General features: G+C 55.5%; 54 protein-coding genes and 2 tRNA genes (1 of these 56 running past the window's edge). 25 read left to right on the top strand and 31 right to left on the bottom strand.

Annotated elements, in window-relative coordinates; all coding sequences use genetic code 11:
- Positions 1–190: 190 nt before the first annotated feature.
- Together asnS and pncB are read right to left on the bottom strand one after the other, a co-directional pair.
- The gene (asnS, locus tag WFK59_RS02770; protein WP_233984715.1) at positions 191–1,591 is read right to left on the bottom strand and encodes an asparagine--tRNA ligase; all 1,401 of its coding nucleotides are present in this window, start codon (positions 1,589–1,591) and stop codon (positions 191–193) included.
- 157 nt (positions 1,592–1,748) lie between these two features.
- A complete protein-coding gene (gene pncB, locus WFK59_RS02775) occupies positions 1,749–2,954 on the bottom strand; it encodes a nicotinate phosphoribosyltransferase (protein WP_233984714.1) in 1,206 nt (401 codons plus the stop codon).
- Positions 2,955–3,198: 244 nt separating this feature from the next.
- On the opposite strand from pncB, the gene pepN reads away from it, so the two are divergent.
- Positions 3,199–5,814, top strand: coding sequence for an aminopeptidase N (pepN, locus tag WFK59_RS02780; RefSeq protein WP_233984713.1), 2,616 nt, complete (start codon positions 3,199–3,201; stop codon positions 5,812–5,814).
- Between the two features lie 39 nt (positions 5,815–5,853).
- Here the strand turns inward: pepN and ssuB are convergent, their stop codons facing one another.
- Genes ssuB through ssuE form a run of 5 tightly spaced genes read right to left on the bottom strand, consistent with a single transcriptional unit; the run spans position 5,854 to position 10,115 of the window.
- A complete protein-coding gene (gene ssuB / locus WFK59_RS02785; RefSeq protein WP_336754962.1) occupies positions 5,854–6,642 on the bottom strand; it encodes an aliphatic sulfonates ABC transporter ATP-binding protein in 789 nt (262 codons plus the stop codon).
- Positions 6,639–7,430, bottom strand: coding sequence for an aliphatic sulfonate ABC transporter permease SsuC (gene ssuC, locus WFK59_RS02790; protein ID WP_094120121.1), 792 nt, complete (start codon positions 7,428–7,430; stop codon positions 6,639–6,641). The genes ssuB and ssuC overlap by 4 nt, the downstream gene beginning before the upstream one ends.
- 10 nt (positions 7,431–7,440) lie before the next feature.
- Positions 7,441–8,586, bottom strand: a complete 1,146-nt coding sequence (gene ssuD / locus WFK59_RS02795; RefSeq protein WP_233984711.1) for an FMNH2-dependent alkanesulfonate monooxygenase — start codon at positions 8,584–8,586, stop codon at positions 7,441–7,443.
- Between the two features lie 11 nt (positions 8,587–8,597).
- Positions 8,598–9,551 (bottom strand): sulfonate ABC transporter substrate-binding protein, encoded by a 954-nt coding sequence (locus tag WFK59_RS02800; protein WP_233984710.1) that lies wholly within the window; start codon positions 9,549–9,551, stop codon positions 8,598–8,600.
- 12 nt (positions 9,552–9,563) lie between these two features.
- A complete protein-coding gene (gene ssuE, locus WFK59_RS02805; protein WP_233984709.1) occupies positions 9,564–10,115 on the bottom strand; it encodes an NADPH-dependent FMN reductase in 552 nt (183 codons plus the stop codon).
- Positions 10,116–10,863: 748 nt separating this feature from the next.
- Here ssuE and WFK59_RS02810 point away from each other — a divergent pair.
- The 4 genes from WFK59_RS02810 to WFK59_RS02825 all read left to right on the top strand — a co-directional run bounded on the left by WFK59_RS02810 (position 10,864) and on the right by WFK59_RS02825 (position 15,070).
- Positions 10,864–11,844 (top strand): glycosyltransferase family 2 protein, encoded by a 981-nt coding sequence (locus WFK59_RS02810; RefSeq protein ID WP_233984708.1) that lies wholly within the window; start codon positions 10,864–10,866, stop codon positions 11,842–11,844.
- A gap of 83 nt (positions 11,845–11,927) precedes the next feature.
- On the top strand, positions 11,928–13,229 hold the full coding sequence (locus WFK59_RS02815; RefSeq protein WP_336754963.1) for a flippase: 1,302 nt from the start codon (positions 11,928–11,930) through the stop codon (positions 13,227–13,229).
- A gap of 134 nt (positions 13,230–13,363) precedes the next feature.
- Positions 13,364–14,374 carry a quinone-dependent dihydroorotate dehydrogenase gene (gene pyrD, locus WFK59_RS02820; RefSeq protein ID WP_336754964.1) on the top strand — a complete coding sequence of 337 codons (1,011 nt, stop codon included), beginning with the start codon at positions 13,364–13,366 and terminating at the stop codon, positions 14,372–14,374.
- A gap of 153 nt (positions 14,375–14,527) precedes the next feature.
- Positions 14,528–15,070, top strand: a complete 543-nt coding sequence (locus tag WFK59_RS02825; RefSeq protein ID WP_233984705.1) for a cell division protein ZapC — start codon at positions 14,528–14,530, stop codon at positions 15,068–15,070.
- Positions 15,071–15,072: 2 nt separating this feature from the next.
- Here the strand turns inward: WFK59_RS02825 and WFK59_RS02830 are convergent, their stop codons facing one another.
- Positions 15,073–16,182: a YcbX family protein gene (locus tag WFK59_RS02830; RefSeq protein ID WP_233984704.1), complete on the bottom strand. Its 1,110-nt coding sequence runs from the start codon at positions 16,180–16,182 to the stop codon at positions 15,073–15,075.
- Between the two features lie 110 nt (positions 16,183–16,292).
- Between WFK59_RS02830 and rlmKL the strand changes: the two genes are divergently transcribed.
- The 6 genes from rlmKL (at position 16,293) to rmf (ending at position 24,262) form a co-directional block, all read left to right on the top strand.
- Positions 16,293–18,407 (top strand): bifunctional 23S rRNA (guanine(2069)-N(7))-methyltransferase RlmK/23S rRNA (guanine(2445)-N(2))-methyltransferase RlmL, encoded by a 2,115-nt coding sequence (gene rlmKL, locus WFK59_RS02835; protein WP_233984703.1) that lies wholly within the window; start codon positions 16,293–16,295, stop codon positions 18,405–18,407.
- 6 nt (positions 18,408–18,413) lie between these two features.
- The gene (locus WFK59_RS02840) at positions 18,414–20,333 is read left to right on the top strand and encodes an ABC transporter ATP-binding protein (RefSeq protein ID WP_233984702.1); all 1,920 of its coding nucleotides are present in this window, start codon (positions 18,414–18,416) and stop codon (positions 20,331–20,333) included.
- A gap of 15 nt (positions 20,334–20,348) precedes the next feature.
- Positions 20,349–21,617: a membrane integrity-associated transporter subunit PqiA gene (gene pqiA, locus WFK59_RS02845; RefSeq protein ID WP_233984701.1), complete on the top strand. Its 1,269-nt coding sequence runs from the start codon at positions 20,349–20,351 to the stop codon at positions 21,615–21,617.
- The gene (pqiB, locus tag WFK59_RS02850; RefSeq protein WP_233984700.1) at positions 21,604–23,247 is read left to right on the top strand and encodes an intermembrane transport protein PqiB; all 1,644 of its coding nucleotides are present in this window, start codon (positions 21,604–21,606) and stop codon (positions 23,245–23,247) included. Before pqiA ends, pqiB begins: the two co-directional genes overlap by 14 nt.
- On the top strand, positions 23,244–23,813 hold the full coding sequence (pqiC, locus tag WFK59_RS02855; protein WP_233984699.1) for a membrane integrity-associated transporter subunit PqiC: 570 nt from the start codon (positions 23,244–23,246) through the stop codon (positions 23,811–23,813). The genes pqiB and pqiC overlap by 4 nt, the downstream gene beginning before the upstream one ends.
- 281 nt (positions 23,814–24,094) lie before the next feature.
- Entirely contained in the window at positions 24,095–24,262 is a 168-nt protein-coding gene (rmf, locus tag WFK59_RS02860; protein ID WP_072050988.1) for a ribosome modulation factor, read from the top strand.
- 68 nt (positions 24,263–24,330) lie between these two features.
- Here the strand turns inward: rmf and fabA are convergent, their stop codons facing one another.
- Together fabA and WFK59_RS02870 are read right to left on the bottom strand one after the other, a co-directional pair.
- The gene (fabA, locus tag WFK59_RS02865) at positions 24,331–24,849 is read right to left on the bottom strand and encodes a bifunctional 3-hydroxydecanoyl-ACP dehydratase/trans-2-decenoyl-ACP isomerase (RefSeq protein WP_008925876.1); all 519 of its coding nucleotides are present in this window, start codon (positions 24,847–24,849) and stop codon (positions 24,331–24,333) included.
- A 68-nt stretch (positions 24,850–24,917) separates the two neighbouring features.
- Complete coding sequence (locus WFK59_RS02870) at positions 24,918–26,786, bottom strand: AAA family ATPase (protein ID WP_233984698.1); 1,869 nt, start codon at positions 26,784–26,786, stop codon at positions 24,918–24,920.
- A gap of 53 nt (positions 26,787–26,839) precedes the next feature.
- Between WFK59_RS02870 and matP the strand changes: the two genes are divergently transcribed.
- Positions 26,840–27,307: a macrodomain Ter protein MatP gene (matP, locus tag WFK59_RS02875; protein WP_143807274.1), complete on the top strand. Its 468-nt coding sequence runs from the start codon at positions 26,840–26,842 to the stop codon at positions 27,305–27,307.
- 116 nt (positions 27,308–27,423) lie between these two features.
- Here matP and ompA read toward each other — a convergent pair whose 3' ends face one another.
- Together ompA and sulA are read right to left on the bottom strand one after the other, a co-directional pair.
- Complete coding sequence (ompA, locus tag WFK59_RS02880; protein ID WP_094120105.1) at positions 27,424–28,491, bottom strand: porin OmpA; 1,068 nt, start codon at positions 28,489–28,491, stop codon at positions 27,424–27,426.
- Between the two features lie 350 nt (positions 28,492–28,841).
- Positions 28,842–29,333, bottom strand: coding sequence for an SOS-induced cell division inhibitor SulA (gene sulA / locus WFK59_RS02885; RefSeq protein WP_233984697.1), 492 nt, complete (start codon positions 29,331–29,333; stop codon positions 28,842–28,844).
- Positions 29,334–29,544: 211 nt separating this feature from the next.
- Here sulA and WFK59_RS02890 point away from each other — a divergent pair, with 211 nt between their 5' ends.
- Positions 29,545–30,174 carry a TfoX/Sxy family DNA transformation protein gene (locus WFK59_RS02890; protein WP_233984696.1) on the top strand — a complete coding sequence of 210 codons (630 nt, stop codon included), beginning with the start codon at positions 29,545–29,547 and terminating at the stop codon, positions 30,172–30,174.
- Here WFK59_RS02890 and yccS read toward each other — a convergent pair.
- Positions 30,171–32,330 carry a YccS family putative transporter gene (gene yccS / locus WFK59_RS02895; protein ID WP_336754966.1) on the bottom strand — a complete coding sequence of 720 codons (2,160 nt, stop codon included), beginning with the start codon at positions 32,328–32,330 and terminating at the stop codon, positions 30,171–30,173. The genes WFK59_RS02890 and yccS overlap by 4 nt on opposite strands.
- Positions 32,314–32,754: a YccF domain-containing protein gene (locus WFK59_RS02900; RefSeq protein WP_233984694.1), complete on the bottom strand. Its 441-nt coding sequence runs from the start codon at positions 32,752–32,754 to the stop codon at positions 32,314–32,316. Before WFK59_RS02900 ends, yccS begins: the two co-directional genes overlap by 17 nt.
- 122 nt (positions 32,755–32,876) lie before the next feature.
- On the opposite strand from WFK59_RS02900, the gene helD reads away from it, so the two are divergent.
- A complete protein-coding gene (gene helD, locus WFK59_RS02905) occupies positions 32,877–34,931 on the top strand; it encodes a DNA helicase IV (RefSeq protein WP_233984693.1) in 2,055 nt (684 codons plus the stop codon).
- Position 34,932: 1 nt separating this feature from the next.
- Here helD and mgsA read toward each other — a convergent pair whose 3' ends face one another.
- Entirely contained in the window at positions 34,933–35,391 is a 459-nt protein-coding gene (gene mgsA / locus WFK59_RS02910; protein WP_233984692.1) for a methylglyoxal synthase, read from the bottom strand.
- 68 nt (positions 35,392–35,459) lie between these two features.
- A complete protein-coding gene (locus WFK59_RS02915) occupies positions 35,460–36,101 on the bottom strand; it encodes a YccT family protein (RefSeq protein WP_233984691.1) in 642 nt (213 codons plus the stop codon).
- A 176-nt stretch (positions 36,102–36,277) separates the two neighbouring features.
- Between WFK59_RS02915 and WFK59_RS02920 the strand changes: the two genes are divergently transcribed.
- Entirely contained in the window at positions 36,278–36,691 is a 414-nt protein-coding gene (locus tag WFK59_RS02920) for a CoA-binding protein (protein WP_336754968.1), read from the top strand.
- Between the two features lie 36 nt (positions 36,692–36,727).
- Here WFK59_RS02920 and hspQ read toward each other — a convergent pair whose 3' ends face one another.
- Positions 36,728–37,045, bottom strand: coding sequence for a heat shock protein HspQ (gene hspQ / locus WFK59_RS02925; protein ID WP_094120097.1), 318 nt, complete (start codon positions 37,043–37,045; stop codon positions 36,728–36,730).
- Between the two features lie 59 nt (positions 37,046–37,104).
- Positions 37,105–38,295 carry a 23S rRNA (cytosine(1962)-C(5))-methyltransferase RlmI gene (gene rlmI, locus WFK59_RS02930; RefSeq protein ID WP_233984689.1) on the bottom strand — a complete coding sequence of 397 codons (1,191 nt, stop codon included), beginning with the start codon at positions 38,293–38,295 and terminating at the stop codon, positions 37,105–37,107.
- Positions 38,296–38,380: 85 nt separating this feature from the next.
- On the opposite strand from rlmI, the gene yccX reads away from it, so the two are divergent.
- The gene (yccX, locus tag WFK59_RS02935) at positions 38,381–38,659 is read left to right on the top strand and encodes an acylphosphatase (RefSeq protein WP_336754969.1); all 279 of its coding nucleotides are present in this window, start codon (positions 38,381–38,383) and stop codon (positions 38,657–38,659) included.
- Positions 38,660–38,672: 13 nt separating this feature from the next.
- On the opposite strand, the gene WFK59_RS02940 is transcribed toward yccX, so the two are convergent.
- On the bottom strand, positions 38,673–38,999 hold the full coding sequence (locus tag WFK59_RS02940) for a TusE/DsrC/DsvC family sulfur relay protein (protein WP_336754970.1): 327 nt from the start codon (positions 38,997–38,999) through the stop codon (positions 38,673–38,675).
- A gap of 108 nt (positions 39,000–39,107) precedes the next feature.
- Positions 39,108–39,761: an FtsH protease modulator YccA gene (gene yccA, locus WFK59_RS02945; protein WP_031376104.1), complete on the bottom strand. Its 654-nt coding sequence runs from the start codon at positions 39,759–39,761 to the stop codon at positions 39,108–39,110.
- A gap of 220 nt (positions 39,762–39,981) precedes the next feature.
- Here yccA and WFK59_RS02950 point away from each other — a divergent pair.
- The 3 genes from WFK59_RS02950 (at position 39,982) to agp (ending at position 42,292) form a co-directional block, all read left to right on the top strand.
- Positions 39,982–40,069, top strand: a tRNA-Ser gene (locus WFK59_RS02950).
- Between the two features lie 72 nt (positions 40,070–40,141).
- Positions 40,142–40,229: transfer RNA gene (locus WFK59_RS02955), tRNA-Ser, on the top strand.
- Positions 40,230–40,501: 272 nt separating this feature from the next.
- The gene (agp, locus tag WFK59_RS02960) at positions 40,502–42,292 is read left to right on the top strand and encodes a bifunctional glucose-1-phosphatase/inositol phosphatase (RefSeq protein ID WP_336754971.1); all 1,791 of its coding nucleotides are present in this window, start codon (positions 40,502–40,504) and stop codon (positions 42,290–42,292) included.
- Positions 42,293–42,357: 65 nt separating this feature from the next.
- On the opposite strand, the gene WFK59_RS02965 is transcribed toward agp, so the two are convergent.
- From WFK59_RS02965 to wrbA, 3 genes are read right to left on the bottom strand one after another with little or no spacing between them, the layout of a single operon-like run.
- Positions 42,358–43,731: an NAD-dependent succinate-semialdehyde dehydrogenase gene (locus WFK59_RS02965; protein WP_233984685.1), complete on the bottom strand. Its 1,374-nt coding sequence runs from the start codon at positions 43,729–43,731 to the stop codon at positions 42,358–42,360.
- 53 nt (positions 43,732–43,784) lie between these two features.
- Positions 43,785–44,015: a YccJ family protein gene (locus WFK59_RS02970; protein WP_031376101.1), complete on the bottom strand. Its 231-nt coding sequence runs from the start codon at positions 44,013–44,015 to the stop codon at positions 43,785–43,787.
- Positions 44,016–44,035: 20 nt separating this feature from the next.
- On the bottom strand, positions 44,036–44,635 hold the full coding sequence (gene wrbA, locus WFK59_RS02975; RefSeq protein WP_233984684.1) for an NAD(P)H:quinone oxidoreductase: 600 nt from the start codon (positions 44,633–44,635) through the stop codon (positions 44,036–44,038).
- A 302-nt stretch (positions 44,636–44,937) separates the two neighbouring features.
- Here wrbA and WFK59_RS02980 point away from each other — a divergent pair, with 302 nt between their 5' ends.
- On the top strand, positions 44,938–45,114 hold the full coding sequence (locus WFK59_RS02980) for a general stress protein (RefSeq protein ID WP_233984683.1): 177 nt from the start codon (positions 44,938–44,940) through the stop codon (positions 45,112–45,114).
- Between the two features lie 93 nt (positions 45,115–45,207).
- Complete coding sequence (locus WFK59_RS02985) at positions 45,208–46,131, top strand: DMT family transporter (protein WP_233984682.1); 924 nt, start codon at positions 45,208–45,210, stop codon at positions 46,129–46,131.
- Here WFK59_RS02985 and rutG read toward each other — a convergent pair whose 3' ends face one another.
- From rutG to rutA, 6 genes are read right to left on the bottom strand one after another with little or no spacing between them, the layout of a single operon-like run.
- The gene (rutG, locus tag WFK59_RS02990; protein WP_336754972.1) at positions 46,132–47,460 is read right to left on the bottom strand and encodes a pyrimidine utilization transport protein G; all 1,329 of its coding nucleotides are present in this window, start codon (positions 47,458–47,460) and stop codon (positions 46,132–46,134) included.
- Between the two features lie 54 nt (positions 47,461–47,514).
- Positions 47,515–48,030 carry an NADH-dependent FMN reductase RutF gene (gene rutF, locus WFK59_RS02995; protein WP_233984680.1) on the bottom strand — a complete coding sequence of 172 codons (516 nt, stop codon included), beginning with the start codon at positions 48,028–48,030 and terminating at the stop codon, positions 47,515–47,517.
- A gap of 21 nt (positions 48,031–48,051) precedes the next feature.
- Positions 48,052–48,861 (bottom strand): pyrimidine utilization protein D, encoded by an 810-nt coding sequence (gene rutD / locus WFK59_RS03000; protein WP_336754973.1) that lies wholly within the window; start codon positions 48,859–48,861, stop codon positions 48,052–48,054.
- Positions 48,861–49,256, bottom strand: coding sequence for a pyrimidine utilization protein C (gene rutC / locus WFK59_RS03005; RefSeq protein WP_233984678.1), 396 nt, complete (start codon positions 49,254–49,256; stop codon positions 48,861–48,863). Before rutC ends, rutD begins: the two co-directional genes overlap by 1 nt.
- Positions 49,257–49,280: 24 nt before the next feature.
- Positions 49,281–50,003, bottom strand: coding sequence for a pyrimidine utilization protein B (gene rutB, locus WFK59_RS03010; RefSeq protein ID WP_233984677.1), 723 nt, complete (start codon positions 50,001–50,003; stop codon positions 49,281–49,283).
- Positions 50,003–51,094 carry a pyrimidine utilization protein A gene (gene rutA, locus WFK59_RS03015; protein ID WP_336754974.1) on the bottom strand — a complete coding sequence of 364 codons (1,092 nt, stop codon included), beginning with the start codon at positions 51,092–51,094 and terminating at the stop codon, positions 50,003–50,005. The genes rutB and rutA overlap by 1 nt, the downstream gene beginning before the upstream one ends.
- Before the next feature lie 306 nt (positions 51,095–51,400).
- Between rutA and rutR the strand changes: the two genes are divergently transcribed.
- The gene (gene rutR, locus WFK59_RS03020) at positions 51,401–52,036 is read left to right on the top strand and encodes an HTH-type transcriptional regulator RutR (RefSeq protein ID WP_233984675.1); all 636 of its coding nucleotides are present in this window, start codon (positions 51,401–51,403) and stop codon (positions 52,034–52,036) included.
- 37 nt (positions 52,037–52,073) lie between these two features.
- Entirely contained in the window at positions 52,074–53,048 is a 975-nt protein-coding gene (locus tag WFK59_RS03025) for a metal-dependent hydrolase (protein WP_336754975.1), read from the top strand.
- A gap of 618 nt (positions 53,049–53,666) precedes the next feature.
- Here WFK59_RS03025 and cycA read toward each other — a convergent pair.
- Positions 53,667–55,061 carry a D-serine/D-alanine/glycine transporter gene (gene cycA, locus WFK59_RS03030; protein ID WP_233984673.1) on the bottom strand — a complete coding sequence of 465 codons (1,395 nt, stop codon included), beginning with the start codon at positions 55,059–55,061 and terminating at the stop codon, positions 53,667–53,669.
- A 286-nt stretch (positions 55,062–55,347) separates the two neighbouring features.
- Between cycA and WFK59_RS03035 the strand changes: the two genes are divergently transcribed.
- Positions 55,348–56,043 (top strand): extensin-like domain-containing protein, encoded by a 696-nt coding sequence (locus WFK59_RS03035; protein WP_233984672.1) that lies wholly within the window; start codon positions 55,348–55,350, stop codon positions 56,041–56,043.
- A gap of 1 nt (position 56,044) precedes the next feature.
- On the opposite strand, the gene WFK59_RS03040 is transcribed toward WFK59_RS03035, so the two are convergent.
- Entirely contained in the window at positions 56,045–56,719 is a 675-nt protein-coding gene (locus WFK59_RS03040; RefSeq protein WP_233984671.1) for a DUF4396 domain-containing protein, read from the bottom strand.
- Between the two features lie 547 nt (positions 56,720–57,266).
- Here WFK59_RS03040 and sdiA point away from each other — a divergent pair.
- Positions 57,267–57,349: the beginning of a transcriptional regulator SdiA gene (gene sdiA / locus WFK59_RS03045; protein WP_262287751.1), read on the top strand. The gene runs 640 nt beyond the window's last position; 83 of the gene's 723 nt are visible here — the first part of the coding sequence; the start codon lies at positions 57,267–57,269; its stop codon lies off the right edge, out of view.

A 57,349-nucleotide genomic window follows, 5' to 3' on the forward strand; every position in this document is an offset into this window, starting at 1 on the left:
ATCCAACCCGCCTTAATTCTACCTCGAAAATGCTACGAAACTCGTAATCTGGTTTCAAAAGGAAAATATGTATTACAAAATGTAAAAAACACGGAACTTTGTGAGAGAACTCAAAATTTACAAAAATAAAAAAAGGCCGGCAGTGCCGACCTCTTTATATATATGAATTTCTTATAATTAATGCTGAAAGTTAGAAACTTGCGTTGCGTGGAGTGCGTGGGAACGGAATTACATCCCTGACATTCTGTACGCCGGTCACATAGGCGATTAAACGTTCAAAGCCTAATCCGAAGCCAGAATGTGGCACGGTGCCATAGCGACGAAGGTCACGATACCACCAGTAATCTTCTTTATTCAGGCCCATCTCTTCGAGACGTGCGTCGAGCACATCCAGACGTTCTTCACGCTGGGAACCGCCGATAATTTCACCGATGCCAGGTGCCAGGACATCCATTGCTGCAACAGTTTTGCCGTCGTCATTCAGGCGCATATAGAACGCCTTAATGTCTTTCGGATAGTTCTTCACCACTACCGGCGCTTTAAAATGTTTCTCGGCCAGGTAACGTTCATGTTCAGAGGAGAGATCGATTCCCCACGAGACCGGGTTTTCGAAGGTCTGACCACAATTCATCAGAATCTCAACCGCGTCGGTGTAATCAACCTGGGCGAAATCGGTGGTAATGAAACGCTGCAGGCGCTCAACCGCTTCTTTATCTACGCGCTCGGCAAAGAAGGCCATGTCATCGGCACGCTCTTCCAGCACCGCGTTGAAGACATATTTCAGCATCGCTTCTGCCAGCGCAGCGGCATCATCCAGTGATGCAAAGGCAATTTCCGGCTCCAGCATCCAGAATTCCGCCAGATGGCGACTGGTGTTGGAGTTCTCTGCGCGGAACGTCGGGCCAAAGGTGTAGATTTTTGACAGGGCGCTGGCATAGGTTTCGCCGTTCAGCTGGCCGGAAACGGTCAGGAAGGCTTCTTTACCAAAGAAATCTTCGCTGAAATCGACCTTGCCCTGATCGTTGCGCGGCAGGTTTTCAAGGTCCAGCGTCGAGACGCGGAACATCTCGCCAGCCCCTTCGGTATCGGAAGCGGTAATCAGCGGCGTCGAAACCCAGAAGTAACCATTTTCATGGAAAAAGCGATGCAGCGCCTGCGCCAGGGTATGACGGACGCGGGCAACAGCACCAATCAGGTTGGTGCGTGGACGCAGGTGAGCCACCTCACGCAGATACTCGATGCTGTGACGCTTCGCCGCCATCGGGTAGCTGTCAGGATCTTCCACCCAGCCGACGACTTCAACATGGGTCGCCTGAATCTCAAAAGCCTGGCCCTGACCGGGTGAGGCCACCACGGTGCCGGTGATAATCACCGAACAGCCGGTAGTCAGACGCAGAACTTCATCCTGATAATTATTCAGAGAATTATTGACGACTGCCTGAACGGGATTAAAGCAGGAGCCGTCGTAAACGGCGATGAAGGAAAGACCGGCTTTTGAATCTCTTCGGGTACGCACCCAACCACGTACGGTGACTTCACTGTCAACCGCGACGCGACCGTGCAGTACGTCCGCTACAGGCACTACGCTCATAAATATCTCTCTATATAGAAGAAGTGAGTAAAAAGTTCCCCAGACCGGGGTTTTGCTATGTTACTTGCGAGTCTTCAGGAAACAAGCAAAATTGCGGCGGAACGGAAGATTTATTACAGCAGAAGCGGGGCGGATCAACGCCCCGATGAGAAAGGATTTAACTCGCTTTTTTCACCAGCGGCAAATCAAAGGCTTTGCGCAGGGCTCTGACAAAGGCCTTATCCTGGCAGATGGTTTTGCCGGGGCTATCAGAGAGTTTTGCTACCGGCTTGCCGTTGCACTGCACCAGTTTAATCACAATGTTCAGCGGCGTGACGCCCGGAATATCACAGGTGAGACGGGTTCCGATACCAAAAATGACGCTGGTGCGCTGACCAAAATGACGGTAAAGCGCCAGCGCTTTGTCGAGATTAAGATTGTCAGAGAAGACCAGCGTCTTGCTTTGCGGGTCGATGCCCAGCTTCTGATAGTGCGCCAGCGCTTTTTCGCCCCATTCAACCGGATCACCCGAGTCGTGGCGCAGCCCCTGATAGCGTCGGGCAAACACCGGACCAAAGTCGCGCAGGAAGGCATCCATGGCGATGCAGTCGGTCAGGGCGATGCCGAGCTGGCCATCATATTCATCCAGCCACGCCTGCAGCGCGGCGCGCTGGCTGTTGGCCAGGACCGGGCTGATCTGCTGGAACGCCTGGAACCACTCGTGCGCCTGGGTGCCGACCGGTGTCAGCGACAGACGGCGCGCCAGATCGTAATTACTGGTGCCGATTAGCCACGGGAAATCCTGTTTCAGCGTCGCCACAATCGCCTGCTGTACCTCCTGCGAATAGCGACGGCGGGTTCCAAAATCCATCAGCTGAAAGCGGGACATATCCAGATCGGCGACCTGCGTCTTAAAGGTGGCGAGTTTTTGCTGCAGATGGTCAACGGCCTGTTGAGCGGTGACCTGAGGCGTGCGATGGCGATGCACCACTTCGCTGATCAGCGCCAGCAGCGGCACTTCCCACAAAATCACTTCACGCCACGGCCCCTGAATGCGCAGTTCCAGTTGGCCGTGGTGATTGCGCACCTCAACCTGATCGGGGTTATAACGAAAATCGCGCAGCCAGTTCAGATAATCCTGCTGAAAGAAGGGCAGGCGGGATAACCACTGATACTCATCATCGGTCAGCGCCAGCGTTTGCATTGCGCGAATCGCATCACGAATCTCATCAGCGTAAAGGCCCAGCAATTCGTCGCCGCGGCAGCGAAACTCCGCCGCCACCGTGACATCGTGATAGCGGTGGAACACGGCTTGCTGCATGTGGAGCTTATAAGCGTCCGTATCGAGCAGCGAGGTCAGTATCGGGGAAGCATGTCCTGTCATGGCGCGTTTCAGCATCCTGTTCGGTGGCGCAGAGCCCGGTGTTGTACACAGTCTAAAAGACGCGAAAGTATAATTCAGTCATTAACGCCAATCACAGCATATTTCACTGTCGTGGGTCGAGGCCAATCTGTGCCATTGTTAACAGATTGTAGCCATTTCACCCATTACGTGCATTGTGCGTGGCAAGCTTGTATTAACAAGCTTAGACTTTGCCAGGTAAACTTATAACAACGCGAGACGGAATATGACGCAACAGCCCCAAATTAAGTATCGCCACGACTATCGTGCGCCGGATTACACCATCACCGACATCGATTTAACCTTTGAACTGGATGCGTCGACCACCCGCGTAACGGCGATCAGTCAGATTAAACGCCTCGGTGACAGCCAGGCTGAATTGCGTCTGGACGGCGAAGAGTTAACCCTGATCGCGATTGAGGTAAACGGAGAGCCCTGGACTGACTATCGCGAAGAAGAGGGCGCGCTGGTGCTGAGCCAGCTGCCAGAGAGCTTCACTCTTAAAATCATCAATGATATCCATCCGGATCAGAACACGGCGCTGGAAGGGTTATACAAATCAGGCGAGGCGCTTTGTACCCAATGTGAGGCTGAAGGCTTCCGTCATATTACCTGGTATCTGGATCGCCCCGATGTGCTGGCGCGTTTCACCACCACCCTTTTTGCCGATGGCGAACGTTATCCGTACCTGCTTTCGAACGGTAACCGCATCGACAGCGGACGTGACGAGCAGGGCCGCAGCTGGGTCAAATGGCAGGACCCGTTCCCCAAGCCGTGCTACCTGTTTGCGCTGGTAGCGGGTGATTTCGACGTGCTGCGCGACAGTTTCACCACCCGTTCGGGACGCGACGTGGCGCTGGAAATTTTTGTCGATCGCGGCAATCTTGATCGCGCCGACTGGGCGATGACCTCGCTGAAAAACAGCATGAAGTGGGATGAAGAGCGTTTCGGGCTCGAATATGACCTCGACATCTTTATGATCGTGGCGGTCGATTTCTTCAATATGGGTGCGATGGAGAATAAAGGCCTCAACGTCTTCAACGCCAAATATGTGCTGGCGAAAGCGGAAACCGCCACCGATAAAGATTACCTCGGCATTGAAGCGGTGATCGGCCACGAATATTTCCATAACTGGACCGGCAACCGCGTTACCTGCCGTGACTGGTTCCAGCTCAGCCTGAAAGAGGGACTGACGGTATTCCGCGATCAGGAGTTCAGTTCAGACCTCGGCTCACGCGCGGTAAATCGCATCGACAATGTGCGTATCGTGCGCGGTGCACAGTTTGCTGAGGATGCCAGCCCGATGGCGCACCCGATCCGCCCGGATCAGGTCATTGAAATGAATAACTTCTACACCCTGACGGTGTATGAGAAAGGATCGGAAGTGATCCGTATGCTGCACACTCTGCTGGGCGAAGCCAGTTTCCAGAAAGGGATGCAGCTCTACTTTGATCGCCACGACGGCAGTGCGGCCACCTGTGACGATTTTGTGCAGGCGATGGAAGATGCCTCTAACGTCGATCTGTCACAGTTCCGCCGCTGGTACAGCCAGTCTGGAACCCCGGTGCTGACGGTGCGCGATGACTATAACCCGGAACTGGAGCAGTATACGCTGCACGTCACCCAGCACACGCCAGCGACTGCCGATCAGAAAGAGAAGCTGCCGCTGCACATCCCGCTTGATATCGAACTTTATGATAATGAAGGTAAGGTGATCCCGTTGCAGCACAACGGTCATCCGGTGCATCACGTACTGAATGTCACCGAAGAGTTTCAGACCTTTATTTTTGATAACGTTTACTTCCAGCCGGTGCCGTCGCTGTTACGTGAATTTTCTGCGCCGGTGAAGCTCGATTACAAATGGAGCGATGCGCAGCTCACCTTCCTGATGCGTCATGCGCGCAACGATTTCTCACGCTGGGATGCGGCACAGAGCCTGCTGGCAACCTATATCCGTCTCAACGTGGCACGCTATCAGCAGGGACAACACCTGTCGCTGCCGCTGCATGTGGCGGATGCGTTCCGGGCGGTGCTGCTGGATACCGACTGCGATCCGGCGCTGACCGCGCTGATTCTGACCTTGCCGACTGAAAATGAGATCGCCGAACTGTTCGATGTTATCGATCCACAGGCGATTGCCCTGGTACGTGACGCACTGCAGCGCACGCTGGCGCGTGAACTGGCTGACGAGTTCTTTGCGATTTATAACGCCAATCAGCAGAGTGAATACCGGGTTGAGCATGCGGCGATTGGTCAGCGCAGCCTGAAAAATATCTGCCTGAACTATCTGGCGTTTGGCGATGCGCAACTGGCAGATAAGCTGGTGCAGACGCAATATCATCAGGCCACCAACATGACCGATGCGCTGGCGGCGCTCTCCGCTGCGGTGTCGGCGCAGCTGCCGTGCCGGGATGCGTTGCTGGCGGCCTACGATGAACGCTGGCACCAGGATGGTCTGGTTATGGATAAGTGGTTTGTGTTGCAGGCCACCAGTCCGGCTTCGAACGTGCTGCGTAACGTGCGTCAGCTACTGAATCACCGCTCCTTCAGCATGAGTAACCCGAACCGCGTGCGTTCGCTGGTTGGGGCCTTTGCCTCCGCCAACCCGTCTGCGTTCCACGCCAAAGATGGCAGCGGTTATAAATTCCTGCTGGAGATGCTGATCGATCTCAACACCCGTAACCCGCAGGTCGCGGCACGGATGGTGGAACCATTGATTCGGCTGAAACGCTATGACGAGGATCGTCAGGCGATGATGCGCGATGCGCTGGAACAGCTGAAAGGGCTGGAAAAGCTGTCGGGCGATCTCTATGAGAAGATCACCCGGGCGCTGAACGCCTGATAGCAAAATGGCGGAGGCCGCTGGGCTCCGCCATTTTTTTTAGCGTTGTCGGGCCATACGGACCGGTTGTGCCGGTGCCGTACGGCGCATCACGCGATCCAGCACCTCCGCCTCCAGCTCTGCCAGCCGTGGCGAGCCACGCCGTCTGGGACGCGGCAGATCGACCAGCAGATCCAGACCAATCTCGCCTTCCTCAATCAGCAGCACCCGATCCGCCATCGCCACCGCTTCACTCACATCATGGGTCACCAGCAGAACGGTAAAATGATGCTGCTGCCACAGGGATTCAATCAGCTCCTGCATTTCGATGCGGGTCAGGGCATCCAGCGCCCCCAGCGGCTCATCCAGCAGCAGCAAACCTGGCCGATGAATCAACGCCCGGGCCAGCGCCACACGCTGTTTCTGTCCGCCGGAGAGGGTCGCGGGCCACTCATTAGCCCGATCGGCCAGCCCGACCGCTGCCAGCGCATCCTGCGCCGCACTGCGCCATGCCGTGCCTTTCAGGCCGAGGCCGACATTATCAATCACCTTTTTCCACGGCAGCAGACGCGCGTCCTGAAACATCAGGCGGGTATCGTCGCGCGCCGACTGTAACGGCGCATTACCCGCCAGCAGCTGGCCGCTGGAGGTCTGCTCCAGCCCGGCCAGCAGACGCAGCAGGGTACTTTTACCGCAGCCGCTACGGCCGACGACCGCCACAAACTGGCCCGACGGAATATGCAGATCGATATGGTTCAGGATAGTGCGGCTGCCATACTGCTTGCTGACGTTGTTAACGCCGACCGGGGTGCCGGTGTTGAGGCGCGCCGGGGAAAGTGTCTGACTCATGCGTTCTCCTCCTTCAGTTGATAAGCCGGATGCCAGCGCAGCCAGACGCGTTCCAGCAACAACGCGGCGACATCAGCCAGTTTACCGAGCAGGGCATACAGAATGATGGCGACCACCACCACATCGGTCTGCAGAAATTCCCGCGCATTCATCGCCAGATAACCGATGCCGGAGTTAGCCGAAATGGTTTCCGCCACGATCAGCGTCAGCCACATCAGGCCGAGCGCAAAACGGACGCCGACCATGATATTCGGCAGCGCGCCAGGCAGGATCACCTGGATAAACAGGCTCCAGCCAGAGAGGCCATAACTGCGCGCCATCTCCACCAGCCCGCGATCGATATTGCGAATGCCGTGATAGGTATTGAGATAGATCGGAAACAGCGTACCGAGCGCCACCAGGAAGATTTTCGCCGACTCATCGATACCGAACCACAGAATCACCAGCGGGATCAGCGCCAGATGGGGCACGTTACGCAGCATCTGCACCGAAGTATCCAGCAGCCGTTCGCCGGTACGTGAGGTGCCGGTAATCAGCCCGAGCAGCAGCCCGATGGAACCGCCGATAGTGAAACCAATCAGCGCCCGCCAGCTACTGATCGCCAGGTGTTGCCACAGTTCGCCGCTGGCGGCCAGCTGCCAGAACGTGGTCACGATTTTTTCCGGCGCCGGCAGAATGCGGGTCGATAACCAGCCGGTTTGCGAGGCGATCTGCCATGCCACCACCAGCAGAGCGGGCAGCACCCACGGCACCAGCGTATCAGCGAGACGTTTACCTGTTCTGGCCATCATGCTCTCCTCAGCCCCGGGCAACTTTTTTCTCAGGGGTAAAATCGTTGGCAACCGCTTCACCGTGCGCCTGAACGACGCGCGGCTGTGGCACCAGCGGAACCTGCAAATCGAGATGCGGGAACAGCAGTTCACCGACGCGATAAGCCTCTTCCAGATGCGGATAGCCCGACAAAATAAAGGTTTCAATCCCCAGCGCTTCATACTCTTTGATGCGCGCCGCTACCGTGGGTCCGTCACCGACCAGTGCGGTTCCTGCACCACTGCGCACCAGACCGACACCGGCCCACAGGTTCGGGCTGATCTCCAGCTTGTCGCGCCGGCCGCCGTGCAGCGCGGCCATCCGGCGCTGACCGACAGAATCGGCCCGCTGAAAGGCAGCCTGCGCTTTAGCGATGGTGGCATCATCGACATTGGCAATCAGTTTATCAGCCGCCTGCCAGGCCTCTTCATTGGTCTCACGTACAATCACATGCAGACGAATGCCGAAACGTACCGACCGGCCCTGAGCCGCGGCTTTGGCTCGCACCTGATCAATTTTCTCTTTCACCTGCGCCGGCGGTTCACCCCAGGTGAGATAGACATCAACCTGTTCAGCCGCCAGATCCTGAGCCGGTTCCGAAGAGCCACCAAACCACAATGGCGGACGCGGTTGCTGTACCGGCTTAAACATCAGGCGGGCACCGCGCACCTTAACGTGTTTGCCTTCGTAATCGACCGTTTCACCCTCCAGCACCCGACGCCAGACGCGGGTAAATTCAGCGGACTCGGCGTAACGCTCCCGATGGTCGAGAAAGACGCCGTCGCCTGCCAGCTCTTCCGGATCGCCGCCGGTGACCAGATTAAACAGTGCGCGACCGTTGGATAAGCGATCCAGCGTCGCCGCCTGTCGCGCCGCCTGGGTCGGTGAAATCACGCCCGGACGCAGCGCGACCAGAAAACGCAGGCGCTGGGTGACCGGAATCAGCGAGGCGGCAACCAGCCAGGCATCCTCACAGGAGCGGCCGGTCGGGATCAGCACGCCGCCAAAACCGAGACGATCAGCCGCCTGCGCAACCTGTTGCAGATAGGCGTGATCCACCGGGCGCGCACCTTCTGCGGTGCCAAGATAGTGGCCGTCGCCATGCGTCGGCAGAAACCAGAATATGGATACCATTTTTTTGCTCCTTATTGCGTCACGGTAGGGGATTGCCAGATACGATCGCGAATCGATAGTTTCACTGGCAGCAGATGATTGGCATAGAACAGGTCAGCGGTATGCTGTTGTGCCTCCGCGGTTTTGTCGCTAACCGGCGTAATGGTGGTGGGCGGTCGATGGCTGAGATAGCTGGCAATCACCGGTTCGGGTAAACCTATCGCCTGCGCTAACAGCGTAATACTCTGCGGGCGCTGGCTGCGGGTCAGCGCATCGGCGGCGCTAAAGGTATCCAGCACCTGCTGAATGAAGGCACCGTGTGCCTCGGCATAGCTGCGGGTGGCTAAATAGAACGACCCGGTCAGATTGAGTTTGCTGCCATCCACCAGCACGCGTGAGTTGCCCTGTAACAGCACTGACGAGTAGTAGGGATCCCAGATCGCCCAGGCATCGACATTTCCCTGCTGGAATGCGGCACGCGCATCAGCTGGCGTCAGATAAACCGGGGTGATGTCTTTGAAGCTCAGGCCTGCCTGTTGCAGGGCGCGCAGCAGTAAATTGTGCGAGCTGGAGCCTTTCTGAAAGGCGACTTTCTTGCCTTTCAGATCCGCGACCTGCTGCAGCGCGCTGGTTTTCGGGACCAGAATCACTTCCGCCTGCGGCTTTGGCGGTTCCGAACCGACATAGAGCAGGTCCGCGCCGGCGGCCTGTGCGAACAGCGGCGGAAGATCGCCGGTGCTGCCGAGATCAATACTGTTCACATTCAGCGCTTCCAGCATCTGTGGACCCGCCGGAAACTCTATCCACTGAATTTTGGTGTGTGGAAAACGCTTCTCTAACAGCTGATGCGATTTCGCCAGCACCATACTGACTGAACCCTTTTGATATCCAATGCGAATCTGTGCCGGATCGGGCTGCGCGGCCTGTGCCTGTAGCCCAGCCAGTAACAATCCCGCCGTCAGCCATTTTGCTAATGTCAGTTTCATTCATCTGCTCCTTTATACTGCGTGTGCAACGGGATGGTGATGACGAGTCAGCGCCAGCCAGAACGCGGCTACCGCATCATCCAGGCGCTGCGCCAGCGAATCCTGCAGTTGCGGCTGACGGTCGTAATGCTGGATCTGGTTATCTTCGGCATAAACGCCATGCAGAATTTCCTGTGCTTTCAGCGCGTTGAGTACCGGCTTTAAGGCGTAGTCGAGCGCCAGCATATGACCGGCACTGCCGCCACTGGCCAGGGGCAGCACAACCTTGTGCTCCAGCGCGCGCTCCGGCAGCAGGTCGAGCAGGGTTTTCAGCGCGCCGGAAAAAGAGGCTTTATAAATTGGCGTCGCCACGATCAGGCCATCGGCGGCGGCCAGATCGTCCTGTAAGGCCAGCAGCGCTGGGGCATCGAAGCGCGCATTGATCAGGTCGTCGGGCTGGAAGTTATGAATATTCCACGGAATGACTTCGATACCCCGTGCTTCCAGTTTGTGCTGACACAGCGTCAGTAATGAAGTTGAGCGTGAGGGAAACCGTGGGCTGCCTGCCAGCGTAATAACTCGCATCGTCACTCCTTATAACTAAAAGTTATTGATTATCTAATGTTGAGAACTTATGCCTTCATACTGTCAGAGCCGCGAGAGGGGCTTAAATGATTTATCTGGCAAACTAAGGGTGAAAACTGCAAATAGGCGGGCAGGGTGATAAGCGGCGTCAGAACCGGTTCCGATAATTCTTAAATTTCCCCTAATCCGGACAATCACTCATTAAAAGCGATGATGCGAGATTGCAAAATTAGCGAACCGCCGCGGTTAAATCATCCAGCGGCTGATTGCTTAAACATTCTTATTATGGTTAAGCAGTGATTAAACGGGGCGGGAAAAGAAGAAAGGGAAAAAAACGATATAAAATCAAACCCTCTGTCGGTGTCACGCGGGAAAATGTTCAGATTAATTGCAGAAACGTTAGTGAAACGAAAAGAATGGAATGATGAAGATATTCACGGTTTCAGGTATTCGCTTACACTTTCCCGATTCTGGTTACCGCGACTTTTTGCCGGCAATTTAAATCAAACCTCAACCGTTTTAACATCGCACCGCGCTATAGATGCAACTTATTTAACAGTGGCGGCGATCTGAACACTTCGATCGTTTTTTCCCGACTGGTCTTTATCGGCTTAACCGGTTTAAGATAATCAGGCTCAATGTAAGCAGCCCTAATAACACACTATTCTTTTCGACGTTTCGCCTCTGGTCAGGACCTGCATCAGGCAGGTGAACCGTATTGTCATTTTCTAACAGCAGAGAAATGCCTATGTCTGACATCCTTTTATCGGTAATTATTCCGACTTACAATGTTGAAAAATATATTGTCGAGTGCGTTGATTCTTTATTACGCCAGGTAAAAGCGCCCAATGAAATAATCATTGTTAATGATGGATCAACTGATGGCACGCTGGCCCTGATTGAACAGAATTATTCGCACCTTTCACAGGTCAAAGTGATCACCATTGAAAATGGCGGTCTGGGTAATGCCCGCGATACCGGTATCGCGCTGGCACAGGGCGAGTTCCTTTTCTTCTGTGACCCGGATGATGTGGTGGTTGACGGGCTGGTGGCAGAACTGGCAACCGTCGCAGAAAAACATCCTCAGACCGACCTGTTCTGCTTTAATTCCTGCGTTTACGAAGATGGTCATATCGAGATCACCTCGCCTAAAGTAAAACACGATCAGTTTGGTTTGCAGCCCCCGCAGGAAGCCTTTATGCGTCTGTTGCGAAACGGCAGTTACACCTCGGCAGTCTGGAACTATGCGATCAAAAAAAGTGTTATAGAGCAGCATAAATTACGTTTCGTTCGCCGGATTCATGAAGACCACAATTTTACGCTGGCGGTATTTATGAAATGTCAGCAGGCGTGGGTCAGTCGTCAGGTTTATTATAAACAGCGTATCCGTAGCGGTTCGCTTACTAACAGTACCAAAGGTGATGAGTTTTTCTTTCAGCGTTATGATGCCTTTATGCATGCCTACAATACGCTGAGCAGTTCCCAGGCTAAATCAGAATGGCGGGCCACGCTGGAGAAAGCCTATTTAACTCACTCTTTCCGCCTGATGATCTATTTATCGCTGTATAACCAGACGCCGGTACCAGAATATGTCAGGAATGCGATTCGCTTTATGGGGCGAGACGTTAAAACTCAGAACTTTAAAGAGTGGTTGCTGTTTAATCAGCCGGATCTGTTTATTGCATTACAGCGTTACAAAGTAAAAAAGGAAATTAACCGCGCAGCCTGATTCTGAAAAGTGTGTAGCGATATTGTTTATGCCTTAGCGAAATGAGAAGGTGAGACATGCAATGTGTATAAGGTTGTTGCGACATGGCAAAAGTTCTTGATAAAAGTCTGATAGTTAATATCTTCTCGCTGCTGGCGTACCGCGGCGCCTCGTTTCTGTTTCCGCTGGCGACGTTACCCTATCTGGCCCGTATTCTGGGTGTTGAGCAGATGGGGACCCTGGCACTGGCCATTGCCTGTGTGCTCTATTGCAGCACCATCTCCGACTGGGGATTCAATGTCTTTACCACCAAAGATATTGCTCAGCATCGTGATGACAAAGCGCGGGTCAGCCAGCTGTTCTGGTCAACCTTTAATGCCAAACTGATGCTGCTGGTGCTCACCAGTGGCACCCTGCTGACGGCAACCTGGTTTAATCCCGCCTGGCATCCGCTGTTCTTTATTATCCTCGCCAACTGCACCACGCTGATCGGCTCGCTGTTCTCCTTCGGCTGGCTGATGCAGGGATTTGAGAAGCTCGGTAAAACGGCGGTGATCGCCACCTTTGGTAACTTCTGTGCCATCCCGCTGACTTTTCTGCTGGTCAAAACCCCGGCTGATACCTGGCTGGCTGCCCTGATTCCAGGTGCGGTTTCGATTATCAGTGCCGCCATTACGCTGAAGTTTGTGCTGGAGATGAAGGTCATTGGCCGTTACCGCTTTGAGCCACGCGAAATTAAACAGCGCATCACCGACAGCATGGATGTGTTTATCGCCATTGCCGGTGCCAACCTGTTTAACAGCGTTAACGTGGTGATCCTCGCGTCGTTTACCTCGCACTATATGGTGGGGATTTACAACGGGGCGGATCGCCTGCGTAAAGCGGCCAACTCGGTGCCGGAACAGATCGGTAGCGCCTTTTTCCCGCGCGTCAGTCACCTGTTCGGGCGCGATAAGCGTGCCGCAATCGCTGCGACGCGCAAAAGTCTGCTGCTCTCTTTCTCTCTCAGCCTGTCGATCGTGATATTTACCTGGCTGTTTGCCGATCAGGTGGTGTCGCTGCTCCTGGGCAAAGCCTTTATGCCGTCGGCTGACGTGCTGCGGGTATTTGTGCTCTGCTTCCTGTTCGGCAATATCTCTTATCCGGCGGGCTTACAGATCCTGATCCCACATGGCCTGGCGCGCCAGCGTATGATGGTGATGATGGCGGCGGGAGTGATTAACGTGCCGCTCTGCTGTCTGCTGGCCTGGCAATATGGCGCGATTGGCGCAGCCTGGTCGATGGTGCTGGCGGAAGCGTTCGTCTGCATTGGCATTTTCGGCATCATGCTGCGTCGCGGTATTCTGCGCGAATATCTGTTTCCGGCTGACGCCCCAATCAGCCCCGTAAACGATTCCGCGGGGTAAGATCAACTCCCGTTCAGATACTTTCCCGCATCCCCGCCGTTCGATTTACTTTTGCGCCAGAGCACTTTACCATTCTGGCGCACATTTTCCCGTGCACCGACTTTCACGATTGCTTCCGTCCTTCAGGAGAGTGCATGTTTTATCCTATCGTCCGACCGGCGCTGTTTAAACTCGACCCCGAACGCGCGCACGAACTCACCTTTCAGCAACTGCGTTTTATGAGCGGCACGCCGCTGGAAGGGTTATTCCGCCAGAAACTGCCGTCACGTCCGGTAACCTGCATGGGATTAACCTTTAAAAATGCCCTCGGCCTGGCGGCAGGTCTGGATAAAAACGCCGAATGTATTGACGCGTTTGGTGCCATGGGATTCGGTTTTGTTGAAGTTGGCACCGTCACGCCGCGCGCCCAGCCGGGGAATGACAAACCGCGGATGTTTCGTTTAGTCGAAGCGGGCGGCATTATTAATCGCATGGGGTTCAACAATCTTGGTGTCGATCACCTGGTCGAGAACGTGAAAAAATCGCGATTTACGGGCGTGCTGGGGATTAATATCGGCAAAAATAAAGATACGCCGGTCGAGCAGGGCAAAGAGGATTATCTGATCTGCATGGAGAAGGTCTATGCCCATGCCGGTTATATCGCCATCAATATCTCCTCACCGAACACGCCGGGTTTACGCTCACTGCAATATGGCGAAGCACTGGACGATCTGCTGGCCTCAATCAAACAAAAACAAAAAGAGCTGGAACAGCGTCACTTAAAATATGTGCCGGTGGCGGTAAAAATTGCGCCCGACCTTTCTGAAGATGAGTTAATTCAGGTCGCTGACAGTTTAGTTCGTCATCAGATAGATGGCGTGATTGCTACCAATACCACCCTGGATCGTTCACTGGTCAGTGGTCTTAAATATGCGGAAGAAGCGGGTGGGCTAAGCGGCCGTCCGGTCCAGTCGCGCAGCACCGCGGTGATTCAGCGTCTCTCCCAGGAGCTGAAAGGTCAGCTGCCGATCATTGGCGTTGGCGGGATTGATTCACTGACGGCGGCACGCGAAAAGATCGCTGCGGGTGCGACGCTGGTCCAGATTTATTCAGGCTTTATTTATCAGGGACCCGGATTAATTAAAGATATCGTCACTTATCTCTAAGACATTTCTTACTATCGCAGGCCGGGGGGTTTATTTATCCTTCCGGCTCGTTTATATTTTGGCCTGTTGCACGAATTTTCAGCTTTTCCTTATGTTTCATTTTTCGCTGAATTCTGCGTGATTTTTGGCGCAGCGGTAAATACAGGGCACACTATGAAAATCAAACCTGATGATAACTGGCGTTGGTATTTTGACGCCAGCCACGACCGAATGATGCTCGACCTGGCTGACGGTATGCTTTTTCGTTCCCGTTATTCGCGCAAAATGCTCACTCCGGACGCGTTTAATCAATCCGGCTTTTGTGTTGATGACGCTGCGCTCTTTTTCACTTTTGAAGAGACCTGTCGCCAGTGTAAGTTGAGCAGCCAGCACCGCGCAGAACTGGTGTTAAATGCGCTGGTGGCGTCGCGATTCCTGAAACCGCTGATGCCGAAAAGCTGGCATTTCACCTCTTATGCGCCCGCTATGCGGCCAAACGTGGGTGAGATGGTGCAGGTGACGCTGGCGGAAAATGGCGAACAGGCGCGTCTGCTGGTGGTTGAAAACGGTGATAACGCCGCGCTATGCCTGCTGGCGCAGCCTGGCCTGACCCTGGCGGGAAAAGCGATGGTGCTCGGCGATGCCATCAAGGTGATGAACGACCGCCTGCAACCTTACTGTCAGGATATTATTCCGCGCTACGCTCGCGCCGTCTGACTTCAGTTCAGCTCCACATCGCCAGCCGGGATACAGCTGCAACTTAACAGCGTGCCGTCCTGACGAATGGCGCTTTGCTTCAGCGCCTTAACCTCGCCCGCTACCAGCCTGAGTTTACAACTGCCGCATAAACCCGCCCGACAGGAGTAGGGGATGCGGAAACCCTGCATCTCCAGCTGCTCCAGCAAGACCTGCTGATTATCGCCGGTAAAGGTCTGGCCCTGAAACGTAATCTTCACCGCTGAGGGTGCCTGTTGCTGCGGTTCCAGTGTCTCAACCACTGCGCCGGCACCGTAGACGCGCGGCGTGTGGCGTTTAATCACGGTGACGTTATCGCCCGCCCGCACCACGCCCGAATTGCGGGCAATTAAATTCAGGCCAAAATCGACATCGCCGCTGCCATCCTGCGCGCTGCGAAAGCGTTGTAATGTTGCCAGCGGCTGGCCTGCCGGATGTTTATGCCCGGTTTCCGGGCTGACGGTGGTAAACACACAGCGGCTGCACGGCTTGGTGACCTCAAAAACCACCTCGCCAATCTGCAGTTCTGCCCAGCTGTCTTCTTCCCAGGCGGCGGGACCGCTGATCACCAGGTTCGGACGAAACTGTTCCATACGTACGCTGGCCGGGCAGCGCTGTTGCAGATCCTGTAACGACGCACTGTTGACCAGCAAGAAAGGAAAACCATCAGCAAAGCTGAGCGGGACCGTTTCAAAATGTCTGACCCGTCGGGTAGGTTGCGGGCCGACCCAGCGCAGTTGCACCTCGCGCGGAAAGAACTGGCTTAGCCACTGATTGATCGGCTCGGGCGCGATACGGGCGGTGAAATGATTACCCCAGACTTCGGTCGGATGGTCCTGCTGACTGAAATCGCTGAAGCGGATGGGGATATGACTGCCGTCCGGCGCCTGCAGCAGCAGGCCATCAGGTAACAGAACCGGCGTAAAACGGACCATCTCCGGATACTGCCGCGCGGTAATAAAGGTTCCATCAGGTTCAGTCACCATAAACAGGCGATCAAACGCCAGTCCACTGTCTGACACCTGCGCATGTGACAGTTGCAGTCCCCGCATTGACTTCACAGGATGAATAAATAAGCGGGAAAGCGTAATCATGGTGTTCTCCTTGAACCCGACGCGCACGACAAAAGTAGCTAACTTTATGACATAGGTCTGCGATTCGCTATAATGCGCGACAATTTTCTCAAGAGTTAAAAAGTGACGATATGAATTCTCTGTTTGCCAGCACGGCGCGTGGGCTCGAAGAGCTGTTAAAAAGTGAGCTGGACGCGCTGGGCGCGCAGGATTTGCAAGTGGTGCAGGGCGGCGTCCACTACCAGGCCGATGAGCGCGTCATGTACCAAAGCCTGATGTGGAGCCGTTTAGCCTCACGTATCCTGCTGCCGCTGGGAGAGTTTGGCGTCTACAGCGATCTGGATCTTTACCTTGGCGTGCAAAGTGTTGACTGGCCGACGATGTTCGGCAGTGATAAAACCTTTGTAGTGCACTTCAGCGGCACCAACGATTCGATTCGCAACAGCCAGTTCGGCGCTCTGAAAGTGAAAGACGCCATTGTCGATAGCTTCACCCGCCAGAACCTGGAGCGTCCGAATGTGGATCGCGAACAGGCGGACATCCGCATCAACGTCTGGCTGAATGACGATCGCGCCAGCATTGCGCTGGATCTGAGCGGCAGCGCGCTGCATCAGCGCGGCTACCGTCAGCAGACCGGCCAGGCGCCGCTGAAAGAGAACCTGGCAGCGGCGATTGTGCTGCGCTCAGGCTGGCAGCCGACCACACCGCTGATCGATCCAATGTGTGGTTCAGGTACGCTGCTGATTGAAGCGGCGCTGATCGCCTGCGATCGTGCGCCTGGCCTGTTGCGTAAGCACTGGGGCTTCACGGCGTGGAGTCAGTTCAACGCTGCGCTGTGGCAGGAAGTGAAAACCGAGGCGCAGAACCGCGCCCGTAACGGCACGGCGGCAACCCAGGCGCGCTTCTTTGGCTATGACAACAATGGTCGGGTGCTGGAGTGGGCGCAGGCCAATGCCCGGCGTGCTGGCGTGTTCGAACTCTTTACCTTCGCTCAGCAGGATTTGCTCAAGCTGACCAATCCGGTCGATCCGCTGATCCACGGCACGGTGCTGAGTAATCCGCCTTACGGTGAACGTCTGGAGAGCGAGCCAGCGCTGATTGCGCTGCACAGCCAGCTCGGACGTCTGATGAAGCTGCACTTTGGCGGCTGGAATCTGTCGCTGTTCAGCGCGTCACCGGAGCTGCTGAGCTGTCTGCAACTGCGTGCCGATCGCCAGTTCAAAGCAAAAAATGGCCCGCTGGATTGCGTACAGAAAAATTATCAGCTGTCGGTCAACAGCGGTGAGAGCGCCGGGCAGATCGCGGAAGATTATGCCAACCGTCTGCGTAAAAACCTGAAGAAGCTGGATAAGTGGGCGCGTCAGGAAGGCATTGAGTGCTACCGCATTTATGATGCCGATTTGCCAGATTATAACGTCGCGGTCGATCGTTACGCTGACTGGGTCATTATCCAGGAATATGCACCGCCGAAAACCATCGATCCGAATAAAGCGCGTCAGCGTCTGTTCGATGTGATCAGCGCCACGCTGACCGTGCTCGAACTGCCCGCTGACCGTCTGATTCTGAAAACGCGTGAACGCCAGAAAGGTAAAGCGCAGTATCAGAAGCTGGGCGAGAAGGGCGACTATTTCGAAGTGAAAGAGTTTAATGCGCGCTTCTGGGTCAATCTGACCGATTATCTCGACACCGGTCTGTTCCTTGATCACCGTATTGCGCGCAAAATGCTGGGTCAGATGAGTCAGGGGAAAGATTTCCTCAACCTGTTCGCTTACACCGGCACCGCCAGCGTCCATGCTGGTCTGGGCGGCGCGCGGTCTACCACTACGGTAGATATGTCGCGAACCTATCTGGAGTGGGCGGAGCGCAATTTACGGCTCAATGGCCTGACCGGGCGGCAGCACCGTCTGATGCAGGCTGATTGCCTGAGCTGGCTGAATGAAAGTGATGAGAATTTTGACCTGATCTTTATCGATCCGCCAACCTTCTCAAACTCAAAACGAATGGAAGAGAGCTTCGATGTCCAGCGCGATCACATGATGCTGATGCGCAACCTGAAGCGCCTGCTGCGCCGCGGTGGCACCATCATGTTCTCCAACAACAAACGTGGTTTCAAAATGGATATGGATGGTCTGAAGGCGTTGGGTCTGCAGGCGCAGGACATTACCCAGAAAACGCAGTCGCAGGACTTCGCGCGTAACCGTCAAATTCACAACTGCTGGCTGATCACTCACGCCGGTAAGGAATAAGTTTACATGTCATTAATCAGTATTCACGGCGCTTATCTCTCCTTCAGCGATGCGCCGCTGTTAGACAACACCGAACTGCACATCGAAGAGAACGAACGCGTCTGTCTGGTGGGCCGTAACGGTGCCGGTAAATCGACCCTGATGAAGATCATCAATGGCGAACAACCGCTGGATGATGGTCGCATCGTCTATGAAACCGATTTAGTTGTTGCGCGTCTGCAGCAGGACCCGCCACGCAATATTACCGGTTCCGTTTATGACTTCGTCGCCGAAGGCGTGGAAGAGCAGGCCGAACATCTCAAGGCTTATCACGCCATTTCCCATGTGGTGATGGAGGACCCCAGCGATAAAAACCTCAATGAGATGGCGCGTCTGCAAAGCATTCTCGACCATCAGAATTTGTGGCAGCTGGAAAGCCGCATCAATGATGTGCTGGAACAGATTGGTCTGGAGCCTGATACCGAACTCTCTTCGCTGTCGGGCGGCTGGCTGCGTAAAGCGGCGCTGGGCCGTGCGCTGGTCAGCAATCCGCGCGTACTGATGCTGGATGAGCCAACTAACCACCTCGATATCGAAACCATCGACTGGCTGGAAACGTTCCTGAAGAACTTCAGCGGCAGCATTGTCTTTATCTCCCATGACCGTTCGTTTATTCGCAACATGGCGACGCGAATTGTCGATCTCGACCGCGGCAAGCTGGTCTCCTGGCCAGGCAATTATGATCTCTATCTGGAAGGGAAAGAGGAAGCGCTGCGCGTTGAAGAGATGCAGAACGCGGAATTTGACCGCAAGCTGGCGCAGGAAGAGGTCTGGATTCGCCAAGGTATCAAAGCGCGTCGTACCCGTAATGAAGGCCGTGTGCGTGCGCTGAAAGCGTTGCGTCGTGAACGTTCAGAACGTCGCGAAGTGATGGGTAAAGCCAATATGCAGGTGGGCGAAGCCTCCCGATCCGGCAAAATCGTGTTTGAGCTGGAAAACGTCGACTATGCGGTTGATGGCAAAGTGCTGGTGAAAGACTTCTCTACCCAGGTGATGCGTGGCGATAAAATTGCCCTGATCGGCCCGAACGGCTGCGGTAAAACCACGTTACTGCGCCTGATGTTGCAGCAGTTGCAAGCCGATCATGGTCGCGTGCATTCCGGCACCAAGCTGGAGGTCGCCTACTTCGACCAGCACCGCGCCGAACTCGATCCGGATCGCACCGTGATGGATAACCTGGCAGAAGGTAAACAGGAAGTGCTGGTCAACGGCAAGCCGCGGCATGTGCTGGGTTACCTGCAGGACTTCCTGTTCCATCCGAAACGCGCCATGACGCCGGTGCGCGCCTTGTCCGGTGGTGAGCGTAACCGCCTGTTGCTGGCACGTCTGTTCCTGCGTCCCAGCAACCTGATGATCCTCGATGAACCGACCAACGACCTCGACGTGGAAACGCTGGAGCTGCTGGAAGAGTTGATTGATGGCTATCAGGGTACCGTGCTGCTGGTGAGCCACGATCGTCAGTTTGTCGACAATACGGTAACCGAGTGCTGGATCTTTGAAGGCAACGGTGAGATTGGCACCTTCGTCGGTGGCTATCACGATGCCCAGCAACAGCGTGCGGCTTACAAGCAGCAGAAAGCGTCGGCTCCGGCCAAAACCGGCGGCAGTGTGGCAAAACCTGCGGCAGAGAAAAGTGATACTGCCAAACGCAGCGCCAACAAACTAAGCTATAACCTGGCGCGTGAGCTGGAACAGTTGCCGCAAAAGCTGGAACAGCTGGAAGCGCGCATTGGTGAACTGCAGGCGAAAATGAGTCATCCGGATTTCTTCAGCCAGGCCCACGACCAGACCCAACCGGTACTGGACAATCTGGCGCAGGCTGAGCAGGAACTGGAAACCGCTTTCGCGCGCTGGGAAGAGCTTGAATCAATGAAAAACGGCGCGTAGATCAAGGGATAACGGATGTGTTCAGCAGATAAAAGTGACGCGTGGATGCTCTGTCCACAATGCGATTTAATGAATAAGCTGCCGGACATTCCCGTTGGCAGCCGTGCCTCATGCCCGCGCTGCCACACTTCTCTTACGGCAAACTGGCACGAGCCACGCAAACGGCCAACCGGTTATGCGCTGGCGGCTCTGTTTATGCTGCTGCTGGCCAATCTGTTTCCGTTTATCACCATGAAAGTGGCCGGGCTCAGCAGTCAGATCAGCCTGGCCGAGATACCGCAGGTGATGGTGTCAGAAGACTACAGCAGTCTGGCGACCCTGTTCCTGCTGTTTGTACAGGCTATCCCGGCGTTCTGCATGGTCACTATCCTGCTGCTGGTGAATCCGGTTCCGTTACCGACCCGGCTGAAACTGGGGCTGGCGCGCATTCTGTTTCAGCTACGCAACTGGGGTATGGCTGAAATATTTATGGCGGGGGTGCTGGTCAGTTTCGTTAAGCTGATGGCTTATGGTGACATCGGGCTGGAAACCAGCTTCTGGCCTTGGTGCCTGTTCTGCCTGCTGCAGCTGCGGGCCTTTCAGTGCGTTGACCGGCGTCAGCTCTGGCAGAACATTGCGCCGATGCCGGCGCTGCCGCATCCTCCCCGGGTCGGTGTCACTGGCCTGCAGCAGGATTTACGCTCCTGTCCCTGCTGCACTGCCATTTTGCCGGCCACGCAGCGTCATTGTACGCGCTGCGGAGTGGTCGCTTCTGCGCGCCGTAAGCACAGCCTGCAATGGACGCTGTCGCTGCTGCTGACCTCCGTCATTCTCTATATTCCCGCGAATCTGATGCCGATCATGGTGACAGAAACGCTGGGGAGCGCGTATCCCTCCAATATCATGGCGGGCGTCATCTTACTCTGGAGCGACGGTTCTTATCCGGTGGCGCTGGTGATCTTTATCGCCAGCATTATGGTGCCGACGCTGAAAATGCTGGCGATTGGCTGGCTCTGCTGGGATGCAGGCGGACGCGGACGGCATGATAGCCACAAGATGCACCTGATTTATGAAGTGGTCGAGTTTGTTGGCCGCTGGTCGATGATCGACGTATTTGTGATTGCCGTGCTCTCTGCGCTGGTGCGCATGGGGCAACTGATGAGTGTTTATCCCGCGTGGGGCGCGGTGTTATTTGCGCTGGTGGTTATTCTGACCATGATTGCTGCAATGACCTTTGACCCGCGATTAACCTGGGATCGTGTACGCGAAAACAATGTAAAGGAGTCGCGCCTTGACGGAAATTAACCACGGCCACGCAAAGGTGGAGCAGATCAAGCGCTGGTCGCCGGTCTGGATTGTCCCCATCGTCACGCTGTTAATCGGCGGATGGATTCTGTTTTATCACTTCAGTCATCAGGGGCCGGAAGTGACCCTGATTACCGAAAATGCCGAGGGTATCGAAGCCGGCAAAACCACCATTAAAAGCCGCAGCGTGGATGTCGGCGTGGTGGAGAGCGCGGTACTGAGCGACGATCTGCATCACGTTGAAATCAAGGCCCGCCTCAATGCCGGGATGGGAAAACTGTTGCACAAAGACAGTGTTTTCTGGGTGGTGAAGCCGCAGATTGGTCGCGAAGGTATCAGCGGGTTGGGAACCCTGCTGTCGGGTGCCTACATTGAATTACAGCCGGGTACCAAAAGTGAAGCGCCAGAGCAGTTTAACCTGCTGGATGCGCCACCGTTAGCGCCGCCGGATGCCAAAGGGATTCGCATCATCCTCGACAGCAAAAAAGCTGGCCAGCTTAACCCGGGCGATCCGGTACTGTTCCGTGGCTATCGCGTCGGGACGGTGGAAACCAGCACCTTCGATACCGATAAACGCATGATGACCTATCAGCTGTTTATCGCGGCACCGTACGATCGGCTGGTAACCACCAATGTCCGCTTCTGGAAGGATAGCGGCATTGCTGTTGATATGTCCGCTTCCGGTATGCGGGTGGAAATGGGGTCGCTGACCACGCTGTTCAGCGGCGGCGTCAGCTTTGATGTGCCGGATGGCTGGGATCTGGGCCAGGCGGCGAAGAATCAGTCTGATTATCATCTGTTTGATGATCAACGCAGCATTCAGGACTCGCTGTATACCAATCATATTGATTATCTGCTGTTCTTTACCGACTCGATTCGTGGCCTGCAGGCCGGTGCACCGGTTGAATTCCGCGGCATTCGCCTGGGTACAGTGTCGGAAGCGCCGCTGATGAAAGCGGGCCTCGATCAGGCGCTGAACAATGATTACCGCGTTCCGGTATTGATTCGCATCGAACCGGATCGGTTTATCAGCCGACTGGGTGAGAACTTCGATCTGCAACAGCATCTGCAGGATGGTAAGAAGCGCGGGCTACGTGCCACGCTGAAAACCGGCAACCTGCTGTCAGGCGCGTTGTATGTTGATCTGGACTTCTACGACAATGCTCCAGCCTATAAAGGGCCGCAAAAAGTGTCGGGTTACGAAGTGATTCCGACCGTCAGCGGTGGTCTGAGCCAGATCCAGCAGAAGCTGATGGCGGCGCTGGATAAGATCAATGGCCTGCCACTTAACGGTATGATTAATGAAGCGACCGGCACGCTGAAAGAGAGCCAGAAAACGATGCGTGATCTGCAACGCACCATCGATAACGTCAATAAAGTCACGGCCAGCCCGGCAATGAAAACGCTGCCGGAAGATATGCAGCAGACATTGCGTGAGCTGAACCGTAGCATGAAAGGCCTGCAGCCAGGCTCGCCGGCTTACAGCAAGCTGGTCGGGGATATGCAGCGACTCGATCAGGTGCTGCGCGAACTGCAGCCGGTACTGAAAACGCTCAATACTAAGAGCAACGCGCTGGTGTTTGAGGCGAAACCGGGACAGGATCCCCAGCCTAAGAGGGCGAAACAGTGAAAAAAGGAATGATACTCTCTGCCGCGCTGCTGCTGAGCGCGTGCAGCAGCACCATCGATAATACCTGGTATCAGCTGCCTTCCGGGGCCGCCCCGATGAAGGTCAGCAGCAGCAGCCTGAATGAAGCGCAACCGATGTTGTGGGTGCAGCAGGTGACGGTACCGGATTATCTGGCGGGTAACGGGCTGGTTTATCAGACCAGTGACGTGAAATATGTTATTGCCGCCAATAATCTGTGGGCCAGCCCGCTCGATCAGCAGCTGCAGCAGACGCTGATTACCAACCTCAGCAAAGCTCTGCCAGGACGACTGGTGGCGGGTACGCCGATGGGTGCGCAGCACGACACGCTCAACGTGACCATCACCGGCTTCCAGGGCCGCTATGACGGCAAGGCAGTGATCAGTGGCGAGTGGACGCTGGAACATCAGGGCCGTCTGACCAAGCAGGCATTTAACCTGGCGCTGCCTCAGAATGAAGATGGCTACGATGCGCTGGTCAGAACGCTGGCGGCGGGCTGGCAGCAAACCGCACAGCAGATTGCCAACAGTACGGTTGCGTTAAATTAAGAAGAGTATGAATAAATAAGCTAAGCCCCTGATTTTTCGTTAAGCACGATTGACGAGAAACAGGGGCTTTTTTCTTAGCTTAATCAGCGGGATAGTGCTGTCATCCGCATCACAAAAAAGCATCATTTTGTCGGTCAGAGGTCACATTTATGACATTGGCGTGAAGATTGCGCATTGATCTTTGGGCGCGTAGCGGGTAGAACATTAGTGTGGTTGAACATTAATTCACCACCTTTTTCTTTCCACCAGATTCCACAGACCTTACATGAGGGACACGGAGTATGAAGAGACAGAAACGAGACCGCCTTGAGCGCGCCCATTCACGTGGTTATCAGGCAGGCATTACTGGACGCTCAAAAGAGATGTGTCCGTATCAGATGATTGACGCTAAGTCTCACTGGTTGGGAGGTTGGCGACAAGCCATGGAGGACAGGTCGGTCGCTGCCTAGCCGGATGTCACTGAAAAGGGAATATAACCTCCGCTGCGCGCGGAGGTTTTCGTTTCTGGGGGAAACGTTTAGAAAGCCGCCGTGTCTTTGAACAGGCCCACTTTCAGATCGCTGGCCGTATAGATCAGGTTGCCGTCGACCAGCACCTCGCCATCGGCAACGCCCATGACCAGTTTGCGGTTGATAACGCGTTTGAAATGGATACGGTAAGTCACTTTCTTCGCTTCAGGCAGGACCTGACCAGTAAATTTCACTTCACCCACGCCCAGCGCACGACCTTTACCTTCGCCGCCCAGCCATCCAAGATAGAAACCAACCAGTTGCCACATCGCATCCAGGCCTAAGCAGCCAGGCATGACCGGGTCGCCAATGAAGTGGCAGCCGAAGAACCAGAGGTCAGGATTGATATCCAGTTCAGCTTCAACAAAACCTTTATCATATTTGCCGCCGTCTTCGGTCATCTTGACCACGCGGTCCATCATCAACATGTTGCCTGACGGAAGCGGCGGACCATTTTCGCCAAACAGTTCACCACGACCTGACAGAATCAGGTCTTCTTTGGTATAGGATTCGCGTTTATCTACCATGTTTACAATAAGCCTTTTTTTAGTGAATCACGAATATTAGCGAACAGTTGTACGCTGAGCAAATCGGATTAACGGTGGTTAAACCAGTTAAGCCAGCGCAGTCCCCAGGGACGGTGCGGCGCGTCCGGCTGGTTCAGTTGGCTAATGCGTTCCTGAATGGTGCGCAGCAGGGTGTCGCCTTCACCATCCTCAGTATCCCAGACCTTGCCCGTCAGCAGCGGCAGGGCTTCATCAGCACGGTCAATCGCCCAGATATGAAAGCGACCTTGCTCAACCGCACTGACCACAGCCTGATTCAGACTCAGGTGTCGCACATTGCAGGCGGGTATAATCACGCCCTGCTGACCGGTCAGTTCACGCTGATGGCAGATATCAAAGAAGCCTTCGATTTTCTCGTTCAGACCGCCAACCGGCTGCACGTTACCGAACTGATCGACTGAGCCAGTGACGGCAATTTGCTGATTGACCGGCTGGTTAGCCAGCGCGCTGATCAGCGCACAGAGTTCAGCCAGCGAGGCGCTGTCGCCGTCCACTTCAGAATAGGACTGTTCAAATACCAGCGAAGCTGAGAAGGGCAGTTGCTGATCCAGTTCCAGCTCGGCAATCAGATAGGCCTGCATAATCATCATGCCTTTTGCATGAATGTTACCGCCCAGCTCGGCTTTGCGCTCAACATCGGTAAACTCGCCGTCGCCAGGATGCACCACACAGGTAATACGCGATGGATCACCCCAGGCGCGAGGATGGCCAGGATATTCCACTACCGACAGGCCGTTGATCTGACCGACCACTTCACCTTCAGTCTCAATCAGGATCTGTTTCAGCAGGATCTCATCGCGCATCCGCTCGTTGAGATAATTTTCACGCCACAGGCGAGCTTCCAGCGCATCACGCAGCGCTTCCGCATTGATTTTATCGCCCATCAGCGCGGACTCACGCATCTGACGCTGTAACCAGCGCGGGCAGAGCGGTAACGTCTCCTGATCGCCGCTGTAGCGTACGCCTTCTTTAATCAGCTCTGGCCAGAAATCGGTTTCCGGCAGCGGCAGCTCAGCCTGTTGTGCCAGATCGGCGGTCCAGCGGCACCAGGCAAGCATGTCATCTTCATCCAGAATCTGAATGTTCTCTTCAAATTCGGTATAGATAGCCATTTCATGGGCTTCAGGATCGAGCTCCTGAAAGTCAGCCAGTGCTTCACGATCGCCGCACAGCACCAGATTTAACTGGAGCGGCAGTGGCGGTATCGCGACCGGCAAGGGGCGTCGCTCATCCTGCGAGGTCCATTCAACATAGCCTTGCTCAATACATTTCTTCAGGCGTAACCAGAGAATAGGCTGGGTCATAAAACTGCGCAGCGTGAGCACCAGCGTGCCACCGTTGGCGCGATGGATCAGTCCCGGCTCAAGCTGAATACGATCTTTATACTGGCGGACACAACCAAACAGCTGTTCGGTTTCAATCCAGTCGGCGAAATGAATGCCACCCTGACTGGTGAAAGGGCGTTGAGGGTCTGAAGGGGGCTGCAGCGTGACGTTATCGGCCATGATATGGTAATCGCCACCATACAGCGTGGTGGATTCCTCCATGACGCGCTGCGCGGCCTGAGCAATCAGTGCCAGGTAGTCGCGATTTTCCTGGCTACGCACCAGCAGTAACGGGAATCCCTGCGACTGGTGATGTAAATGCGCCAGAGCATTCAGCAATCGGGGCTGTACCGCTGCCAGAGCATCGGTTTCTTCATCAGCAATTCGGGAAAAAACGGATTGGTATTGCGCGCTATCCGGCTGTAAGGTTTGCCACGTAAGTTGGGTGCTGGTCAAAATAATCGCATTTGTCTGATTTAAGAAAAGCGAGATTATACAGGATTCACCCTTGTTAAGCACTGCAGACTTCCTGTTGAAGATGTGACATTGACAGCATGTTTTTCGTTGCTGCATCCGGGAAAAAAGCTGTTATTCTTAGCTCGTTACGTGATCACGATGAGATTCCGATGAAATACCAGCAACTCGAAAATCTTGAATGTGGATGGAAATGGAAATACCTGGTGAAAAAACATCGGGAAGGTGAACTGATCACGCGTCACCTTGAGTTAAGTGCGGCGCAGGCGGCAGTCGATAAACTGCTGGCGATGGAAAATAATCCGGTGACGGTCAACGAATGGATTGCAGAGCACATTCATCCGGATCTGGATAACCGGTTAAAACAGACCATCCGTGCGCGTCGCAAACGTCACTTTAATGCTGAACATCAGCACACGCGTAAAAAGTCTATCGATCTGGAGTATCTGGTCTGGCAACGACTGGCTGGACTGGCGCAGCGGCGAAACAGTACGTTATCGGAGACGGTGGTCCAGTTAATTGAAGATGCTGAACGCAAAGAGAAGTACGCTACCCAGATGTCGAGTCTGCGGGAAGATTTACAGGCGATTCTCGGTAACTCGGGTTCAGAGAAAGAGTAAGCCAGCTCTCAGGAGCCACTCATTTTAGCTGGCAGAGCGTCTCAGAGCAGGGTCGCTGACCGGAACGATGACATAAAAAAACCCCGCCTTAGCGGGGTTTTTTATTACGTGTAAACTTAAGCCTGTGGCTGAGTTACAACGTCTTTGATGCCTTTAACGTCGATTTCTACACGACGGTCCGGCGCCAGGCAGTCGATCAGGGCATTACGGCCTTTCACGCTGTCACAGGTGTTGCCGGTAACTGGGTTAGATTCACCCATGCCACGTGCAGAGATTTTGTTAGAAGGAATACCTTTAGATACCAGGTAATCTACCACTGACTGAGCACGTTTCTCAGACAGTTTCTGGTTGTACTGCTCTGAACCGATGCGATCGGTGAAGCCCAGTACGACAACGGAACCATCTTTAGGATCCATTGAGCTCAGCTGGCTGTACAGCTGATCCAGAGCCTGCTGGCCTTCTGGCTTCAGGGTAGCTTTGTTGAAGGTGAACAGAACGTCAGACTTCAGAGTGAAACGCTTGGTTTCAACAACTGGCGCTGGTGCTGGTGCTGGAGCCGGTGCTGGAGCAGCTTCATCCTGACCGAAGCGGTATGAAACGCCTACGCTCAGCATGCCGTTGTCCGGACGGGTACCAACGGTCTGTGCATCACCGATGTTGTTAACCCACTGGTAATCCAGACGGGTTGCCCAGTTTTTGGTCAGCGCATACTCAACACCAACGGCAGCCAGCGGAGAAACGCCGGTGTCGTGGTCGCTGATGCGGCCAGTAGTTGGGTTAGTCTGGGTTGCGTCTGCACGCCATACCATGCCGCCCAGACGAGTGTACACGTCCAGATCGTCATAGATTGGGTAGCTCAGTTTAGCTGCCAGCTGAACGCCCTGTGCTTTGAATGCGCCGTTAGTCACGTTGCCTTTGTTAGGCATGCGACCCAGCCAGTCATAGCCCAGCTCGAAGCCCAGGTATGGATTTGCCTGGTAACCAACGAATGCACCTGCACCCAGCTGGCTTTCGTGAGTTGGACCGTCATTGTTTTGGTAACCGTTACCGTAGTAACCAGTGTCGTGATACTGAGACCAGCCCAGTTTAGCACCGGTGTACCAGGTGTCATCTTTCGGAGCGGCCTGCGCTACGGTAGCGAAGCCAGCCAGTGCCACTGCAATTGCGATAGCTGTCTTTTTCATTTTGCGCCTCGTTATCATCCAAATAGGCAATGAGCAAAAAGGTTGCTCTTGGTTTAATCCTTCGCCGGGTCAAAACGCTCGCTTATGACTCTACCGCAAAAAAACGGAGGTTATTGAGCACCCTGGCGAGATAAAGTCTACAACGAGATTGGAAACTTACAAGTATGATGTGAGGCGCTTCTGTAAAAAAACAGAGATTTATACACAAATTCTAACAATTAGCCTGGTGTTATTGTCGTGGCTCAATGCCCAAAAAAACTGCTAAACCATTGTCAACGCTCGAACTAACAGAATCAGTGGTTTAGCGACAACAGATAAGAAATAGTTCTTGAGAAACTTCTGATTTTTACTTAATGAAACAAATCCGACTGAATTTTTAGCGCATTTTGTGGTCCGAGAGGCGCTTCTGGTGATCCACTCGACCGTAAAATCAATCCCAGGGCATCACCTTCCGCTGCCGCATTTTCCAGTTGACGTCGCTCATCTTCATCCAGTTCGTACGGAATCCATGCCAAAACGACACTATAATTTCCAGTCCGCAGCGCTTTAATCATCGCCTCAACCGCGTTCAGACGCTCAGAATCAGCAATATGCATGCTTTTATCCAGTGGCAAACCGGATTGCTGCAGCCAGGCGCGATTCAGTTTATGTGCCGGCGTTAACCACAACTGCCAGCGTGATTGCTGACTCAACTGCTGCAGCAGCGGCAACAATAACATCTGCATCATTCCAGGCTGCTCACTATAGCGTAACTCGGTGATCCAGCCACGATGAGAAGCGGGGACAGAAGAGGACGCGTAATGATGAGCATAGCGTGCATTATTCGGATGTTGTGTTCGCATAAGTTAATCACTCAGCAGTGGACTGTATGAATATACAGTACTGTCGTTCCGCATAAAGATCAACCCAAATTTCTGAAAACGCCTCGCAAAAACACCACAAGGTTAGCTGAACCGTTAATTATTCATTGAACCTGCAAAGGCTTTTTCCTATCTTCTAATTGCCTGAAAGCAAACGTGATTTCAGATATTTCTATAACATGGAGGTGGTGTGATGAAAAAGGTTAATCCGATTGTCGAACGCTCCCGGGAACGTCTGGCCCCGCTGGGAACCATCGAGTCACGCACCCAGTTTGGCGGCTATGCGCTGGCCGTGGAACGGGTGGTTTTTGCTTTAGTTAACAATGATGCACTTTACCTGCGAGCCAGCGAACCCCTGCGGGAATACATTACGCAGCGTCCGCTGGAGCCACTGGTATTTCGCAAGCGTGGCGTGATGGTCAGCCTGAACTACTATCGGGTTGATGACGCGCTCTGGCAGGAACCGACGCATCTGCTGAGATTATCAGCCGCGTCGCTGGAGACCGCTCAGTTCGATCAGCATCATAAGCAGTCATCCATCCGGTTAAAAGATCTTCCTAACCTCAGCGTACGCCTGGAGATGATGTTGCATGAAGCGGGCATCCTGAACGTACAGCATCTGTATGACATTGGCGCTAAGCAGTGCTGGCTGAGGCTGAAAGCCGTCAACCAGCATGTAGGATTGCAGACGTTGCTGGCGCTTCAGGGGGCGATATCAGGCCATCATTATGCGGCCCTGCCGCTGTCGGTCAGGGCGGAGCTGAATGCCTGGTTTCAGCGCACCGTACTGATGACGCTGAACCCAAAGAGCGGCGGAAGTTAGTGAGAATTTAGCGTGCGGCGCAGGCGGGCCACGTCTGGCATCAGCGCCACCAGCAAGCCGAGTTGCTGTAATACCAGTGGCGCGCGCGTATCCGCATCGGCGGCCAGCTGGCCGATTCGCTGGGTAAGGAGTTGACGCATCTCCTCCGCCTGCTGGTCGCTGACGACGTCCGTTTGCAGCACATCCTCGACATAACAGACGGTGTCATCCAGTAAGGCGAGCAGTTGCGGCTCATCAATTTTATCGCGATGCGCTCCCAGCGCAGAGATATAGCTCAGGAATGAGTGATTAGAGCAGAGCAACTGGAAAGCGGACTCACGCATCGTCTGACTGGTGCGGCTTTCGCTGCTCATGTTCGACACCACTGAGGCCAGCTCGGCATCGGCATTATGCGCATCCCGCCGGGCAATACGATAAGCAAGGCGGTTATCTTTGCCCTGATGGTACTGTTCCATGATGGCATCCAGGTAGCGGCAGTTGGCCTGTAAGGTCCGTTCTGCCACCGCCGGAAGCTGGCGAAAGCGCCAGTCAGGCCAGATAAAGGCGACGGCCAGCCAGGCCAGGCCACAGCCCAGCAGCGTATCGACCACGCGCGGTAATGCCACTTCAAAGCCTTCGCCCAGCAGGTTGAAACAGAGCAGCACCAGCAGGGTGATGAACAGCGTTGCCTGGGCATACTGTACCTGTCTGAAGGCGAAAAACAGCACGCCGCTGATGACAATCAGAATCAGCTGTCCCTCGACAGAAGGGACCAGCCAGAGCACCGGCAGACCAATCGCGATCCCCGCCAGCGTGCCACCAATACGCAACGCCAGCCGCCGTTGTGTCGCATTGTAGTTGGGCTGACAGACGAACAGGCTGGTGAGAAGTATCCAGTAACCCCGTTCCAGGCCGGTGACCTGAATGAAACCGTAACCGATACACAGCACCACTGACATCCGCACCGCATGACGGAACAGCGCGGAGGCGGGGGAAAGGTGGCGACTGAAACGCAGTCTGATATCGCTCCAGCCATTTAATCCCTCGCGCGACAACAAATTATCGCTGTGTTGAGGATCTTCACCCGCCAGCGTCTGTTCTGATTCAACCGAGGCCAACTGCGCGTCAATAGCCCGCAGGTTGCGCAGTAGCCAGTAAAGCGCACGGGTATGGGTCGCCTCCGGCTCACGCTGCTCCAGCCGTTCTATCGCCTTCTGCAGCCGTTCAAAAGCCCGCTCAAACCGGCTGTCATGAACCCATCTCTCCCGCATCAGGATCGAATGTGCCAGCTGGCGACAGGCCTGGGCCTGCATATTCAGCAGACGCTGAAACCGGAACAGAATTTCGTTGTAGCGCCAGTCGCCCCGCAGCAGATGATATTGCAGATGGGAGGAGCTGGCCCGTTCGTGGATGTCCTGCGCCACAAAGTAGTAGTGCAGGCTGCGACGGGTGCCGCGTGAACCGCGATCGCCTCGCAGGCGACTCTGCAGCGTGGTCTTGGTCAGATTGAGCTGCGCCACTAACTGACTGTTAACCATCGCGGCATCGATAAAGGTGGCATCGTCCTGTTCGCCCGCATCCGGATCGAACAGATTTGCCTTGGCATCCAGATAACGCGCCAGTTGGGAAAAACTGCCCGCCAGTTGTTCCTGCACCGGCCGGACCGGAAACATCAGATGACCGAGCAGGGTCAGCAGGTTATACCAGAGTGCGCCTACCAGCAGCAGCATCGGCTGCATATACCACTGGCTGAACAGCCCAATGCCGAGCATGGTGTAGACCGCAATCAGCAGCGCGCCAAACGCGATGGTGGCGTAACGCTGGCCGAGAGCACCCAGCAGGATGAAACCCCAGGTCGATATCGCCAGCCCGGCCATAAAGGCCAGCGGATAGGGGAACAGCAGTTCAACCGACACCGAAGCGATACAAAAACAGAGCAGGGTGATCAGCAGATTCTTCAGACGCCCGGTCAGCCGATCGTCAAGGTCAGCCAGCGCGGCAGCCACCACGCCCAGTGTCAGAGGGATGGTCCACTCAATCTGCTGCAGCCACCAGGGAATGGCCGCACACCCGCCGAGCGCAAACAGAATGCGCAGCAGGTAGCGCCAGGTACTATTAAACAGATACTGCCGCCAGCCGGGCAGGTTCTTCGACATCATACTAATAGCGACGGGCATTGGCTTCGCGCGCGGCGCGCGCCTCTTCTACGGAGACCACGCGGCGTCCCACCGGCCACAGGGCAATGGCGGCAATTTTGAAGTTGGCGATACCCACCGGAATGCCGATGATGCTGATGCACTGCACAATGCCGATCGAAATATGAGACAGGCAGAGCCACCAGCCGAAGAAGATCAGCCAGAAGATATTCAGCAGGGTTCCGCCGGTGTTCATGATGTGGCTTTTACTCTCCGGGCGCAGGACATCAACGTGTACCGCCTCATTACCAAAGGGTAACAGTGACAATCGGGTAATCTCCCAGCAGGAGCGGGTCAGCGGCAGGGTAAAGACCAGCACAATGCTGATTAAGGTGGCAAACAGCCAGCTCAGAGTGGTGAAAAAGCCACCCAGAACAAAATTAAGGACGTTTAATACGGTGCGCATGACATTTTTTCCTTTTGCATTCCGCAAGATGTGACGCCAAGTTTAGCCTGTTTTAAGGCTGGAGCGCTAAGGGTCTGACAGGTAAACTCCCCCTAATCCTATTCTCTGACGTTGGTGTCGGCGTGGAACTGAAAGCAACCTCCATGGGCAAACGGCTTGCCCAGCATCCTTATAATCGGGTCCGTCTGATGGCGGCTGGCGTGGAAGTCAGTGGCGATAAGCATGAGTATCTGATCCCCTTCAATCAATTGCTGGATATTACCTGTAAGCGTGGGCTGGTGTGGGGAGAGCTGGAATTTTTGCTGGCGGATGAAAAAGTGGTCCGGCTGCATGGGACAGAATGGCAGGAAACGCAGCGTTTTCACCACTATCTGTTGCAATCCTGGCAGCAGTGGAGCCTGGAGATGAGTGAGGTGTGTCGCGAGGTGTTACAGGCGCTGCGCAGCGATATTGAAACGTTCACTACCCAGGATCGCTGGTTAAACCGTGGCGAACTGCTGGCGCTGAAAGCGAAGATCGTGAAACAGTTTGATGCCTTACCCTTGCCACTCACCCGACTCGGCGAGTTTGCGCAGTGTCGCGATGACTGGGAATGTTGTCAGCGCTGGCTGGAGCAGGGCGAAACGGCGCTGCAACAGCGCAATCGTGACTGGACCGCCGACATCCTGACGCGCTATCACGACTTCTTTGCCCGCGTGGAAAGCACACCACTCAATACCTCCCAGTGCGAAGCCGTGGTGAATGGCGAAGCCTCACTGCTGGTACTGGCCGGTGCCGGAAGCGGTAAAACCTCGGTGCTGGTAGCGCGGGCAGGCTGGCTGATGCAGCGTAAGCTGGCCAGCGCCGATCAAATCCTGCTGCTGGCGTTTGGCCGGCAGGCGGCAGAAGAGATGAACCATCGCATCCAGTCGCGACTGGGTGCCAGCGATATTCAGGCGCGAACCTTTCACTCGCTGGCCCTGCACATTATTCGTGAAGGCAGTAATAAGCAGCCGGCGATCAGCAAGCTGGAGAGTGACCCGCAAGCCCGCCGCGAATTACTGATCCACCACTGGCGTCAGCAGTGCAGCGAAAAAAAAGCCCAGGCGAACGGCTGGCGGCAGTGGCTGCGTGAGGAGCTGGAATGGGATCTGCCGGAAGGTGCTTTCTGGCAGGATGACAAACTGGCTAACCGACTGGCCACCCGGCTGGAGCGCTGGCTGAGTCTGATGCGGATGCACGGCGGCGCGCAGGCAGCGATGATCGACGACGTGCCTGACGAGATCCGTGAGCTGTTCAGTAAGCGTATTAAACTGATGGCTCCGCTGCTGAAAGCCTGGAAGAGCGCGCTGAAAGAGGAAGGGGCGGTCGATTTCTCCGGCCTGATTCATCAGGCGATTGCGATTCTGGATAAGGGCCGGTTCATCAGCCCGTGGAAGCATATTCTGGTCGATGAATTTCAGGATATCTCGCCGCAGCGGGCAGCACTGCTTACTGCGTTACGTCAGCAGAATAAGCGCACCTCGCTGTTCGCGGTTGGGGATGACTGGCAGGCGATCTACCGCTTTAGCGGTGCAGAGATGACGCTGACCACGGCGTTTCATCACTATTTCGGCGAAGGCGATCGCTGCGTGCTCGATACCACCTACCGCTTTAACGATCGCATTGGTGATATCGCCAATCGCTTTGTGCAGCAAAACCCACAGCAGTTACGTAAACCGCTCAACAGCCTGACCAAAGGCAATAAAAAATCGATTTCGCTGCTGCCGCAGGATCAGCTTGAGGGACTCCTCAACAAGCTTAGCGGCTACGCGAAACCGGAGGAGCGCATATTGCTGCTGGCGCGTTACCACTATCTGCGTCCTGAACTGATGGAGAAGGCAAAGACCCGCTGGCCAAAGCTCAATCTGGATTTTATGACAATTCATGCCAGTAAAGGACAGCAGGCGGATTATGTCATTTTGCTCGGCTTACAGCAGGGCAAAGAGGGTTTTCCCGCCGAGGCGCGCGAATCGATCATTGAACAGGGTCTGTTACCGCAGCCGGAAGCCTTTCCCGACGCAGAAGAGCGACGTCTGGCCTATGTGGCGCTGACGCGAGCACGTCAGCAGGTATGGCTGATGTTCGATAAAGCGCAGCCGTCGGTATTCGTCGCGCAGTTCCGCGAACTCGGTGTCCCGGTACTGCGCAAAGCCTGAGTTATTTTAGCCGTTCAGCCATATAGCGCGCGTAGTCGGGGATCAGAATGTCGACCTCGCGGGCAAACAGCGGAGACTGGATAATAAAGTCGGCGGTTGAACGGTTGGTGGCGACCGGGATGTTCCACACGGTCGCCAGACGCAGCAGCGCTTTCACGTCCGGATCGTGCGGCACCGCATTCAGCGGGTCCCAGAAGAACATCAGCGCATCAATTTTGCCTTCGGAGATCATCGCGCCAACCTGCTGGTCGCCGCCCATCGGGCCGCTCAGCATGGCGTTTACGGTTAATCCGGTATGGCGATTGATCAGTGTACCGGTGGTGCCGGTGGCGTAAAGCGTGTGCGGTTCAAGGGCTGGCTGGTTTTGTTTAACCCAGTCGAGTAAAGCGGCTTTGCAATGGTCGTGAGCAACCAGTGCGATATGTTTTTTTATGCCGAGGGTACGAACGGTCTGTTCCATAAAGGCTTCCTGATAAGCGCATGCGCCAGAATCGATGGCATGAGTTTACCCCTGGCCTTTCCTTTCTATCAACTTGTCCGTAACATTTTGACCAGCGTCATAAATTGCTGACGGGTTGCTTCATCAAAGCGCTGAAACCAGCGATGCAGTGAAGGCATCTCCGCCTGGGTCGTCCAGGCAAGATCGGCGGTTAACCGGGCGGAAGAGGGAGCTACATTCACTGACCGGGCAAACTGCGGCACGGAAGCGATTTGTCCGGTACGATTATAATTTAGCATCGCTTTTTCCATATCCGCGCTAGCGCTGGCCGGCAGATGGTCACGCATACTGGTAATCTCTTTGCCGCGCTCATCCACCAACTGGAAATTCAGGCTGCGATCAAAATGGACCCGATCACGTTGGGTTTCCAGCGACGGCAGCTTAATGGTGATGGTTTTGGCCACCGCGTTGAAAGTGACGATCATCGGCACGGACTGGTAGCGTTGAACCCTATCCGGTCGATCGTTGCGCAATTTTTCAACCCGGAATACGAACTGATGCTGGCCGCGATCCAGCTCTAAGCTGTCGGCACCTTTGAGGAGCGAGCCCGAAATTTTCCGGCCATCCAGCACTAACAGATCAATCTGCGGATCGAGCTTTAGGGTGATGGCAGAACAGGACGCCGAGACGAGGAGTGCTAATAACCCCGTGACGGCCAGCGACAGCTTCATTTCAACTCCAGTACCAAAGGGCGCAAGGGAAGGTGTGTAGCAAATTCTTACATTATGGCAGTTAATTTACATTTAAACATATTTATTCGTGCGCCGGTTCAATTAATTTCGCTGGCTGGATACCCGTTAACCGCTCTGCCAATCTACACTCAACGCTGGCCTGAAAGGAGAAAAGCATGAACGATCAGACAATTCGCGAGGTGCTGACACGCACCCGGCGCATCGCCTTAGTTGGCGCAAGCGATCGCCCGGAACGCCCGAGTTATGGGGTGATGAAGTATCTACTTGATCAGGGTTACGAGGTGATTCCGGTCAGCCCGAAACTGGCGGGCAAAACCCTACTGGGACAGCAGGCTTACGCCAGCCTGGCCGAAGTACCCGGCAAAATCGATATGGTGGATGTGTTTCGCAATTCGGAAGCGGCCTGGGGCGTTGCGCAGGAAGCGATTGCTGCAGGTGCGAAGACGCTGTGGTTACAGCTGGGGGTGATTAACGAGCAGGCCGCCGTGCTGGCGCAGGATGCGGGCATGACGGTGATCATGGATCGCTGCCCGAAGATTGAAATCCCGCGTCTGGGGTTAACGCGGTAGCAAAACAGGCGTGGCGGCCAACCGTGCCGCCACAGATTAATGTCGCAAATGAGGGGATTGCAATTGCTGACGCACTGACGCAGCCAGTTCATCCATTGACGGCTGTTCCGGATGCTCAACGCTGGTTTCACCGGCAAGCTGAATCTCAGCAACATAGGTATGCACCTGATCGCCTTCCTCATCTTCCATCACCACATGATACCAGGGCGCGCTGCGCAACTTCTCTTCTGCGCCAACTTCCTCAATTTTAGGCTCATCTAACGAGTATTCGGGATCGACATCGACGATAACGCCCAGCACACCAGACAAACGATGACGAACCTGCTGACCAATACCAAATTTACTGGCAATCATAGTGACCTCCGAAAAGAATGCTCTCTATCCAATATGGGGTCGGGAGCAGATTTTTCAAGTCACATGATCCGGCAGGCGAAGCCTTTCAGATAGAGTCCTTCCGGATAGCTGGCGATCACCGGATGATCGGCTGCCTGGCGGAACTGCTCGATGAACTGTACCTCGTGTCCGGCATCCAGCGCGGCATCGGCAATGATCTTCTGGAACAGATCGGTTGCCATCAGACCGGAACAGGAGAATGTCATCAGGATGCCGCCAGGATTAAGCAACTGGATCGCCAGCATATTAATGTCCTTGTAACCGCGGCAGGCGCCCATCAGCTGATTCTTGTTCTCCACGAACTTTGGCGGGTCCATGATGATCAGATCAAATTTTTCACCGGCGTCACGATAACGACGCAGCAGCTTAAATACGTCATCACGTTCAAACCGCGCGCGCGACACATCCAGCTGGTTAAGCTCAACGTTCTGACGTGCCACATCCAGCGCATCCTGTGAGGTATCTACGCTGATCACCTCTTTACAGCCACCCATTAGCGCAGAGACCGCAAATCCGCCGGTATAGGAGAAGCAGTTGAGCACGCGGGCGTCCTGTGCGTAGCGGCGCGTCGCCAAACGGCTGTCGCGCTGATCGAGGTAATAGCCAGTTTTATGGCCGCCCTGGATATCCACCAGCAGCTTCATGCCATGCTCAGTAATCGGCAGCAGCGGCGGCGGGATTTCACCGGTAACGGTGCCCTGCGCCAGCTCCAGTCCCTCTTTCTTGCGCACCGCAACGTCAGAGCGGTCATAAATGGCGCAGCCAGGGAAGCACTGCTGTAGCGCCGAGATAATGGCCGGACGCTGATATTCGGCACCGGCAGACAGCAGCTGCATCACCAGAAAGTTGCCAAAACGATCGATGGTGACGCCAGGTAATCCATCTGATTCACCTGCAATCAATCTATAGCTGTCCAGACCATCGCGAACCGCCAGCCATTCACGCCACTGCAGCGCCTGTTCAAAACGGCGGACAAAAAAGGCGATGTCGATGGATTCATCAGCTTGCCAGCTCCAGACGCGGGCGCGAATCTGCGACTGGGGTGACCAGGCGGCGCGGGCCAGCCATTTTCCGTTACTGTCGCAAACATCAATGGTTTCGCCCAGCTGTGCTTTGCCTTCCATGCGGGCAACCGCACCGGAAAAGACCCAGGGATGGCGACGGAGCAGGGACTTTTCACGTCCCTTTGCGAGAATCAATCTGACTGTCATAGTTTGCTATGCTTACCTGAAAAAATGAGGCGCCATTGTCCGGTGGATAACGGGAAAATGCAACGAACAGCAGCAGGAGTAACTTATGACAGCAACCTGTGTCAAAGCGTGGGTGCACGGTCGCGTACAGGGCGTCGGTTTCCGCTACAGCACCCAGGCCGAAGCAAAAACGCTCGGCCTGCATGGGCATGCGCGTAATCTGGAGGATGGCAGCGTTGAGGTACTGGCCTGCGGTGAGCCTGAACAGGTGGATGCGTTAATCAACTGGCTGAAAGCAGGCGGACCGCGCAGCGCCCGGGTCGATAAGGTGCTGGTGGAGCCGCACCATCCCGCTCAGCCGCCGCGCAGTTTCACCACCGGCTAATGGCAGTTCCCGGCTATAAGCATTTGGCCGGTTTTGACAGACCGGCGATTTTGGTCGCCTGTTTGGCTGGACCTTCAGGAAACAGACGAAACAGATAGCGGCTGTTGCCTTTCTCTTCGCCATATTTCTGTGCCATTGCCTTGACCAGCATTCGCACCGCTGGCGAGGTGTTGTATTCGAGATAAAATGCGCGCACGAAATGCACCACTTCCCAGTGGGCGTCGGTCATCTGGATACCTTCCTGCTCAGCGATATGGGCAGCCAGCGCCTCACTCCAGTCATCGCGATGCTTCAGATAGCCTTCGGCATCGACGGCGATTTCGTTACCGTTAAAATTCACGTTGGGTTCTCCTGAACAATGTCGGCGCAGTTTACCAAATTCGCCCGACAGGAAAAGCAAAAACCCCGCCGAAGCGGGGTTTGTCTGGGTATCAGCGGCGACAGCCAGTTAGTTACTGCGCGAGAAGCCGAGGATGCTCAGCAGGCTGATGAAGATGTTGTACAGCGAAACGTAGAGGCTGACCGTGGCGCGGATATAGTTAGTTTCGCCGCCGTGAATGATATTGCTGGTTTCCCACAAAATCGCTCCGGCTGAGAACAGGATAAACAGCGCACTGATCGCCAGATGCAGCGCCGGCAGTTGCAGGAACAGGTTAGCGATCACCGCCACCAGCAGCACCACAAAGCCTGCCATCATCATCCCGCCGAGGAACGACATATCACGGCGGGTGGTCAGCACATAGGCCGAGCAGCAGAAGAACACCAGTGCAGTGCCGCCCAGCGCCAGCGCGATCACATCACCCATGCCAGCGGTCAGGAACGAACTGAGGATCGGCCCAAGGCAATACCCCAGGAAGCCGGTAAAGGCGAAAGCGGCCAGAATACCCATCGGGCTATTGGCCAGACGGTAGGTCAGGAACATCAGACCATAGAAGCCGACCAGCATCAGGATCAGTCCCGGCGCAGGCAGGGCCAGCAGCGTGCTGGCGGTAGCGGTCACCGCCGAGAAGGCGAGCGTCAGGCCGAGCAGAAAATAGGTATTACGCAGAACTTTATGTGTCGTCAGCAGTGACGACTGCGATGAAGTGACAATTCTTTCCATGTTGCGCTCCTTTTAGCAGAACACCAGATATGCGCTGAGAATACGCAGGGCCATAATGAGGGAAAAGGCGTTTTACCCTTCTTTACGCGTCATTCCGCTAATTCTTTGAGCAGAGTGGTGATTTTGACATCGAAAAATCACAATTTGACTGTTTTTCAGGCGAATGGATTGATCGATGCTTTACATCGCCAAACGGGATGTTTATAGTGCGCGTCATTGCGGAGGGGTGGCCGAGCGGCTTAAGGCAGCGGTCTTGAAAACCGCCGATGGGAAACCATCCGAGAGTTCGAATCTCTCCTCCTCCGCCACTTTATCTGCTCAGGCGATAAAGCGGCAAAATGTCTGATGATAATTTTGCTTATGCAGTAATGTTACAAAACGGAGGGGTGGCCGAGCGGCTTAAGGCAGCGGTCTTGAAAACCGCCGATGGGAAACCATCCGAGAGTTCGAATCTCTCCTCCTCCGCCACATTTTACAGAACAGGCCAGCACAGCGTGCTGGCCTGTTCTGTTTCTGCGATCCGCCTTCCGCATTTCCGAAATTCTCCCGTTTAGCTTTCCGAACAGGGCGGCAGCGTTCATCTGCCCGGTGCATCTCTGCTATAGTCCACTCACTGTTTTTGTAAACATCTGGCGATTTTCCTGGATGAGCTGGGTTACACTGTTTAGCACTTCGCTCTGAGGCGAGCTAATCGGTTGATAGCCAGAGTGTTTCTCTACTGAATGAATGGAATAGGCACAATGATCAAGAAACTGAGTCTTTGCGCATTATCAGTGCTGGCCGCATTACCCGTCGCAACGGTGGCCTTCGCCGCTGATGGCGATATGCAGCTGCAACAGGTGCTGATAGTAAGTCGACATAATCTGCGCGCGCCGCTGGCGGATAATGGCAGCGTGCTGGAGCAGTCGACCAAAAAAAGCTGGCCGCAGTGGGATGTGCCCGGTGGACAGCTGACCACTAAAGGTGGCGTGCTGGAAATCTATATGGGTAACTACACCCGTCAATGGCTGGCACAGCAGGGCCTGGTGCAGAATGGCAGCTGTCCTGACAGCAATAACGTCTTTGTTTACGCCAATAGCCTGCAACGGACCGTCGCGACCGCCCAGTTCTTTGTCAATGGTGCCTTCCCTGGCTGTGACGTCGCCGTCACCCATCAGGATGCGATGGGGACCATGGATCCAATCTTTAATCCGGTGATCACCGATGGCAGCGAGGCTTTTAACAAGCAGGCCCTGGCTGATATGGCCGCAGCCAATGAAAAGCTGTCGCTGAAGCCTGCTTTCCAGCGGCTGGAAAAGATCGTCGATTACAAGTCTTCACCCGCCTGTAATAACAAAAAGCAGTGCGATCTCAGCAGTGGTCAGAACAGCTTCAGTGCTGAAAATGGCAAAGAACCTAACGTCAGCGGCCCGTTAAAAGTGGGTAACTCGCTGATGGACGCCTTTACGCTGCAATATTATCAAGGTTTCCCGCTGGATCAGGTTGCGTGGGGCCAGATCAAAACGCCTGAGCAGTGGAAAGAGCTGTCGGCGATTAAAAATGGTTATCAGGATACGCTGTTCACCAGCCCGACCATCGCCCGTGAAGTGGCGGCACCGCTGGTGGATTACATCCGTAGCCAGTTAGTCGATCAGGATAAGGCCAATGCGCCAAAAGTGACCCTGATGGTGGGCCACGATTCAAACATCGCCTCCTTACTGAGCGCGTTGCAGGTTAAGCCGTATGAGCTGCCCGATACCTATGAAAAAACGCCGATTGGCGGTCAGGTGGTATTTGAGCGCTGGCACGATGCTAAAAATGATAAAGATCTGCTGAAAGTTGAGTATGTCTACCAGAGCGCCGATCAGCTGCGTGATGCCGATGTGCTGAGCCTGAAAAATCCGCCGAAGCGCGTCACTCTGCAACTGACCGGTTGTCAGGCCGATGCTAATGGCTATTGCAGCTGGGATCAGTTCTCGCAAGTGCTGAATGCTGCCCTGCAGGGTACGCCAATGCAGCCTGCTGCCGCGCCAAAACCGGCCGCGGCTCAGCCTGATAGCGATGCGGCACCGGCCACTGGCGATGCGGCTAACAGCCCGACTGACAAGCCGGCTGACAAAGCGAAGGCCGACAATGCCGCGGCGGATAAAGCCAAAGCAGAGAAAGCGGAAGCGGATAAAGCCGCGGCTGACAAAGCGAAGACAGAAAAAGCTGACGCCGATAAAGCCAAGGCAGAGAAAGCGGAAGCCGACAAAGCGGCAGCAGAGAAAGCCAAAGTAGAGAAAGCCAAAGCAGAGAAAGCGGAAGCCGATAAAGCAGCGGCAGAAAAGGCCAAAGCAGAGAAAGCGGAAGCCGACAAAGCGGCAGCAGAAAAAGCTAAAGCCGACAAGGCAGCAGCGGACAAAGCGGCGGCAGAAAATGCCAAAGCAGAGAAAGCAGACGCTGAGAAAGCCGCGGCTGAAAAAGCTAAAGCCGATAACGCAGCAGCCAGTCAGTCCGCCAGCAGCGCGCAAAACGACGGTGAAAAATCTGTGGCAACAGCCGCACAGTAACCCTTTCTGCCGCTGTAAAATAAAAAACCCCGTCGAAACGGGGTTTTTTTATGGGCGAAGCCCGATTAACCGGCAACCACCACCAGCTTCTGATTGGCAAATTCTTTAATACCGAGATCAGAGAGCTCACGACCGTAGCCGGAACGTTTAACCCCGCCAAACGGCAGTTCAGCCGAGGTGTCGCTTTGTGAGTTGATAAACACCATGCCGGTTTCAATCGCGGAAGCCAGCTTGCGGCCGCGGGCGATATCGCGGGTCCAGACCGATCCGCCTAAACCGTAGTGCGAATCGTTGGCCAGCGCGACGGCGGCCTGATCGTCACCCACCACGTAGACCTGCGCAACCGGACCGAAAAACTCCTGATAGTAAGCCGGGTTATCCGGCGTAATGCCGGTAAGCAGGGTAGGCTGGTAATAACAGCCGACGCCCGCAACCGCTTTCCCGCCGGTGACCAGCTGGGCACCATGCGCGACGGCTTCATCCACCTGTTTCACCAGACGGTCACGCGCATCGCTGGAGGAAAGTGGACCCAGCGTGGTTTTTTCATCCAGCGGATCGCCCAGCGTGACAGCGCTCAGCGCTGCGCTGAACTGGCTGATAAAACGATCGGCAATTTTTTCATGCAGAATAAAGCGTTTGGCCGCGGTGCAAACCTGCCCGCAGTTACTCAGGCGCGCCTGCACGCCCTGGCGTACCGCTTCATCAAGATCGGCGTCATCCAGCACGACGAACACATCGTTGCCTCCCAGTTCGAGGGTCGATTTTTTCAGGTGCTTACCGGCCTGCTCCGCAACCGCACTGCCTGCACGCTCAGAACCGGTCAGCGCTACGCCCTGGACCCGGTCGTCGGCGATAAGATCGGCCACCTGATCGGTTGAGATGAAGAGGTTGGTCCAGGCACCTTCAGGCGCACCGGCTTCACGCACCAGCTTTTCAAACACGTCCGCACAGTGCGGGACGATATTGGCATGTTTCGCCAGTACCGGGTTACCCAGCGCCAGGTTAGGAGCCAGCACCCGCATCAGCTGGTAGTAAGGGAAGTTCCACGGCTCGACCGCCACCAGAACGCCAATCGGGTGATACTCCACCCAGGCTTCGCCCAGTTCGCTGGGGTAGGACTGCGGCTTCAGGATACGCTCGGCATTTTCGGCGTAGTAGCGCGCGATCTGCGAACAGATTTTTACTTCGCCCCGGCTCTGACCAATCAGTTTACCCATCTCTTTACTGGCAATGGTGGCCAGCTCTTCCGCACGGCTATCAATCAGATCAGCCAGTTTGTGCAACACCTGCAGACGCGGCTGAATATCGCCTTTGCTCCAGTCTGAGTGGAACAGGCGATCGGCGACCTCCAGCGCATGGCTGACGGCCGCCTCATCATGAGAGGGCCAGCTTTTCAGCAGCTGGTTGTTCGCGGGATTAATGCTTTGATAGGAAGACATGGCGTGCTCCTTGGTCAGTTAAAAAATCGAGGCGGGAGATCCCCGCCCCTGAATTACACGTTTTTACGTTCTACTGTTTTGTCATCCCAGGTCAGGACATCTTTATCGGTTTTTTCAAAGGCGCGAATCAGTACGTCGTCACTGCCTTGCTGGCGCCAGATCTCTTCGGCAAGCCGCTCATCGTAATTGGCCACTTCAAAGATGGCCTCGGCGATTTCAGGCGAGGTATGACGCAGACTGGCCCATTCGCCAACGTGATGTGCTTTTGCTTGTTCAGTAGCCATAATGTTCTCCTTCGATGAAATCAGTCCTTCAGTTTTACGGTCAGCCCGGCAACGTGTTCACCCTGATAGCGGGCGATATTCAGTTCCTCTTCCGTGGGCTGACGCGATCCATCCCCGCCCGCCAGCGTCGAGGCGCCATAGGGCGTACCGCCGCGGGTGCGGGAAATATCAAACATTTCCTGAGTGCCATAACCGATCGGGACGATCACCATGCCGTGATGCGCCAGCGTGGTCCAGACCGAGGTAATCGTCAGTTCCTGACCGCCGCCGGTTCCGGTTGAGGTAAAGACGCTGCCGACCTTGCCATGCAGTGCGCCGGAGGCCCACAATCCGCCGGTACGATCCCAGAAGTTGCGCATCTGCCCCGACATATTGCCGAAGCGGGTCGGGGTGCCGACGATAATCGCGTCATACTGCGTCAGCACTTCTGGCGTCGCCTCTGCGGCCGCCTGTTCGGTTTTACCGCCCACCTGGGCAAAGCGATCGGCATCCATGGTTTCCGGTACCCGCAGGATATCCACTTCTGCTCCAGGCACCCGACGCGCGCCTTCCGCTACAGCCTTCGCCATCGTTTCGACATGTCCATACATTGAGTAGTAGAGCACCAGAATCTTAGCCATTGTTCTCTCCAGGTGGGGTTGACGTCCTGAAAAGTATAGAAGAGCTTTCGTTTCACGTCGGCGATGCGCGTTCGCAGGCGGGCCGGCTGGGTAATAAACCCGCAGGCAATCGGTTGTAAGTTGACAGAATGTGCGTTGTTTAACCAAACCTGCAGTGAATAGTCTGTTGCGAAATGTGACTGGCGCCGTAGCGAAAACAGAAATTGGCTATTCTTTAAGCATGGCTGGGCGCGGTGCTATTGCCGTCAGCCACAGGTTGCTTTCATTTCTTCATTTATCGCGTTACGCGACAGGAGTAGACCATGGCATCACATCGTGGAGGTTCAGGTAATTTTGCCGAAAACCGTGAGCGTGCTGCAGAAGCGGGACGGAAAGGCGGTAAAAATAGCGGCGGCAATTTCAAAAACGATCCGCAACGCGCTGCCCGTGCCGGCGAGAAAGGCGGGCGCAGCAGCAGTAAAAAAAGCGACGATGAATAACCCTCTGTTCCGCCGGTAAAACCGGCGGTTAACGCCGTTGCTTTTCCCCCGTTCACTCCGCACAATAAGCCCGAATACATCATCAGGTGAAATATGTCGGACGCACTCCGCGGTTTATCCCTGCGCCTCACGCGCCAGGAACTGGTATTACTCTTTATAACGATGGTCTGGGGCGGTACCTTTCTGGTGGTCCACCGCGCGATGCAGCATTCCGGTCCATTTTTCTTTGTCGGGCTGCGCTTTGCCACGGCGGCACTGCTGCTGGCACTGTTTTTCCGCCGTTATCTGGCCGCCATCAGCTGGCTGGAAATCAAAGCCGGGACCCTGATTGGCCTGTCGATTGCCGGTGGTTACGGATTACAGACCTGGGGGATGCAGACCATCTCCAGCAGCCAGTCGGCGTTTCTCACCGCGCTCTATGTGCCGGTGGTGCCGCTGCTGCAGTGGCTTTTTTTACGCCGTCCGCCGGGGTTGATGTCGTGGCTCGGCATCGTGCTGGCGTTTACCGGCCTGCTGCTGGTGGCCGGACCGCAGGATGGCCGCATCAGCCTGAACGCCGGTGAACTGGCAACCCTGCTCAGCACCCTGGCGATTGCCGCCGAGATCATCTTAATCAGCCGTTATGCCGGCCAGGTTGATGTACGCCGTGTCACGCTGATTCAGCTGGCGGTGGCCTCGTTGTGCGCTTTCGCGCTGATGATACCCAATGGTGAAACGGTGCCGGCGCTGTCGACGCCGTTGCTGCTTAGCGCGCTGGGGCTCGGGGCCGCCAGCGCCTTAATTCAGGTCACCATGAACTGGGCGCAGCGTAGCGTCTCCCCGACGCGGGCGACGGTGATTTACGCTGGCGAACCGGTCTGGGCGGGCGTGGTCGGACGAATAGCGGGTGAGCGCTTGCCCGCGCTGGCGCTGCTCGGCGGGGCATTGATTGTCTGTGGCGTGATTGTCAGTGAACTGCGGCTGAAACGGAAGAAAGCGGTGCAGCCAGCGACCACACCGCAGGAATCGCAGGAGTAGCTAGCCCTGCTGACGCGCCAGCGGCTTATCTGATAGCGCCGCGCCGCGTCGGCGCAGGATCGCATTGAGGATAATGGCGCCGAAGGTGGCCGTGCCGATACCGCCGAGGGTAAATGAACCTATCTTCAGCGCAAAGTCACCGGCACCCAGCACCAGCGTGGTGGCGACCATAATCAGGTTACTGTTCTGGCTGAAATCAACGTGATTTTGTACCCAGATGCGCGCGCCTGCCACCGCAATCAGTCCAAACACCACAATCGACGCGCCGCCAATTACCGGCGCCGGAATGGTATGGATCAGCGCACCAAACTTCGGTGAGAAACCCGCCAGAATCGCAATGATCGCCGCCGCAACAAATGCCAGCGTTGAGTAGACTTTAGTGACCGCCATCACCCCGATATTTTCTGCATAGGTGGTGACGCCGCTGCCGCCGACCGAACCGGAGAGCATCGTCGCCAGGCCGTCACCGACAAACGCGCGTCCCATATACGGATCAAGGTTACGTCCGGTCATGCCCGCCACCGCTTTCAGATGACCGAGATTTTCCGCCACCAGAATGATCGCCACCGGCGCGATCATCACGATCGCCTGCAGATCAAAGCGGGGAGCGGTGGTGTGAGGCAGGCCAAACCAGGGTGCCTGCGCCAGCAGAGTGAAGTCGACCGGTTTGCCCAGCCCCAGTCCGTTGGTCAGCAGCGCATAGAGCGCCCAGGCCACTATCAGCCCAATCAGGATCAGCAGGCGCTGTATCATGCCGTGGGTAAACACCGCCACCACGCCAATACAGAGCACCGTCATCACCGCCACCCAGCTGTCAAAAGCGGAGCCGGATACGCCATGCACCGCGATCGGGGCCAGGTTCAGCCCGATAGCCATCACCACTGCGCCTGTCACCACCGGCGGCATCAGGTTTTCAATCCAGCGGGTACCGGATTTCATCACCACCAGCCCGATCAGGGTATAGATCAGGCCACAGGCAATCACGCCGCCCAGCGCCATGCTGAGATTGGGGTTCAGCCCCTGGCCGCTGAAGCCGGTCACGGCAATCACCACGCCAACAAACGCGGCACTGGAGCCAAGATAGCTGGGCACCCGACCGCCGGTAATGAAAAAGAACAGCAGGGTGCCGATGCCCGACACCAGAATCGCCAGGTTAGGGTCCAGCCCCATCAGCAACGGCATCAGCACCGTTGCGCCAAACATCGCTACCGCATGTTGCAAACCGAGAATCAGCGTTTGCCCCATCGGCAGCGTTTCATCCGGTGCGATAATGCCGTTTTCACTCAGTGCCGACTTCTTCTGCCATTGCGGAAACCAGGAACGTGCCATCGTATACTCCAGAAAGTGATGAATGCCGGGACCAGACCTGCGACAGCAGGCGGATTAACAGGCTTCCTGCCGCATAAGGGGATGATAGCTGCGGTCAAACCACGCCAGACCGTGCGTATCATCGTTGCGCACCAGCGCCAGAACCTCACAGAACAGAATGTCGTGCGTTCCGACGCTGACAATCTGACTGATCCGGCAGTCAAACGAGGCGACGGCACCGCTCAGCACCGGCGAACCGGTCACCGCCGTTGACCATTCGGCTGCAATAAAGCGCTCGGCCATCGCTGTTTTGCCGCCGAACAGGTTAGACAGGGCTTCATGGCCCGCCGCCAGGGTATTAACGCAGAGCTGCCGGTTTTCAGCGAAGACGGGCCACACCGAGGCGGACCGGTTGAGGCAGACCAGCAGCGTGGGCGGCGAGTCCGTGACGCTGCAGACGGCGGAGGCGGTAAAGCCTGCACGTCCTGCCGGGCCTTCGGTAGTGATGATGTTGACCGCCGCGCCAAGCCGCGACATCGCGTTACGAAATTCAGTTTTCTCTACCACAGGGGCAAGGTGATTCGGGTTCATCGCGATCTCCGCAAAAAAGGGTTATCCGGTCACGCGCGCCAGCGGCTGCACGTCATCGGTATCATCCAGCCACTGCACCAGCAGGGCATTAAAGTGATCGGCATCGGTCACGCTCATCGCATGGCCGCCCCAGGACATGACCTGCTGCGAGGCGTTCGGCAGCGCCGCTGCCAGCTGCGCGGAACAGCTCCACGGCACCAGCAAATCGTCCTGACTGCAGATCACCAGTACCGGCTGAGGGATCGCCGCAGCGCGGGCGCTAAAATCTGCGCTCATCAGCGCATGCAGACGTCGTATCAGGTTCTCCATTCCCTGGAAATGGTCAATGTGATGACTGTCTTCCTGTTCCAGCCGCGTCTGATGCTGCGCCATCCATTCAGCCGGATAGAGAAACAGCGGCTGGGCGCGCACAAAGGCTTCCACGCCGACGTTGAGCAACAGATCCTGGCGCACCTGAAAGCAGCGGCGGGTATGAGGATGGAGCGTCAGCCAGCCATTGATCACCACGATTCGCTCAACCCGCTCCGGATAGTCCAGCGCCAGCTGCATGCCCACCAGCCCGCCCAGCGCATGGCCGATCAGGCTGAACCGCAGAATGCCCTGCTGCGCCAGTGCGGCGGCCAGTTCCGCCGCCATCATCGCCATGCTATACCCTTCCGGCAGGGTATCGGCGCTGCGGCCGGTACCGCGTTGATCGTAGAGCACCACCCGATAGCGCGCGGTCAGGGCCGCAAGCTGCGGCTGCCAGAAGCCCGCCACACCGCCCAGACCGGAAGAGAGCACCAGCGTCGGGGCATGCGGTGACTGCAGGCCAACAATATCCAGCTGCATCAGGCCTCCTGTTTGCCGATGTGCGCCACGCTGGCGATCTCAATCAGCGCATCAGGTTTCACCAGCCCACACTGAATACAGAAACGCGCCGGTTTATCGCCGGGAAAATAATCGGCGTAAACCTGGTTCACCGCCGCGTAATTCGACCAGTCGGTGATGAATATCGAGTTGAACGTGACATCCGCCATATTGCCACCGGCGGTTTCAATTACCTTTTTAATGGTTTCCAGCACATGACGGGTTTGCGCGGCGGCATCGCCAACGTGCACCACGTTATTATCAGCATCGAACGGCAGCGTACCCGAAACGTAAACCACGCCGTCGGCCAGCGTACCGGGCACGAAGGGGGCGATAGGGGTAGTGGTACCCGGCGGAATAATGACGCTTTTTGGCATAACAGCTTCTCCTTTACGCGATTCTTAACGGGCGTCCGCGGGTTTCAGACTCTCGCAGAAGGTGGCGACGTCTGACACCCAGCCAAAAAAGGTTTCGATATTGAACAACGCCGCCTGCTGCGCAAAAGGCGGGCCGGCCTGATAGGTCGCGTCCTCCAGCACTACGCCGAAGTACTCCAGGAAGAAACCGTCACGCAGCGTCGATTCGACACAGACGTTCGTCGCAATGCCGGTGAAGATCAGGTGGCGAATACCCCGGCTGCGCAGCATGCTGTCGAGTGGCGTGTTGAAGAAACCGCTGTAGCGTGGTTTCGGCAGCACGATGTCGCCCGGCTGCGGCACCAGCTGATCCACCAGCGCATAATCCCAGCTGCCTTTTGACAGCAGCGTGCCGTGCAGCTCCGGGCGTTTGCGCATGGTTTTCAGGGCATTCGACTTGTGGAAGTTGGGTGAACCGGCATCGCCAGCTTCGACGTAATCCGCATCCCAGCCGTTCTGAAACCAGATAATCTGGATACCCGCAGCGCGTGCGGCCGTCACCGCTTCGGCGATTTTTGCAATCACCGGCTGAGTTGCGGAGACATCAAAACCGGCCAGATCCAGATAACCGCCTGGGGTGGCATAGGCATTTTGCATATCCACCACAATCAGTGCGCTCTGGCTGGGCGGAAAGGCGATCGGTTCGGGACGCGCGGGCAACTCTACCTGCGGTACGTCTGGGGTATGAGCGCAATAAACCGTACTCATCACGCTACCTCCTGTTGTGCATCCAGCAGAGCGCTGCGGCACTGCATCAGCGGCTGGATATGCTGACCAAAGTCCTCGATGCCCTGCAGGAAATCATCAAACGTCAGCAGAACGCCGTGCGTGCCATCGACCTGCGCCACCTCATCCAGCATCCGCGCCACGCTGGCATAGGAGCCGACCAGCGTGCCCATATTGATGTTGACCGCTGAGGTCGGATCGGCCATCTGGCGCACATTGGTGTCGCTGCCCGATTTAGTATCCTGCTGGCTTTGGGTCGTCAGCCAGGAAAGCGCCTCTTCATCGGCTCCGGCTTTATAGTGTTCCCAGCGGGCGCGTGCTTCTTCATCGCTGTCGGCGGCGATAATCATAAACAGCACATAGGAACCGACATCGCGCCCGGCTTTTTCTGCCGCCTGCTTCATGCGCATAGAGGTGGCGCTGAATGCGGTAGGGGTATTCACGCCTTTACCAAAGCAGAAGTTGTAATCGGCGTGCTGGGCGGAAAAGGTCATGCCGGCATCGCTCTGCCCAGCACAGATCACCTTCATCGGCCGCTGAGGTTGCGGGCTGACGCGACAATCATTCATGGTGAAGAAATCACCTTTAAAGTCAGATTTGCCGGTACCCCACAGATCGCGCAGCACGGTAACGTATTCGGTCAGATAAGCATAACGGCTGCCGAAGTATTCATCGCCTGGCCACAATCCCATCTGCTCATATTCGGGCTTCTGCCAGCCGGTAACCAGATTGACGCCGAACCGGCCATTGGAGATCGAATCAATGGTCGCCGCCATGCGCGCTACGATCGCCGGTGGCAGGGTGAGCGTGGCCGCCGTTGCGTATATCTCAATGCGCGAGGTGACCGCCGCCAGGCCCGCCATCAGAGTGAAAGATTCCAGGTTGTGATCCCAGAACTCGGTCTTACCGCCAAAGCCGCGCAGCTTGATCATCGACAGCGCAAAATCGAAATGGTAGTGCTCCGCTTTCTGCACGATCGCTTTGTTCAGTTCAAAGGTCGGTTTGTACTGTGGCGCATGGGAGGAAATCAGCCAGCCATTGTTACCAATCGGAATAAAGACGCCTATCTTCATGTGAAACCTCTTTGCGGTGGGGGAAAGCATTTCACGCGCGGCACTGCTTCCTGCTTCATCCGTGAGGGGCTGCGCTCAGTCATAATTTTGCAAACTGCGTGCCACATTTTTTAATGCATTAAATAACAATGATTTAAAATTAACCCGAAAGAGGTAACCGGAGCAGATGGTCCATTTCGGACCGTTTGGTCAAAATTCGCTGCACATTTTCCATGCAGGCTGGGCAAAAAAGGTGCAGGCGGCGGATTGGGCAGGGCGGAAGCACTTTGCTATGATGCGCTGACACAAGAGGGATGAGGTAACCGTGTGAAAACCGATGAAAAAAAGCCTACGCGTCGTTCGCGTGCCGTCGCCGCGAAGCGCGCTGCCATTCTGGAAGCGGCATTAACGTTTTTCTCCCAGTTTGGCATTCATGGAACCAGCCTCGATAAGGTGGCGGAGCGGGCGGACGTCTCTAAAACCAATCTGCTCTACTATTTTCCCTCCAAAGAAGCGCTGTATGTGGCGGTGCTGAAACAGATTCTGGATGTCTGGCTGGCGCCGCTGCGGGCGCTGGCACACGATCAGGACCCGCTGGTGGCGATCCGCCGCTATATTCGCCTGAAGCTGGAAGTATCACGCGATCACCCGCAGGCCTCACGGCTGTTTTGCCTTGAGATGTTGCAGGGCGCGCCACTGCTGAAAGGCGAACTGGCGGGCGATCTGAAACAGCTGGTGGATGACAAAGCGGCGATTATCGAGCGCTGGATTGACGAAGGTCGGCTGGCAGGTGTACAGCCGCAACATCTGATCTTTATGCTGTGGGCAACGACCCAGCACTACGCCGATTTTGCCAGTCAGGTTGAGGCGATTACCGGCCAGACGCTGAACGATCCCGAGTTTTTTGATCAGGCCGTTAATAATGTGCAGCGCATGATTATTGAAGGGATTCGGGTGCGCTGACTGGCGTAACATCCACGCTTCGCGACGGAGTAAAATCATGGATTCTGTTTCGCAATGGGTACTGGGCGCCACGGTCAGCGTGGCAGTGATGGGACGACGGGTACCGATCTGGCAGGCTGCGCTGGTTGGCGGCGTCAGCGGCACCTTACCCGATCTTGATGTGTTTCTTGATCATGGCGATGCCATCCGCAATATGACGCTGCATCGTACCGAGAGCCATGCGCTGCTCTATCTCACGCTGGTTTCGCCGCTGATTGCCTGGCTGGTAGCGGGACTGTTCCGTCCGCGCGTGAAATGGCCAGCATGGTGGCCTGCCATCTGGCTGGCGCTGATTACCCATCCGCTGCTCGATTTAATGACGGTGTATGGCACCCAGCTTGGCCTGCCACTGACCGATTATCCCTACGCAATCGGCAGCATTTATATTGTCGATCCGCTCTATACGCTACCGCTGTTGATCGGTCTGGGCGTGGCGCTCTGGCGGCGAGGCGACGCCGGGCTGCGCGGCAACCGGCTTGGGTTGATGCTGAGTACGCTTTATCTGGTATGGAGCGTGGCGATTCAGAGCGTGGCGGGCGCGCAGATTAAGCAGGCGCTGGTGCAGCAGGGGATTCCCACCGAGAAAGTGCTGGTCACGCCGACCGCGTTCAACACCCTGGTGTGGCGCAGCGTGGTGATGACGCCGGATCGTTATGGCGAAGTTTACTGGTCGCTGCTGTCGCCACGGCGTCCGTTGCAGGTAGTGTGGCGTCCGCGTCATCCCGAGCTGTTCGATGCGCTACGCGGTGACTGGTATGCCGAGCGGGTCGCCTGGTTCAGCCACGGTTTTTATGCGATGGCCGAAAAGGATGGCCAGATCACCATTGCCGATCTGCGGATGGGGGAAGGCGACAATTTCACCTTTACCTTTGGTCTGGGTACTCCACAGCAGCCCGATCCCCAGCCACAGCGGCTGCCTTCTGAGCGGCCAGATTTACGGGCGATATTCCGGACACTGGCGGAGCGGCTATAAAAAAGCCCGGTCAGTGACCTGATGCTCGTCAGTTAAGGTTACCTTTACAAAGGCTGTCAGTCAGACGTGGCCGCTTTTTTACTGGGCGAGCGTGCCGGAGTGCGGGCCTGAGCACCTCTGCTGCTGCCGGGCCGTCCTCGCGCCGCTCACGCGGTGCCTTCGGCTTTGACGTCGTGCCGACGAACCGTTCGGGGATCGGCCCTCCCTGGCCGGCCCCGAACTCTCCACGCTTCCCGGCGTGGCGTTCTGGCCCAACGTCACGCCTCAGCGCTGCGGATAGCCCTTTCAGCAGCAGAGGCGCCCAGGCCTCCACTATCGTGCCCTTTTTAACAGCACACACTGAAGTTTCAGAGCAGGCTGGGGTCGCTCAGGGGCAGGCAATCCGCAGCGCTGAACAGAATGAGTCTGCCAGGAGAGCCCGCAGGACGCGGGCGAAAGGCGGGGCGGCACAGGATGTGCCATCCCCGGCGGTCCGTCAGGCAGACGAATGAAGTGAAGGTACCGCGCAGCGGCGCGAGGACCGCCAGCCCCTGAGCGGCACCAGGCTGCGTTATCACCTGCCGCTTAACTGACAAGCTTTACGGTCACTGACCGGGCTTTTTGCTATTCAACCGGCGATTAGCGAGCCTGACGACGACGCAACAGCCAGCCCATCGTCAGCAGGGCAAACCACAGCGGTGTCACCATCAGCGCCTGGCGCGTATCTTCCTGCAGGGTCAACAGCACCAGCACAAACGCGAAGAATGCCATGCAGACCCAGCACATGAACTTGCCCATTGGCATCTTAAAACCAGACTGTGCGTGACGCTCTGGATACTTTTTACGGTAGGCCAGATAGCTGCAGAGAATAATGGTCCAGACGAACATAAACAGAATGGCGGAAACGGTGGTCACCAGGGTAAATACCGTCATCACATCCGGGATCAGGTAAATCAGCGCCACACCCGCCAGCAGGCACAGGCAGGAGAAGAACAGTCCGGTGGTGGGAACGGCGCGGGCAGAAAGACGACCAAAGGCGCGGCTGGCCACACCTTGTTGCGACAGGCCATACAGCATACGGCTGGTGGAGAAAATGCCGCTGTTGGCAGAGGATGCCGCCGAGGTCAGCACCACAAAATTGACGATACTGGCGGCAGCGGGCAGACCAATCAGCACGAACATCTCAACAAACGGGCTGCGATCGGCCATCACCTGGGTCCACGGCGTAACAGCCATGATCACCATCAGCGCCAGCACGTAAAACATGATCACCCGCAGCGGAATGGCGTTAATCGCGCGTGGCAGCACTTTGTGCGGATCGTGGGTTTCTGCTGCTGCGGTGCCGACCAGTTCAATCCCGACGAAGGCAAACACCGCTATCTGGAAGCCAGCAAAAAAGCCGCTCAGCCCTTTAGGGAACATCCCGCCATGATCCCAGATATTGCTCAGCGAGGCGGTACCGCCGCCAGGTGAAGGATAGTGCATCGATACCAGCACAATGCCGGTAATGATCAGGGCCACAATCGCCACAATTTTAATAATCGCGAACCAGAACTCCATCTCGCCAAACAGTTTGACCGTCGCAATATTGAGCGTCAGGAAAACCACCACGCACAGCAGGGCGCTCATCCAGATCGAGAAGCCCGGAAACCACAGCTGGAAGTAGGCGCTGATGGCCACCACATCGGCAATGCCGGTCACTACCCAGCAGAACCAGTAGGTCCAGCCGGTGAAATAGCCGGCCCACGGCCCCAGCAGATCCGCCGCGAAATCACTGAATGATTTGTATTCGAGATTAGAGAGCAGCAGTTCGCCCATTGCCCGCATTACAAAGAACAGCATAAAACCGATGATCATATAGACAAAAATGATCGAAGGTCCCGCCAGGCTAATGGTTTTACCGGAACCCATAAACAGACCGGTGCCGATAGCGCCGCCAATAGCGATAAGTTGAATATGACGATTGTGCAGGTTACGCCGGAGTTTATCCGGACCTTCCTGCGTGAGTGGCGCGTCTTTAGATTGATCAACCATAGAATAGTCTTTCCTTTCTTGATGTTGTGTCAGCTCTGCTGGCTGTTATTAAGTGAGTCTGCCTGAAGGCAAGCTGGCATAAGATAGTGGAAGACGCGCTAAAGCCGGTAACGGTTTTTGATCAATTGTGACCATTGCCGCTTAATCAGACAGTAGCAATGCCGTGTTCGGCTTAATTCTGCGTCAGGCTGGGTAAGTTTTCATCACGTTGTGTCAGACAGAGGGCGCGACGGGGATTGTGCTTCTACACTTTTTGTTTGTTATTCATCATGCTGCGAGAGGGACTATGCGCACGCTTATCCTGTTTTTGCTGTTGATTGCGCTGGGATGGGTCAGTTTACCCTGGCTAAAACAGCATCTGCCGCCGCAGTTTAATCCCTTTATCCCGCTGTCGGTGACCGACCCGCCGGGCTGGATGACGCAGCTCAAGATGAAACGGCTGGCGGGTAATCCGGCGGCCTGTCTGGATGTGATGCGGCGCGCGCAGCAGGCGGGCTGGGTCAGCTTCAGCCAACGACCACCGGTGCGGGGTAATTGCCCGATCGCCGATCCGCTGCGCATCCGGGCATTTGGCCCGGTCAGCCTGAGCAGCAGCTTTCTGGCCAGCTGTCCGATGGCGGTAGCCAGCACCATGTATGTGCTACACAGCCGCGAACAGGCGCTGCAACAGATGCAAAGCCCGCTGGTACGCATTACCCACGTTGGCAGCTACGCCTGTCGCAATATTTACCATCGGTCCGAGGGACGATTAAGTGAACATGCCACGGCTGATGCCTGGGATGTCACCGGTTTTCAGCTGGCTAACGGCCAGCGGATTGATGTCAGTCGCCACTGGCAACAGCCAGCGGATAAAGCCGCGCTGTTACATACGCTGTGGCGAGGCGGCTGTCAGGTATTTGGTAACGCGCTGGGACCCGATTATAACGCCGCGCATGCGACCCACTTTCATCTGGGTATGCGCGGTGCCGGTTATTGCCGATAAATCATAAAACCGGATTAATACCGCGTTTAATAATGAAATGGTTGGCTGGCCAGGAAAAAACAAATCCAGTGATCATCGCTAATTGCAGCATGAACCAGAAAATGCTCAGGGAAGGATTAATCTGCTGATGCAGCACAAATTTCAGGGCCAGTGACATAAAGAGAAAAATGCCCGCCTGATAGATTAGCAGGGGAAATGCGCTGCGTTTAAATGCCAGCGACAGCTTATGCCAGAATGATTTTTTTTCATGTTGGCCCAGCGTAAAAAAATGGAACAGCAGCAGGAGCAGTAAAGAGATCGGTAACGAAATCGCTGCCTGCTGCCAGATCAACAGCGATATTTTAAGATAGTTCAGCAGCGTGATAATTGGTAAGGTTATCGCCTCCGCTAAAATACAGGCGCTGGCTGACAGGGTGGTGGCGATAAATAGGGCTTGCCAGCCGGTGTGGCGGGGTGATTTCTGCCGTATCAGTAGGGCAGCTTTTAGCTGATGGCGGGGAATGCGTCCCAGATACCACCAGGCCAGCCAGCCGATAAACGGCAGATAAAGACCGGTCAGCGGCCAGATCAGGTTCATCAGTGACGCTGGCTGACGATAAAGTAAAATATCTTTGATAATCATCAGCGCGGTGCACGCGCCTGAGACCAGAAAAAGTAAAGCCCACTGATTTAGCATCGTATGCTCCCGTGGCGTGTTAATCCATGACCTGTTGAATCGCGCGGGCCACGGGCTGTTTTCGTCTTGTCAGAGCGGACTCAGCACCGGTTGCCGCAGATTAAGCGTAGCCTCAACCCAAAAAGAGTGTAATGAATGCTTATTTCCCGCTAAAAAATATGTTGCAGTCCAATATCTGCCGCTTCGCTTATTAAAATGGTGATTAACGCGCTGTTTACACGTCAGTTCCTGGCGGTCGGGGAATAAATTTTCAGGCTTACAGAGGCCATTTTCAATTTGATGAAAAAACGGCCTGAAACAGAATGATTGAAATTCTATCAGAAAAATCTTATTCTTCGACTTTGATTGAAAGTTGCTTCGTACGGCCTCATATTAGTGGGGAAAGGGGATTATGGCGTAGCCCGGCCTTCGAAGAATTAAATGCCATGTTTATTACGGCGATGCCGGTTTGTACAATCAATTAATTTACTCCTGAACATTTATTTTTTATCTGAATTACCAAAATGAATAATAATGCACACCTGCGTAAAAATAATGCCGAGGCAATATGAGTACCGAAAATTATTTCGTCTGGCGGCGTGAGACGGAAGAAAAATTTCAGGCATTAACGCTTTCATCTGAACTGAAGAC

The sequence above is a fragment of the Pantoea sp. USHLN298 genome (genome assembly GCF_037149395.1).
GTDB classification, from domain to species: domain Bacteria; phylum Pseudomonadota; class Gammaproteobacteria; order Enterobacterales; family Enterobacteriaceae; genus Pantoea; species Pantoea astica.

Coding starts and splice junctions, on each gene's coding strand:
- cycA (WP_233984673.1), bottom strand. CDS start 55,061: ATGGTTGATCAATCTAAAGACGCGCCACTCACGCAGGAAGGTCCGGAT.
- mgsA (WP_233984692.1), bottom strand. CDS start 35,391: ATGGAACAGACCGTTCGTACCCTCGGCATAAAAAAACATATCGCACTG.
- rlmKL (WP_233984703.1), top strand. CDS start 16,293: ATGAATTCTCTGTTTGCCAGCACGGCGCGTGGGCTCGAAGAGCTGTTA.
- yccS (WP_336754966.1), bottom strand. CDS start 32,330: ATGCCCGTCGCTATTAGTATGATGTCGAAGAACCTGCCCGGCTGGCGG.
- WFK59_RS02825 (WP_233984705.1), top strand. CDS start 14,528: ATGAAAATCAAACCTGATGATAACTGGCGTTGGTATTTTGACGCCAGC.
- hspQ (WP_094120097.1), bottom strand. CDS start 37,045: ATGATTGCCAGTAAATTTGGTATTGGTCAGCAGGTTCGTCATCGTTTG.
- matP (WP_143807274.1), top strand. CDS start 26,840: ATGAAATACCAGCAACTCGAAAATCTTGAATGTGGATGGAAATGGAAA.
- asnS (WP_233984715.1), bottom strand. CDS start 1,591: ATGAGCGTAGTGCCTGTAGCGGACGTACTGCACGGTCGCGTCGCGGTT.
- rlmI (WP_233984689.1), bottom strand. CDS start 38,295: ATGACAGTCAGATTGATTCTCGCAAAGGGACGTGAAAAGTCCCTGCTC.
- rutG (WP_336754972.1), bottom strand. CDS start 47,460: ATGGCACGTTCCTGGTTTCCGCAATGGCAGAAGAAGTCGGCACTGAGT.
- rutC (WP_233984678.1), bottom strand. CDS start 49,256: ATGCCAAAAAGCGTCATTATTCCGCCGGGTACCACTACCCCTATCGCC.
- wrbA (WP_233984684.1), bottom strand. CDS start 44,635: ATGGCTAAGATTCTGGTGCTCTACTACTCAATGTATGGACATGTCGAA.
- ssuD (WP_233984711.1), bottom strand. CDS start 8,586: ATGGTATCCATATTCTGGTTTCTGCCGACGCATGGCGACGGCCACTAT.
- sulA (WP_233984697.1), bottom strand. CDS start 29,333: ATGCGAACACAACATCCGAATAATGCACGCTATGCTCATCATTACGCG.
- agp (WP_336754971.1), top strand. CDS start 40,502: ATGATCAAGAAACTGAGTCTTTGCGCATTATCAGTGCTGGCCGCATTA.
- fabA (WP_008925876.1), bottom strand. CDS start 24,849: ATGGTAGATAAACGCGAATCCTATACCAAAGAAGACCTGATTCTGTCA.
- ssuB (WP_336754962.1), bottom strand. CDS start 6,642: ATGAGTCAGACACTTTCCCCGGCGCGCCTCAACACCGGCACCCCGGTC.
- rmf (WP_072050988.1), top strand. CDS start 24,095: ATGAAGAGACAGAAACGAGACCGCCTTGAGCGCGCCCATTCACGTGGT.
- ompA (WP_094120105.1), bottom strand. CDS start 28,491: ATGAAAAAGACAGCTATCGCAATTGCAGTGGCACTGGCTGGCTTCGCT.
- WFK59_RS03035 (WP_233984672.1), top strand. CDS start 55,348: ATGCGCACGCTTATCCTGTTTTTGCTGTTGATTGCGCTGGGATGGGTC.
- WFK59_RS02980 (WP_233984683.1), top strand. CDS start 44,938: ATGGCATCACATCGTGGAGGTTCAGGTAATTTTGCCGAAAACCGTGAG.
- ssuC (WP_094120121.1), bottom strand. CDS start 7,430: ATGGCCAGAACAGGTAAACGTCTCGCTGATACGCTGGTGCCGTGGGTG.
- WFK59_RS02970 (WP_031376101.1), bottom strand. CDS start 44,015: ATGGCTACTGAACAAGCAAAAGCACATCACGTTGGCGAATGGGCCAGT.
- WFK59_RS02915 (WP_233984691.1), bottom strand. CDS start 36,101: ATGAAGCTGTCGCTGGCCGTCACGGGGTTATTAGCACTCCTCGTCTCG.
- WFK59_RS03025 (WP_336754975.1), top strand. CDS start 52,074: ATGGATTCTGTTTCGCAATGGGTACTGGGCGCCACGGTCAGCGTGGCA.
- pqiA (WP_233984701.1), top strand. CDS start 20,349: ATGTGTTCAGCAGATAAAAGTGACGCGTGGATGCTCTGTCCACAATGC.
- WFK59_RS02840 (WP_233984702.1), top strand. CDS start 18,414: ATGTCATTAATCAGTATTCACGGCGCTTATCTCTCCTTCAGCGATGCG.
- rutA (WP_336754974.1), bottom strand. CDS start 51,094: ATGAAGATAGGCGTCTTTATTCCGATTGGTAACAATGGCTGGCTGATT.
- rutF (WP_233984680.1), bottom strand. CDS start 48,030: ATGAACCCGAATCACCTTGCCCCTGTGGTAGAGAAAACTGAATTTCGT.
- rutB (WP_233984677.1), bottom strand. CDS start 50,003: ATGAGTACGGTTTATTGCGCTCATACCCCAGACGTACCGCAGGTAGAG.
- WFK59_RS02900 (WP_233984694.1), bottom strand. CDS start 32,754: ATGCGCACCGTATTAAACGTCCTTAATTTTGTTCTGGGTGGCTTTTTC.
- yccA (WP_031376104.1), bottom strand. CDS start 39,761: ATGGAAAGAATTGTCACTTCATCGCAGTCGTCACTGCTGACGACACAT.
- pyrD (WP_336754964.1), top strand. CDS start 13,364: ATGTTTTATCCTATCGTCCGACCGGCGCTGTTTAAACTCGACCCCGAA.
- yccX (WP_336754969.1), top strand. CDS start 38,381: ATGACAGCAACCTGTGTCAAAGCGTGGGTGCACGGTCGCGTACAGGGC.
- pncB (WP_233984714.1), bottom strand. CDS start 2,954: ATGACAGGACATGCTTCCCCGATACTGACCTCGCTGCTCGATACGGAC.
- WFK59_RS02815 (WP_336754963.1), top strand. CDS start 11,928: ATGGCAAAAGTTCTTGATAAAAGTCTGATAGTTAATATCTTCTCGCTG.
- WFK59_RS02985 (WP_233984682.1), top strand. CDS start 45,208: ATGTCGGACGCACTCCGCGGTTTATCCCTGCGCCTCACGCGCCAGGAA.
- pepN (WP_233984713.1), top strand. CDS start 3,199: ATGACGCAACAGCCCCAAATTAAGTATCGCCACGACTATCGTGCGCCG.
- WFK59_RS02965 (WP_233984685.1), bottom strand. CDS start 43,731: ATGTCTTCCTATCAAAGCATTAATCCCGCGAACAACCAGCTGCTGAAA.
- WFK59_RS03040 (WP_233984671.1), bottom strand. CDS start 56,719: ATGCTAAATCAGTGGGCTTTACTTTTTCTGGTCTCAGGCGCGTGCACC.
- WFK59_RS02920 (WP_336754968.1), top strand. CDS start 36,278: ATGAACGATCAGACAATTCGCGAGGTGCTGACACGCACCCGGCGCATC.
- ssuE (WP_233984709.1), bottom strand. CDS start 10,115: ATGCGAGTTATTACGCTGGCAGGCAGCCCACGGTTTCCCTCACGCTCA.
- rutD (WP_336754973.1), bottom strand. CDS start 48,861: ATGCAGCTGGATATTGTTGGCCTGCAGTCACCGCATGCCCCGACGCTG.
- WFK59_RS02800 (WP_233984710.1), bottom strand. CDS start 9,551: ATGAAACTGACATTAGCAAAATGGCTGACGGCGGGATTGTTACTGGCT.
- WFK59_RS02810 (WP_233984708.1), top strand. CDS start 10,864: ATGTCTGACATCCTTTTATCGGTAATTATTCCGACTTACAATGTTGAA.
- WFK59_RS02870 (WP_233984698.1), bottom strand. CDS start 26,786: ATGCAGCAACGAAAAACATGCTGTCAATGTCACATCTTCAACAGGAAG.
- WFK59_RS02890 (WP_233984696.1), top strand. CDS start 29,545: ATGAAAAAGGTTAATCCGATTGTCGAACGCTCCCGGGAACGTCTGGCC.
- WFK59_RS02830 (WP_233984704.1), bottom strand. CDS start 16,182: ATGATTACGCTTTCCCGCTTATTTATTCATCCTGTGAAGTCAATGCGG.